Annotated in this window: 43 protein-coding genes, 4 tRNA genes and 1 pseudogene; 20 read left to right on the top strand and 28 right to left on the bottom strand. The window is 52.0% G+C overall.

The window, feature by feature from the left end; all coding sequences use genetic code 11:
- Positions 1-63: 63 nt before the first annotated feature.
- The 4 genes from sixA to OGV82_RS11870 form a co-directional block, all read right to left on the bottom strand.
- On the bottom strand, positions 64-549 hold the full coding sequence (gene sixA, locus OGV82_RS11885; protein WP_047462281.1) for a phosphohistidine phosphatase SixA: 486 nt from the start codon (positions 547-549) through the stop codon (positions 64-66).
- A 206-nt stretch (positions 550-755) separates the two neighbouring features.
- On the bottom strand, positions 756-2,903 hold the full coding sequence (gene fadJ, locus OGV82_RS11880) for a fatty acid oxidation complex subunit alpha FadJ (protein WP_047462278.1): 2,148 nt from the start codon (positions 2,901-2,903) through the stop codon (positions 756-758).
- Positions 2,903-4,213 carry an acetyl-CoA C-acyltransferase FadI gene (gene fadI, locus OGV82_RS11875; RefSeq protein ID WP_101744044.1) on the bottom strand — a complete coding sequence of 437 codons (1,311 nt, stop codon included), beginning with the start codon at positions 4,211-4,213 and terminating at the stop codon, positions 2,903-2,905. Before fadI ends, fadJ begins: the two co-directional genes overlap by 1 nt.
- Positions 4,214-4,389: 176 nt before the next feature.
- Positions 4,390-4,674: a YfcZ/YiiS family protein gene (locus OGV82_RS11870; protein WP_024130148.1), complete on the bottom strand. Its 285-nt coding sequence runs from the start codon at positions 4,672-4,674 to the stop codon at positions 4,390-4,392.
- Positions 4,675-5,045: 371 nt separating this feature from the next.
- On the opposite strand from OGV82_RS11870, the gene fadL reads away from it, so the two are divergent.
- On the top strand, positions 5,046-6,395 hold the full coding sequence (gene fadL, locus OGV82_RS11865; protein WP_024130146.1) for a long-chain fatty acid transporter FadL: 1,350 nt from the start codon (positions 5,046-5,048) through the stop codon (positions 6,393-6,395).
- A gap of 62 nt (positions 6,396-6,457) precedes the next feature.
- Here fadL and mlaA read toward each other — a convergent pair whose 3' ends face one another.
- On the bottom strand, positions 6,458-7,213 hold the full coding sequence (mlaA, locus tag OGV82_RS11860; protein WP_024130145.1) for a phospholipid-binding lipoprotein MlaA: 756 nt from the start codon (positions 7,211-7,213) through the stop codon (positions 6,458-6,460).
- A gap of 288 nt (positions 7,214-7,501) precedes the next feature.
- On the opposite strand from mlaA, the gene OGV82_RS11855 reads away from it, so the two are divergent.
- Both OGV82_RS11855 and OGV82_RS11850 read left to right on the top strand, forming a co-directional pair.
- Positions 7,502-8,434, top strand: a complete 933-nt coding sequence (locus OGV82_RS11855) for a formate/nitrite transporter family protein (protein ID WP_012131426.1) — start codon at positions 7,502-7,504, stop codon at positions 8,432-8,434.
- 75 nt (positions 8,435-8,509) lie between these two features.
- Positions 8,510-8,584 (top strand) — tRNA-Arg (locus OGV82_RS11850).
- A gap of 172 nt (positions 8,585-8,756) precedes the next feature.
- Here OGV82_RS11850 and OGV82_RS11845 read toward each other — a convergent pair.
- On the bottom strand, positions 8,757-10,361 hold the full coding sequence (locus tag OGV82_RS11845) for an MFS transporter (protein ID WP_052194464.1): 1,605 nt from the start codon (positions 10,359-10,361) through the stop codon (positions 8,757-8,759).
- Between the two features lie 627 nt (positions 10,362-10,988).
- Between OGV82_RS11845 and OGV82_RS11840 the strand changes: the two genes are divergently transcribed.
- Positions 10,989-12,413, top strand: a complete 1,425-nt coding sequence (locus OGV82_RS11840; RefSeq protein WP_200029234.1) for a glucose/sorbosone family PQQ-dependent dehydrogenase — start codon at positions 10,989-10,991, stop codon at positions 12,411-12,413.
- A gap of 42 nt (positions 12,414-12,455) precedes the next feature.
- Here the strand turns inward: OGV82_RS11840 and OGV82_RS11835 are convergent, their stop codons facing one another.
- From OGV82_RS11835 to gap, 3 genes are all read right to left on the bottom strand, one after another.
- Positions 12,456-14,018 carry a sensor domain-containing diguanylate cyclase gene (locus tag OGV82_RS11835; RefSeq protein WP_047462267.1) on the bottom strand — a complete coding sequence of 521 codons (1,563 nt, stop codon included), beginning with the start codon at positions 14,016-14,018 and terminating at the stop codon, positions 12,456-12,458.
- On the bottom strand, positions 14,015-16,558 hold the full coding sequence (gene dosP / locus OGV82_RS11830) for an oxygen-sensing cyclic-di-GMP phosphodiesterase DosP (RefSeq protein WP_047462264.1): 2,544 nt from the start codon (positions 16,556-16,558) through the stop codon (positions 14,015-14,017). Before dosP ends, OGV82_RS11835 begins: the two co-directional genes overlap by 4 nt.
- Positions 16,559-16,942: 384 nt before the next feature.
- Positions 16,943-17,944 carry a type I glyceraldehyde-3-phosphate dehydrogenase gene (gene gap, locus OGV82_RS11825; RefSeq protein ID WP_047462261.1) on the bottom strand — a complete coding sequence of 334 codons (1,002 nt, stop codon included), beginning with the start codon at positions 17,942-17,944 and terminating at the stop codon, positions 16,943-16,945.
- A 182-nt stretch (positions 17,945-18,126) separates the two neighbouring features.
- Here gap and OGV82_RS11820 point away from each other — a divergent pair, with 182 nt between their 5' ends.
- Entirely contained in the window at positions 18,127-18,468 is a 342-nt protein-coding gene (locus OGV82_RS11820; protein ID WP_071818848.1) for a helix-turn-helix transcriptional regulator, read from the top strand.
- A gap of 211 nt (positions 18,469-18,679) precedes the next feature.
- Here OGV82_RS11820 and OGV82_RS11815 read toward each other — a convergent pair whose 3' ends face one another.
- Complete coding sequence (locus tag OGV82_RS11815) at positions 18,680-19,582, bottom strand: LysR family transcriptional regulator (RefSeq protein WP_047462258.1); 903 nt, start codon at positions 19,580-19,582, stop codon at positions 18,680-18,682.
- A gap of 525 nt (positions 19,583-20,107) precedes the next feature.
- Here OGV82_RS11815 and OGV82_RS11810 point away from each other — a divergent pair.
- The 3 genes from OGV82_RS11810 (at position 20,108) to OGV82_RS11800 (ending at position 23,024) form a co-directional block, all read left to right on the top strand.
- Positions 20,108-20,788: a hydrolase gene (locus tag OGV82_RS11810; RefSeq protein WP_012131416.1), complete on the top strand. Its 681-nt coding sequence runs from the start codon at positions 20,108-20,110 to the stop codon at positions 20,786-20,788.
- A 65-nt stretch (positions 20,789-20,853) separates the two neighbouring features.
- Positions 20,854-21,132: a XapX domain-containing protein gene (locus OGV82_RS11805; protein ID WP_012131415.1), complete on the top strand. Its 279-nt coding sequence runs from the start codon at positions 20,854-20,856 to the stop codon at positions 21,130-21,132.
- The gene (locus OGV82_RS11800; RefSeq protein ID WP_012131414.1) at positions 21,129-23,024 is read left to right on the top strand and encodes an amidohydrolase; all 1,896 of its coding nucleotides are present in this window, start codon (positions 21,129-21,131) and stop codon (positions 23,022-23,024) included. Before OGV82_RS11805 ends, OGV82_RS11800 begins: the two co-directional genes overlap by 4 nt.
- A 306-nt stretch (positions 23,025-23,330) precedes the next feature.
- Here the strand turns inward: OGV82_RS11800 and OGV82_RS11795 are convergent, their stop codons facing one another.
- The 4 genes and pseudogenes from OGV82_RS11795 to OGV82_RS22885 form a co-directional block, all read right to left on the bottom strand.
- Positions 23,331-24,842, bottom strand: a complete 1,512-nt coding sequence (locus tag OGV82_RS11795) for an EAL domain-containing protein (RefSeq protein ID WP_101744045.1) — start codon at positions 24,840-24,842, stop codon at positions 23,331-23,333.
- Positions 24,843-25,089: 247 nt separating this feature from the next.
- On the bottom strand, positions 25,090-25,476 hold the full coding sequence (locus OGV82_RS11790; RefSeq protein WP_101744047.1) for a hypothetical protein: 387 nt from the start codon (positions 25,474-25,476) through the stop codon (positions 25,090-25,092).
- A gap of 97 nt (positions 25,477-25,573) precedes the next feature.
- Positions 25,574-28,906: an autotransporter outer membrane beta-barrel domain-containing protein gene (locus OGV82_RS11785; RefSeq protein WP_233606775.1), complete on the bottom strand. Its 3,333-nt coding sequence runs from the start codon at positions 28,904-28,906 to the stop codon at positions 25,574-25,576.
- Positions 28,907-29,221: 315 nt separating this feature from the next.
- Positions 29,222-29,449, bottom strand: a pseudogene (locus OGV82_RS22885) (hypothetical protein); the annotation flags it as partial.
- 1,085 nt (positions 29,450-30,534) lie between these two features.
- On the opposite strand from OGV82_RS22885, the gene lpxP reads away from it, so the two are divergent.
- Positions 30,535-31,455, top strand: coding sequence for a kdo(2)-lipid IV(A) palmitoleoyltransferase (gene lpxP, locus OGV82_RS11780; RefSeq protein ID WP_101744049.1), 921 nt, complete (start codon positions 30,535-30,537; stop codon positions 31,453-31,455).
- Between the two features lie 379 nt (positions 31,456-31,834).
- Positions 31,835-31,906 carry a membrane protein YpdK gene (gene ypdK / locus OGV82_RS11775; protein ID WP_010723117.1) on the top strand — a complete coding sequence of 24 codons (72 nt, stop codon included), beginning with the start codon at positions 31,835-31,837 and terminating at the stop codon, positions 31,904-31,906.
- A gap of 51 nt (positions 31,907-31,957) precedes the next feature.
- Here the strand turns inward: ypdK and alaC are convergent, their stop codons facing one another.
- Positions 31,958-33,196: an alanine transaminase gene (gene alaC / locus OGV82_RS11770; protein WP_012131405.1), complete on the bottom strand. Its 1,239-nt coding sequence runs from the start codon at positions 33,194-33,196 to the stop codon at positions 31,958-31,960.
- Positions 33,197-33,585: 389 nt separating this feature from the next.
- Between alaC and ypdA the strand changes: the two genes are divergently transcribed.
- From ypdA to OGV82_RS11755, 3 genes are read left to right on the top strand one after another with little or no spacing between them, the layout of a single operon-like run.
- The gene (gene ypdA, locus OGV82_RS11765; protein ID WP_101744050.1) at positions 33,586-35,283 is read left to right on the top strand and encodes a two-component system sensor histidine kinase YpdA; all 1,698 of its coding nucleotides are present in this window, start codon (positions 33,586-33,588) and stop codon (positions 35,281-35,283) included.
- Between the two features lie 14 nt (positions 35,284-35,297).
- Positions 35,298-36,032, top strand: coding sequence for a two-component system response regulator YpdB (gene ypdB / locus OGV82_RS11760; RefSeq protein ID WP_012131403.1), 735 nt, complete (start codon positions 35,298-35,300; stop codon positions 36,030-36,032).
- Between the two features lie 14 nt (positions 36,033-36,046).
- On the top strand, positions 36,047-36,904 hold the full coding sequence (locus OGV82_RS11755) for an AraC family transcriptional regulator (RefSeq protein ID WP_012131402.1): 858 nt from the start codon (positions 36,047-36,049) through the stop codon (positions 36,902-36,904).
- 218 nt (positions 36,905-37,122) lie between these two features.
- On the opposite strand, the gene ptsP is transcribed toward OGV82_RS11755, so the two are convergent.
- The 6 genes from ptsP to glk form a co-directional block, all read right to left on the bottom strand.
- Positions 37,123-39,618, bottom strand: a complete 2,496-nt coding sequence (gene ptsP, locus OGV82_RS11750) for a phosphoenolpyruvate--protein phosphotransferase (protein ID WP_101744052.1) — start codon at positions 39,616-39,618, stop codon at positions 37,123-37,125.
- Between the two features lie 26 nt (positions 39,619-39,644).
- Positions 39,645-40,682 carry an aminopeptidase gene (gene ypdE, locus OGV82_RS11745; protein ID WP_047462219.1) on the bottom strand — a complete coding sequence of 346 codons (1,038 nt, stop codon included), beginning with the start codon at positions 40,680-40,682 and terminating at the stop codon, positions 39,645-39,647.
- Positions 40,682-41,767 carry an aminopeptidase gene (ypdF, locus tag OGV82_RS11740; protein WP_047462216.1) on the bottom strand — a complete coding sequence of 362 codons (1,086 nt, stop codon included), beginning with the start codon at positions 41,765-41,767 and terminating at the stop codon, positions 40,682-40,684. Before ypdF ends, ypdE begins: the two co-directional genes overlap by 1 nt.
- 16 nt (positions 41,768-41,783) lie before the next feature.
- Positions 41,784-43,031 (bottom strand): PTS fructose transporter subunit IIC, encoded by a 1,248-nt coding sequence (locus OGV82_RS11735; protein ID WP_047462213.1) that lies wholly within the window; start codon positions 43,029-43,031, stop codon positions 41,784-41,786.
- A 20-nt stretch (positions 43,032-43,051) separates the two neighbouring features.
- Positions 43,052-43,378: a PTS fructose transporter subunit IIB gene (locus OGV82_RS11730; RefSeq protein WP_047462211.1), complete on the bottom strand. Its 327-nt coding sequence runs from the start codon at positions 43,376-43,378 to the stop codon at positions 43,052-43,054.
- A 238-nt stretch (positions 43,379-43,616) separates the two neighbouring features.
- Positions 43,617-44,582 carry a glucokinase gene (gene glk, locus OGV82_RS11725; RefSeq protein WP_047462209.1) on the bottom strand — a complete coding sequence of 322 codons (966 nt, stop codon included), beginning with the start codon at positions 44,580-44,582 and terminating at the stop codon, positions 43,617-43,619.
- Between the two features lie 204 nt (positions 44,583-44,786).
- On the opposite strand from glk, the gene OGV82_RS11720 reads away from it, so the two are divergent.
- The gene (locus OGV82_RS11720) at positions 44,787-46,022 is read left to right on the top strand and encodes an ion channel protein (protein ID WP_047462207.1); all 1,236 of its coding nucleotides are present in this window, start codon (positions 44,787-44,789) and stop codon (positions 46,020-46,022) included.
- Between the two features lie 13 nt (positions 46,023-46,035).
- Here OGV82_RS11720 and OGV82_RS11715 read toward each other — a convergent pair whose 3' ends face one another.
- Positions 46,036-47,691, bottom strand: coding sequence for an alpha-keto acid decarboxylase family protein (locus OGV82_RS11715; protein ID WP_047462204.1), 1,656 nt, complete (start codon positions 47,689-47,691; stop codon positions 46,036-46,038).
- 182 nt (positions 47,692-47,873) lie between these two features.
- Between OGV82_RS11715 and mgrA the strand changes: the two genes are divergently transcribed.
- Both mgrA and ypeC read left to right on the top strand, forming a co-directional pair.
- The gene (gene mgrA, locus OGV82_RS11710; RefSeq protein WP_047462199.1) at positions 47,874-48,872 is read left to right on the top strand and encodes an L-glyceraldehyde 3-phosphate reductase; all 999 of its coding nucleotides are present in this window, start codon (positions 47,874-47,876) and stop codon (positions 48,870-48,872) included.
- Positions 48,873-48,996: 124 nt separating this feature from the next.
- Positions 48,997-49,317, top strand: coding sequence for a DUF2502 domain-containing protein YpeC (ypeC, locus tag OGV82_RS11705; protein WP_024130138.1), 321 nt, complete (start codon positions 48,997-48,999; stop codon positions 49,315-49,317).
- Between the two features lie 100 nt (positions 49,318-49,417).
- Here the strand turns inward: ypeC and OGV82_RS11700 are convergent, their stop codons facing one another.
- Together OGV82_RS11700 and OGV82_RS22975 are read right to left on the bottom strand one after the other, a co-directional pair.
- Complete coding sequence (locus tag OGV82_RS11700; RefSeq protein ID WP_024130137.1) at positions 49,418-50,656, bottom strand: Nramp family divalent metal transporter; 1,239 nt, start codon at positions 50,654-50,656, stop codon at positions 49,418-49,420.
- On the bottom strand, positions 50,637-50,726 hold the full coding sequence (locus tag OGV82_RS22975) for a hypothetical protein (protein ID WP_418222348.1): 90 nt from the start codon (positions 50,724-50,726) through the stop codon (positions 50,637-50,639). Before OGV82_RS22975 ends, OGV82_RS11700 begins: the two co-directional genes overlap by 20 nt.
- 275 nt (positions 50,727-51,001) lie before the next feature.
- Between OGV82_RS22975 and nupC the strand changes: the two genes are divergently transcribed.
- Positions 51,002-52,189, top strand: a complete 1,188-nt coding sequence (nupC, locus tag OGV82_RS11695) for a nucleoside permease NupC (protein ID WP_012131386.1) — start codon at positions 51,002-51,004, stop codon at positions 52,187-52,189.
- 80 nt (positions 52,190-52,269) lie between these two features.
- Here nupC and OGV82_RS11690 read toward each other — a convergent pair whose 3' ends face one another.
- The 3 genes from OGV82_RS11690 to OGV82_RS11680 form a co-directional block, all read right to left on the bottom strand.
- A complete protein-coding gene (locus OGV82_RS11690; protein ID WP_101744054.1) occupies positions 52,270-54,468 on the bottom strand; it encodes a sensor domain-containing phosphodiesterase in 2,199 nt (732 codons plus the stop codon).
- 210 nt (positions 54,469-54,678) lie between these two features.
- A tRNA-Ala gene (locus tag OGV82_RS11685) sits at positions 54,679-54,754 on the bottom strand.
- Between the two features lie 39 nt (positions 54,755-54,793).
- Positions 54,794-54,869: transfer RNA gene (locus OGV82_RS11680), tRNA-Ala, on the bottom strand.
- A gap of 221 nt (positions 54,870-55,090) precedes the next feature.
- Here OGV82_RS11680 and OGV82_RS11675 point away from each other — a divergent pair.
- Together OGV82_RS11675 and OGV82_RS11670 are read left to right on the top strand one after the other, a co-directional pair.
- On the top strand, positions 55,091-55,453 hold the full coding sequence (locus tag OGV82_RS11675; protein ID WP_012131384.1) for a YfeC-like transcriptional regulator: 363 nt from the start codon (positions 55,091-55,093) through the stop codon (positions 55,451-55,453).
- A 1-nt stretch (position 55,454) separates the two neighbouring features.
- A complete protein-coding gene (locus OGV82_RS11670) occupies positions 55,455-55,844 on the top strand; it encodes a MerR family transcriptional regulator (RefSeq protein ID WP_012131383.1) in 390 nt (129 codons plus the stop codon).
- 76 nt (positions 55,845-55,920) lie between these two features.
- On the opposite strand, the gene gltX is transcribed toward OGV82_RS11670, so the two are convergent.
- Complete coding sequence (gene gltX, locus OGV82_RS11665) at positions 55,921-57,336, bottom strand: glutamate--tRNA ligase (protein WP_047462188.1); 1,416 nt, start codon at positions 57,334-57,336, stop codon at positions 55,921-55,923.
- Positions 57,337-57,595: 259 nt separating this feature from the next.
- On the opposite strand from gltX, the gene OGV82_RS11660 reads away from it, so the two are divergent.
- Positions 57,596-57,671, top strand: a tRNA-Val gene (locus tag OGV82_RS11660).

The following is a 57,671-nucleotide window of genomic DNA, read 5'->3' as shown; positions in this document are numbered from 1 at the left end:
GCAGGCTGTAGGCCTGATAAGCGAAGCGCCATCAGGCACGGTATCCAACCGACGATAATAACGTTAAATCGCTTTTGCCATTTTCAGATTACACGGGCTCATCTGCCAGTTGAAAATCCCTTTGCCGCTTTCATCAAGCGTTACGCTGGCAATCGCAGATGTGGTGAACATTGGCGGCGTCTCGCCAGGACAGAGTTCAGACACCAGATACCCCACCAAAGGCAGGTGAGAGATCACTAACACCGATGCGACACCTTCATTCGCCAGCGTCTGCAACCAGGCGCTGACCATACCGACATCGCCGCAAGGAGTAAGCTCCGGCAAAACGTCCACATTGCCAGGCAGGTTCATACACTCCCCTACCACATCCAACGTTTGTTCGGCTCGTAGAAACGGGCTCACCAGAACACGTTCGATATCCACTTTTTGACCTTTCAGCCAGTTCGCCATAAGGCGGGATTCGTCACAACCACACGAGGTTAAGGGACGAACCGAATCACTGGCGGCATCGAGGGCCGCGTCGCCGTGACGCATGATAAAAACTTGCATATTGCACCGCTTTTGTTAACCAGAATCACCCACATTCTTAGCAAAAACCCCGACGGGTATGATAAAAATGCGGTGGCCGGCATTGTGCCTTATCCATTCACCGAATGAAACGCTGTTTTTTACCTCAATGGCGTAAGTATAGTCAATCTTTGTTTACAAATTGACCACCACACAGTCATTCGGTGCGGTCTCGTCCTGATATGACCTTATTCCTTCAGGTCTGTTTCCCCACTGTTCCAGAAACGTTCACCGCGTTCAGCCATCCGCAATAAGCGCTCACACGGGGTAAACCGGTCGCCATACTGCGTAGCCAGTCGTTGCAGAACCGCAACCACTTCACCCGCGCCGAGAGTGTCCATATAACGGAACGGGCCGCCAAGAAACGGCGGAAAACCAATACCAAATACCGCGCCGATGTCGCCATCACGCGCGCTGCGGATCACCTTCTCATCAAAGCAGCGCGCCGCTTCATTGAGCATTAACATCACGCACCGCTCAGCCATTTGCTGCGCAGAAAGTCGGCTCTGCCCTTGCGTACCAATAAGCCTATAAATTGCAGGGTCGACCTGTTTTTTGCTTTTACGCCCTTTCACGCCATAAAGATAGAAACCGCGACCATTTTTTCTGCCTTTGCGATCATCATTCAAAATTGAGGCAACAACGTTTGCAGGCGCGCTAAAACGTTCGCCGTAAGCGGCCTCCAGTACAGGTATAATTTTAGTGCCTGTATCGATGCCAACCTCATCCAAAAGTTGGATTGGCCCTACCGGAAAACCAAACTTGACCAGCGCGGCGTCGATCGCTTCAACGCGTTCGCCTTCGGTCAGCAACCGTATTGCTTCGTTGATATACGGGGCAAGAATACGATTAACGTAGAACCCGGCTTTATCGCTGACCACTATCGGCGTTTTGCCCTGTTTTTTCGCCAGCTTAACGGTCGTGGCGATCGTCTGCGCAGAGGTTGTCGCATGAGGAATGACCTCCACCAACGGCATTTTTTCTACCGGGCTAAAGAAGTGCAAACCAATCACCTGCTCAGGCCTGGCCGCGTTAGCCGCGATGTCGCCGATGGGTAAAGATGAGGTGTTGGAGGCAAAAATGGTGTGAGGAGCGCAGTTTTGCTCGACTTCCGCCACCATCTGCTGTTTTAACGCCAGATCTTCAAACACCGCTTCAATAACCAGATCCCGATGCGAGAAGCCGCGGTAATCCGTTGAGCCGGAGATTAGCGCCAGCTGTTTGTCGCGTTCGCCCGCTTTGATATGGCGGCGGCGAACTTTGGTTTCAAGCTGATCCCAGCTGTACTTCAGCGCGTGGTTGATGCCTTTGGCATTAATATCTTTGATGCGAACCGGCAAGCCGCCTTTACAGGCCGTCACGTAAGCAATACCGCCACCCATCAGACCTCCGCCCAGCACGCCTACGCTGGCTAACGGGCCAGGCTGCGCGTCGCTCCCCGGATCTTTTTTCACTTCGGTGCTGGCAAAAAAGATATTCCGCAACGCCTGCGACTGCGGCGTCATCGCCAGCTCGCCAAACGCCCTCGCTTCCGCGTCGTATCCGCTACTGCTTCCCTGCGCCAGCCCGGTTTCAATCACCTCAAGGATTCGCTCTGTCGCCGGGTAATTACCCTGCGTTTTCTGCCCGGTTTTTTTACTGACCATGCGGAACAGCAGCGTGCGCCCAAGCGGCCCCGCCAGAATACGTTCACGCACCGGTAAATTCCGCTGAGCGGAACGCCCTTTAATCGCCAGTTCCACGGCGGCCTCAAGCAAAATGGCGTGCGGCACGACTTCGTCCACCAGACCAACCCTGAGCGCTTGTTTTGGCCGTAACTGCTTACCGGTGAGGATCATGTCCAGCGCCGTACTCACCCCAACCAGGCGCGGTAATCGCTGCGTACCGCCAGACCCTGGCAGCAGCCCCAGTTGCACTTCCGGCAGACCCAGCACGGTTTTCGCATCATCAGTACAAATGCGCCGATGGCAAGCCAGCGCCATCTCCAGCCCACCGCCGAGACACGCGCCGTGAATGGCGGCGACAACCGGAACAGACAGCGCCTGAATTTCAGCCATTATCTGCTGGCCCTGACGCGCCAGCGTTTCAGCTTCCTGCGCGCTTTTGCAGTTGCCGATCATGTTGATATCCGCCCCCGCGATAAAGTTATCCGGCTTCGCAGAAATAAAAACCACACCGCGCAGCGCCTTGTTTTCCCGAATCTGTTTCAGGATGGCGCGAACCTGCGTCGCGAACTCCGCCTTCAGGGTATTCATTTTCTCACCGGGGACATCAATAGAGACGACCGCGACGTTATCCAGACGCACGTTAAGCGTGAAAGCCGATGTCATGTCCATTATTCCGCCTCCAGAACCATTGCCGCCCCTAAACCCCCCGCAGCACACGCGGTCACCAGGCCAAAACCGCCTCCCCGACGGCGTAGCTCATGCAGGGTTTGCGTGATCATCCGCGCCCCCGTTGCGGCAAACGGATGTCCATAGGCAATCGACCCGCCGAGGACGTTAAACTTACTGTCATCCACTTCTCCGGTCGCATGCGCCCTGCCCAGCACGTCGCGGGCAAAACGCTCACTGCCAAGCAGTTGAATGTTAGCCAGCGTCTGAGCGGCAAAGGCTTCATGCATATCAATTAACGAGAGATCGGCCAGCGTTAATCCGGCCCGCTCCAGCGCCAGCGGCGTCGACCAGGCCGGGCCCAGCAGCATGTCCTGCCAGACGTCAATTGCGGTAAACGCATAGCTACGCAGATAGCCCAACGGCGCCAGGCCAAGTTCTTTAGCGCGAGACTCCGTCATCAGGATGACGGCTGCCGCGCCATCCGTCAGCGGTGTACTGTTCGCCGCCGTGACCGTCCCGTGTTGTCGATCAAACGCGGGGCGCAGCTTCGCATAATCAGCCAGAGTAGAGCTGCCACGAATATTATTGTCTTCAGAGAAAGGCTCTTTATACGGCGGCGCATATGTCGTCATCACCTCATCCGCCAGTTTACCTTCGGCCCAGGCCTGTGCGGCTCGTTGATGAGAACGATGCGCCAGCGCATCCTGCTGCTCACGCGTAATGCCATAGGTTTTCGCCATTTGCTCGGCCGTATCGCCCATCCGCAGCCCGGTGGAATATTCAGCGACCGCGGGCGGAACAGGCATCAGGTCTCGCAGACGCAGGCGGGAAAAGAGCTTGAGTTTTTGCCCGGTAGAGCGGGCTTTATTGACGTCCACCAGTATACGCGCCAGCTTTTTGCTGACGCCAATAGGTAACACGGAGGAGGAGTCCGCGCCGCCAGCAATCCCCGCGCGAATCGTCCCCGCCATCAGGCTTTCCGCAACATTCGCTACCGCCTGAAAACTGGTCGCACACGCCCGGCTTACGCTGTAGGCATCGGTGTGAACATTCATTCCTGTACCCAGCACAATTTCCCGGGCGATGTTGGGAGCTTCAGGCATTTGCACCACCTGGCCAAAAACCAGTTGCTCAATAACCTCGGCAGGTATTTCACTGCGCGCCAGCAATTCCCCAACCACCATTTTTCCCAACTCAACAGCAGGAATGCCATGAAAAGCGGTGGCCTGACGAGCAAACGGCGTACGTAATCCGCTTACAATGGCGATACGATCGCCCTGGCGGGTAACCAGTGGTAAAGCCTGACTCATAACATTCCCCTGTAAAAAATAAAATAAGTGGTCTGACCTGATCACAGTCTTAACCAATTTTTTACATTTCGCCAAGCGGAGACGCCAGAAAGTGAGAGCTAAGACACAGAGGATAGTAACAGAGGGTTACGAAAATGCCCCTGCCAGAATTTGACAGGGGCATTCAAAGAAGGGGATTAACGCAGACCCAGCTGGAAGATCAGCGTTTCAGCTTCGCAGGCGAAGACAAAGTCGATGTCCAGACGCACGCCTTCAGCTTCTTCGGTAAAGGTGGATGTAATCTGGCAAGGTTCAGATTCCACACCACGCGCTTTTTCTGTCAGAGCCGCCAGCGTTTCTTCGGCCTGCGCGCGGTTTTCAAACACACGGCTGTAGGACGCGGTGCAATCGGAGTTGTCCATAATGGTGCCAACATCCATACAGCAGCAAACCGGGGTTTCATCAGCACTGCATTTACTCATTGTAGATTTCCTCTGTATTTGCACTCAAGGTGCCAGATAAATATTGAGGATATTTTACGCTCGTGGAAAAAGGCTCTCCAGTCGTTAATGACGCAAAATGGGATAAGTGACCGAAATCACACTTAAAAATGATCTAAAACAAAAATCGCCCAATCGAGTGAGTGCGCCAGGCCTCAAATTTGCCAGCTGGATCGCGTTTCTACGATCACAATTGAAAAATATTATAAACATACTTGCAACATTCCAGCTGGTCAGACCTATACTCACGCCACTGGTCTGATTTCTCTGTCGTACCTCAGACCCTACACTTCGCGCTCCTGTTACGGCATGTAACATAGTTTGTATAAAAATAAATCGATGAGGTTATGGTCATGAGCCAGAAAACCCTGTTTACAAAGTCTGCTCTCGCAGTCGCAGTGGCAATCGTCTCCACACAGGCCTGGTCTGCAGGCTTTCAGTTAAACGAATTTTCTTCCTCTGGCCTTGGCCGGGCTTATTCGGGTGAAGGCGCTATCGCAGATGATGCCGGTAACGTTAGCCGCAACCCAGCGTTAATTATGATGTTCGATCGCCCCACCTTCTCTGCGGGTGCGGTGTATATCGATCCAGATGTCAATGTGACCGGCCGCTCTAACTTAACCGGGCAAAATGCCAACGCGAATAATATTGCGCCAACAGCGTGGGTTCCTAACCTGCACTTCGTTGCGCCGATCAACGATCAGTTCGGTTGGGGGGCATCCATTACCTCCAACTACGGCCTCGCCACCGAATTCAATAAAGATTATTCAGCCGGTATCTATGGCGGTAAAACAGACCTGCAAACGGTGAACCTGAACCTCAGCGGCGCCTATCGCCTGAATAATAGCTGGAGCTTCGGGGTTGGTTTTGATGCGGTTTACGCGAAGGCTAAAATTGAGCGCTATGCGGGTTCCCTCGGTCCGGTGCTTTCACAACAGCTGGTTGGACAAGGCGTACCCTCTCAGTGGACGGATGGCATTAACTCCCCTGACTCCCAGATCGCTCACCTGAAGGGTGATGAGTGGGGATTCGGCTGGAACGCAGGCATCCTGTATGAACTCGACAAAGATAACCGTTGGGGCCTGACCTACCGCTCTGAAGTGAAAATCGACTTCGAAGGCGATTACAAAAGCTCCATTAACCCAAATCTGAACAATATTTTCGCCAGTATGGGGCTTTCAAGCCTGCCATACGGCACTGGCGGCGCAACACAGAATGGTTCCTTAACCCTGAACCTGCCTGAAATGTGGGAAATCTCCGGTTATAACCGCGTCGCGCCGCAATGGGCTATCCACTATAGCCTGACTTATACCAGCTGGAGCCAGTTCCAGGAGTTAAAAGCCAAAGGCGACGATGGCCAGACGCTCTTCTATAAAGATGAAAGCTTTAAGGATGCGTACCGTATCGCGTTGGGTACGACCTACTACTACGATAAGAACTGGACTTTCCGTACCGGTATCGCGTATGACGATAGCCCGGTTCCGGCAAACAAACGCTCCATTTCTATTCCCGATCAGGACCGTCTGTGGCTGAGCGCGGGTGCAACTTACGCCTTCAATGAAGATGCTTCTATCGACGTTGGCGCATCCTATATGCACGGTCAGAACGTGAAATTCACCGAAGGGGAAGGCCCGGCAGCTTACTCCTTCAAGTCTGACGGTAAAGCCTGGCTGTTCGGTACGAACTTTAACTACGCGTTCTGATTTTCATCAGACGTAAAAAAAGGTGAGTCTTTTGACTCACCTTTTTTATTGGCCTCGTGTGGTTATTCAGAATCAATCTCTTTAAGATCGTCCTGAATCGCCTGGGCATTCGGGTTTTCCTGCGGTTTAAGCTTCCCGCCGTTAGCGATGAAGTCATGACGCTGGAAGTATGCTTCACGCACCAGAATATACGGGTCGGAAGACTGACGCAGCAGACCATCGGAATCCAGCAGTTGCGCGCGGGTTTCAATTCCTTCAATGGTCCATTTACCAATAGACATCGGCCAGGTGAGCCAGGAGAGTACCGGATAAAGGGTATCGGCCATATCACCGCCATCTTCACGCAGCGTGAAGCTGCCATAGAACGGAAGTTGCACGTAGGGGCCATACCCCACACCGTAATGGCCTAACGTACTGCCGAAACGGTGCGGTTCAACACGCTGTAGTTTTGGATTCGCCATCCCCGCAACATCAATAAAGCCCCCCATTCCCAAAATACTATTCAGGAAGAAGCGGGTGAAGTGCACCATGCCCTGATAGGGATCGCCCTGCAGGAAATAGTTCACCATAATCGCAGGCTCTTCGAGGTTGCTGGTAAAATTACTCAAACCATTTCTGGCAGGCTGCGGAACATAATCACGCCAGGCGACAGCGACCGGTCGAACGACATACGGGTCCAACACGTTAAAGTTGAAGTTGTACATGGTGCGGTTAAATCCTTCGAGCGGATCTGAACGCCCCTGCTGTTCTGTACCGGAGCTTGCACATCCCACCAGCAGTGTGCTCCCCAGCGCAAGCGCCGACAGGCGAAGCTTCATAAATGTCTCCCTGTTGATTATGGCTATCGCTGATTGCCATCCATGACGGAACGAGACCGTATCCGCCTGTTTAGGTGTGAGCGATTGTAACAGCACGTCAAATGATGTCTATATACTGATTCTTGTTGATTTGATCATAGCCTGTAACTCTGGCTCATGGCGGGTTTCATTCTAACCGGGCGGGTAAAAACGCGCGTCGCCTTTTTTGCGATTTCAGAGTTTGCCCTGCCTTCAGTCGGATAAAAGCCACTACGCTTTAGACAAATGTGTTCATCACGAGGTCTCACAATGGATAAATTCAGCGAAGAGAAAATTGATCAACACAGTGACGAACTCGAAGTCGAAAGCGAAGAAAAACAACGCGGGAAAAAGATAGAGGTCGACGAGGATCGCCTCCCCTCACGCGCGATGGCGATTCACGAACATATCCGCCAGGACGGCGAAAAAGAGCTGGAGCGTGACGCTATGGCGCTGCTGTGGTCAGCCATTGCCGCAGGGCTCTCAATGGGCGCCTCGCTACTGGCGAAAGGTATTTTTCACGTACAGCTGGACGGCGTCCCCGGCAGTTTTTTACTTGAGAATCTGGGTTATACCTTTGGTTTTATCATCGTCATCATGGCGCGCCAGCAGTTGTTTACTGAAAATACCGTCACCGCCGTTCTGCCGGTGATGCAAAACCCGACGATGGGCAACGCGGGTCTGCTGATGCGGCTCTGGAGCGTGGTGTTACTGGGCAACGTAGTCGGTACTGGCATCGCCGCATGGGCTTTTGAATATATGCCTATATTTGACGAAGAAACGCGTGATGCGTTTGTCAAAATCGGCATGGATGTGATGAAAAACAGCCCTGGCGAGATGTTTGCCAATGCCATTATCTCCGGCTGGATCATTGCCACAATGGTATGGATGTTTCCCGCTGCCGGCGCCGCAAAAATCGTGGTGATCATTCTGATGACCTGGCTTATCGCCCTCGCTGACACGACCCATATCGTCGTGGGTTCGGTTGAAATCCTCTATCTGGTGTTTAACGGCACGCTGCACTGGAGCGACTTTTTCTGGCCCTTTGCTTTGCCCACGCTGGCGGGGAATATCTGCGGCGGTACATTCATCTTCGCGCTTATGAGCCATGCGCAGATCCGTAATGATATGAGCGCCAGACGCAAAGAAGAGGCCAGGCTGCGTGCCGGAAAGAAGGCGGAAAAGCAGAAAAAACAGTCCTGAATGGCGACTGTTTGAGCAGTCAGGCGGCGATATACTTACTGTGCAGGGTAAAAAACGCTATACTCGTGCCGCCTCGTCTCCTTAGTTAAATGGATATAACGAGCCCCTCCTAAGGGCTAGTTGCAGGTTCGATTCCTGCAGGGGACACCATACATACCTCTCCTGACGTCTGCCGGGTTCAGTAAAACCGCCACAATCAGCCATCGTCTTGTGATTTTGCATTTCTACATTGCCACGAGGCAGACAGGATGATGCGTGATTCAGTCCTGCCGCCCCACAACGTTCTATTATTCACCAGACGGTATAAGCTGAACGCTTATTCTTATTCCTCTTGTATGACAAAGGATTCCGCTACACTCGCAGAAAAATAGTGTGTTGCTTTTTTATTCAGAATGACGTCATCCAGTTGCTGCTGTATTTGTCTGTCATCGACAGTCGCTCTGTCGTGCTGACGCAGATGTTCAGCCAATGACGACACCATGAATGTTTCAATAAATTCATTGGATTTCTCAGGAACTACAAACAGTCCCCAGGCGTAACCGCCATCCCTTAACCGGATATTTTTTAACTTTTTCATCAAACTGATAAATTGGCCATTCTTTTCAGCATCGACATGATAATAAACAGACACCAGCATCGGGCCGGTATGGCCGGTAATATCATTAAGACCGTCCTCAGCAAGGCTAAAGTGGTCTGAATGCTGCAAGTTAATATTGTCATGGTCAATTTTTACCTTTAATACGCATAACCAGACAACGACAATACCGATTGCGGCAGAAAGTAATGCTGTGGTTACTGACGTATGCGAGGCAATTTGTCCCCAGACCAGAGAACCGAATGCCATTGACCCGGAAAATACGGTCAGGTACAAGGCCAGCCCTCTTGCACGAACCCAGTCCGGGAGCGCTGTCTGGGCTGATATCATGAGCGTTGACAAGGTAATAATCCAGCTGAAACCAGCCACAATACTGGCGAAAATGGCGGCATATTGAGATGCTGCTCCGGCGAATATCAGCAATACGGCAGCAGTACCGAATGTTCCTGAGGTAATAAGAGCGCCGGCACTGAGTCGCTTACGCAGCGCGGGCAAACTGAATGCGCCACAGACAGCGCCGATCCCGATACTGGTTGTTAACACGCCATATAATGTTGCATCTCCCTGAAGTGAAAGTCTCACCACCAACGGGAGCATTGCCCAATACGCGCTGGCAAAAACAAAGAAGCTGGCAGCCTTTATTATTGTTCTCATTAATTCCGGGCTGTAACGGGCATAACGCAAACCTGAAACCATTGCGGCAACAACAGATTCAGCCGGAAGACTCCCGTTCGTTTTTTCTTCTCCTTTCCACCACCATACCGCAGCAATAATCGCAATAAAACTCAACGCATTCAGAAGAAAAGGAAGATAAAGACCGACCTGTGAAATCAAAATACCGGCCAGCGCGGGCCCGATCGCCCGGCTGATGTTAATCCCCATACTGTTTAACGCAATCCCGGATTTTAATTCATGAGGTTCAACAATAGCAGGTACAATGGCCTGCCATGCCGGGCCTAAAAACGCGGCGCCGGACCCGAGAATAAACGTGATGAATAATAACCATCCGATACTGACAACATTAAAATAGACGATAATTGCGAGCAGAGATGCGGCACACAGCATCATAATATTAACAAGAATAAGTAACTTTCTCTTGTCGAAAATATCCGCAATGGCCCCCGCCGGTAACGCCAGCAAGAATACGGGCAGCGTGGTCATTGCCTGAATAGCGGCAATCATGACAGGGTCCGGGCTTAAATTAGTCATCAACCAACCGGCGCCAACATCATTCATCCAGGTCCCGATATTGGAAAAGAGTGTGGCTATCCATAACATGAAGAAAACACGGTTACGTAAAGGTGACCATGCTGATGAATGTTGTTCTGCCATATAAATATGCCCTCCAGCTTAAGATGACCGGTAATCATTTACTTGTCACAGATATCAACGATATCGTAATCAAAATACAAAACAGGAAAAGAAGATTTATGGGGAATATTTAGATACAGTCCCTTATCTCATGACATTACCTTTTATAAAAATAAATAACAAGAATTAAAATCCGCGTTCAGACAATACCATCTCCGGTAGAAATGTGCCTGATAATCCTTAAATAAAGTGTTATCACTGAAAAATAGAGATTATTCATGGACATCACTCTCATTATAGAACACAACTACATAATCCAGTGGGTGAAAATCAACATTAACAACACATGTCGGACAGTGAATTTCAAAAAATGAGACAATAAATTCATATCGCGATATTGTGAGAAGCCAACAAATGAACCTCTAACAACTGCCAGAGAAAACATTCAGTACAAACAACACGTTAAACAACACTCCAATGCCGACACACCCAAACCGACTTATTCCACCTTATCGCAACAGATTCATTTTTAATAAATTATCGGCTTCTGGCGCAACTTGACAAATTACCTCTCAAGGACAATGGTTGTTACATCTTCGAAAATTTCGACATCCGTCGAAACTATTTATCATATACAGGAACGCAATGATGAATAATAAAATAAAGCGCATCAGTCAGGCTGTTACGTTAGCCCTTGCCATATCTGGCGTTAGTTATGCCGCAACCTCATCACAGGCCGCAAATTCAAAACAAACCGAGATACAAGCCTCAGAACCTTTTTCCGCGCATGTCCTCATTAGCGGGCTTGATGCCCCGTGGGATATGGTGTGGGGGCCGGATGATTATTTATGGGTAACCGAACGTAAAGCCGCTTCTATCGATCGTATCAACCCGAAAACCGGTGAGAAAAAAGTCGCCATTACGCTGAGCGGGGTTCATACCGGGCCGCAGCATGAAGGCGTTCTGGGCCTGGCGTTGTCACCGAACTTCATGAAACCGGGTGGCGATAATTATGTTTATACGGCCTATACCTATATGAACGGCGACAAGGAACACGCCAAAATCGTTCGCCTGGAATATGACGAAAAAACCCAGAAGCTGGGTAATGAAAAAGAGATCCTGGCTGGATTCCCGGCAGGCAATGACCACAACGGTGGACGCCTGCGCTTTGGCCCGGACGGGAAGTTGTATTATACCATCGGTGAACAAGGGCATAACCAGGGCGCGAATTTCTGTAAACCTATCGAAGCTCAGCGTATTCCCACTGAGAATGAACTGAAGAATAAAGACTATACCGCCTATGCCGGTAAAGTGCTGCGTCTGAATACCGATGGCTCTATTCCAGATGATAACCCCGTTATTAAAGGCATCAAAAGCCACCTGTTTACTTACGGACACCGTAACCCTCAGGGACTGGTATTTATTGGCGATACCCTTTACGCATCCGAACAAGGGCCATCCTCCGATGACGAGCTGAATATCCTCGAACCCGGCGGCAACTATGGCTGGCCACACATTGCCGGTTTCCAGGACGATCAGGCTTACGTTTATGCCAACTACTCTGAAGCGGCGAATTGCCCGTCTCTGACCTGGGACCCTAACCATATTCCGGCAGGCGTTCCTGTCCAGAAAGAAACAGAGTGGAAAGCCGCAGACTTTAAAGCGCCGATTAAAACGTTCTTTACGGTCAAAGAAGGCTTTACCTATAACGACGCCAGCTGCGGCCCGGATTCTTCATATATCTGCTGGCCGACAATTGCGCCATCCAGCGTGGCATACTACCCGGAAAACGGCGTAATTAAAGGCTGGCGAAACTCGGTGATTATCAGCTCCATGAAAAATGGCGCGCTGTACCGTGTTCTGCTGAATGCCGATAAGAAAGATGTCCAGGGTGACGTCGCGAAATATTTCCACACGGCAAACCGTTACCGCATGGTGCTGGTGAGCCCGGACACCCGTAAAATCTACGTGGCGACGGATAACTTTGGTAATGTGATGGATGAATCCAACCATCCAACGCATAATCTGAGTAACCCAGGTTCTATTATCGTCTTTGAATACACGGGCAAATAATTCAATAACAGGCGAATACGAATAAGGTATTCGCCTGCTTTTTTATCCTGCGACCACCTGGTTTCTGCCCGCCTGTTTCGCCTGGTACATCAATTCATCAGCCCGTTTCAGCGCCTGAGAGACAGAGTCAACGCCCGACGGCCACACCGTCACGCCAAGAGAAATGGTGATATGCCCTACCGTCTCTATCTTTGCGGCGGCGACCTCTTTTCTCAGCCGCTCCGCAATATCCGCCGCAGCCTCTACCGACGTCTCCGGGAAAAACATCATAAACTCCTCTCCTCCCATACGGCAGGCGGTATCATTTTTACGACAGCTTCGCTTCAGCAGCTGCGCCAGCGCTTTTAACGTAACATCGCCAATGTCATGACCAAACGTGTCGTTGACGGCTTTGAAGCGATCGATATCCAGAGAAATCACCGCAAACTGTCGCTGCTGATGTTCGTATTCAGCCAGCAGTTTCTCTGCCGCCCGTCGGTTGACCAGGCCGGTAAGCGGGTCAGTGCTGGCCTGATCGTTCAGCCATTTCATTTTCTCCCGGATTAATTCCATTCCCTGAAGCAACGCGCGCCTGAGTCGGGAGGCTTCGATATACCATGATCGAACGTTTCGTACTTTTTCTGCGGACTCATCGCTGTCCATCGAAATGGCGTGATCCGCCAGTTGACGCAATGGTCTGACGATTTCATTCCCCAGCCACCAGAGAATAAACAACCCCACAATACCCAGCGGTACAACGCCGCGTATCATTTGCCACATGAGCCCATCAAGCGCAGTAAGGGTTTTATCTTTTGGTTTTTGCGCCACAACGCCCCAGCCCGAGGTGTTTATACTGGCATACCCCGCCAGCATTTCCACGCCACGGGAGTTTGTCACCTCCATCGCGCCGCTCAGCCCTTGCTCCACGGCTTTCACTGCGGCATTGCCTTCCTCTTTTTCCCCTCTGCGGGCCGGATCGGGGTGATATAAGAGCTGGTCATTTTTATCAACGACATAAATATAGCTGTCATCATTGCGGAAATGATTAGAAATGAGCGCAGAAAGAACGTTGCTTCTTTGCAGATAAATCGCGCCGCCAATAAAACCGAGGTATTTCCCCTGCGCATTCCTGACGGGATGTGAAATATACACCACCAGATTACCGGACAGTGAATTGTAGGCGCTGCTGACCGTCGGCTGCATTTCTTTGAGAGCCTCGACGCCGCCTGGCGTGGTCAGCATTTTCCCCTTCAGGTTCAGGGATTCAGGCAGCACGCCAATAATTTTGCCTTTTTCATCCACCAGCGTAACGGAATCAAAACCAAAATCTCGCCGCTGCATCCTCATAATTTCTCCAGCGATAATGCTCTCATCATCGAAATGCTGACCGATGACGCTCGCACTGTATTCCAGACGCTCCATGAAAACCGCCAGATACAAATCAATAGTGGAAGCAATCCTCTCCGCATATGCCTGGTTTTCACTGAGTTCATTCTCAATGAGTACCTGCTTCTGGACACGCCAGGCTGAATAGAAACTATTGAAAAGAGTAAGGAGGGTCATCAGAAACGCAAAAGCAATAATAAGCAGACGCAAATTCAGCATCTGTAACAGTTTTTTCTTCATGATTGTGCATCCTGCAAGGGTGAACGGTAAGCCTCTAGCCATACCGGTAACGTATTCGCCGACAATGGTCGGGAAAAAAGAAATCCCTGAAGTACGGAACAGCCCATTTTTCTCAGTTGCTGATGCTGATGGGTATTTTCCACACCTTCCGCCACAACCGTCAGGTCGAGGTTATGCCCAATACTAACAACCGCTTCGACAAGCGCATTGACGCGACGATCGCGGGCGAACCGGTCAATGAAGCTTTTATCAATTTTGACCTCCGTCACCGGCAGATACGCCAGGCTGGCCAGACTGGAAAAGCCGGTGCCAAAATCATCCATTGAGACCCCCGCGCCCATCGCGCGAATCTCCCTGACCCGCGCAAGCATCTCGTCCGTCAGTTCCATCATGGCGCTTTCCGTAATTTCAATGGTCAGGATATTGCCGGGCAGCTGATATTCATTCAGCAGGTCGGCAATATAACGGGGTAAATCAGGCTTACGGAAGTTATGGGCAGACAGGTTTACAGATACTGCCGACACATTCGTGCCCTTTTCCCGCCATTCAAAAAGCTGTCGGCAGACTTCACGCAGCGCCCAGAGGCCGATATGCTCTATCTCTCCCGTCTCTTCAGCCAGAGGAATAAACGTCCCTGGAGAGATGTCGCCGGCGTGCGGATCGTGCCATCGGGTCAGCGCTTCAAAACCGTATACCTGCCCGTCCGCAGCCCTGATCTGAGGCTGATATTCCAGCCGCAAATGACCCTCCGTAATCGCATTTCGCAGCGCCATGCCCAGTTTCAGACGTTGCATGACGGCCTGATTCAGTTCCGGGTTAAAAAACTGATAGCTTCCACCGCTTTCACGTACCCGCTCCATCGCGCTCTCGGCGTGGGCCAGCAGCGTTTCCCTGTCGCCGCCAATGGAATGGCTGATCCCAATACAGGCTTTAAGCTCGAAGGTCTGCCCGGCGGCGCTCATTTCAGCGCCAACAATATGCTGCATAAGCTCAGCCAGGTGTGAGGCCTCATCAACACGACAGGCGCTCGCCACCACGACAAACTGCGCGCCACCCACCCGGCTGATAAAGTGATGCGGCCCAAACCTCTCCTGCAAGCGGTTAGCCAGCGTGATAATCACCTGGTCGCCAGCGGAATACCCCAGTGACTCATTCACCTTACGAAAACGGTTAATATCGAGGAAAAACACGGCGAGTTCCGGCTCGTTACCCGACAGCAGTTTATCCAGATGGTGATAGAGATACTGACGATTGGGCAGCCCCGTAAGGGCATCGAACCGAACCAGTCGGTCGATTTGCTGGCGACCTTCCTCCCGCTCAATCGCCAGAGCGCAAAGATGAACGCTGGCATCGGCAATGCGAACCAGAAATGTATCCGGCTCATTCTGTGTCCTGAAATAAAAAGCAAACGTCCCTGCCACGGAACCATCTCGACGTTTTACAGGGTATGTCCAGCATGCCCGAAAACCATGAGGCAACATCTGATGTTTATAGGGAGCCCATAGAGGATCGGTGCTGATATCCTGGACCATGACGGGCTCGCCACGCGCAGCACAAGTACCGCAGCTTGCCACGCCTTCACCGACGGCCACGCCATCCCAGTATTCACCATATTCTTTTGGAAAACCGGGAGCTGCCCACGGGCGCATCCGGTTATCGACGATCCGGCATACCGAGACCAGTACGCCTGGCGCAATATTTCCAATTCGCTGGCAGATGTAATCACCCGTTTCCTGGAAAGTCATCCGGCTGGTCAGCGCGGCCAGTACATCCCGTTCCAGATTACGAATATTACGTTCTTCCGTAATATCAACGAAGGTTACGACAAGGTTACGGGTCTGGCGGTGGTCACGCTCATTGAGGACAGGGTTTACCGAAACCCGGCTCCAGACCTCCCTGCCGTTTCTGGTCGCGGTGAGGAGTTCTTCCTGAAACCAGCGACTTCCCCGCAGATGTTCTTCCACACGCTTTAGCGCATCATCGCTGTTTCCTGAAGACAGCAGGAAATCAGGGAACACCTGGTTCATGGCTTCATCTGCGCCATATCCAAACATGCTGGTGAACGCACGGTTGGTCTGGACAATACGACGTTGTTCATCCAGAACAACCACGGCTCTGTCCGTGTTATTGACGGCAAGCAACAACAGACGGTTTTGCTCGCGCCTGGCCACCTCTTTGCTGACGTCCCGGGCGGCGGCCATGTAGTGGATGCGGCCATCCACATCTATTTTGGAGAGCGAAAAGCTGGTCCAGACCTGCGTGCCGTCTTTTCGTTCCAGTTGAAGTTCACGATTCATCCCGACAACCCGGGAATTTCCCCCGTCGCGGTGATGGTGGACATAATCCCCATGAACATGCTTCAGAGGCCCGGGAATTAATATATTCATATCCCGGCCAAGCACTTCATCCCTGGAATAGCCCCACAATTTCTCTGCGGCTTCGTTAAAGAACAGAACCCGGTTACGCTCGTCGACGAGGACAACTGCCATGAACGTCTGCTCAAGAGCAGGAAACAGAATATTGTCAGCCGCAGCTTTCATTTTCAGATAACTCCTCAACAGATAATGCCTGACTGACGGAAAGTCACATTATCCTGAACAATTGTCCCTGCAAACCACAGCCTCAGGCAGGCCGATACATGGTGATGACGTCACCTGCCGCGTTTCGCTATTCAAACCCTGTAGGAAAAGTCTACTGAAGCAAACGGATTACTTCCACTCAGCGGTATAAAATATGTCACGCTTATCATGCCTGCTATTCCTTTTCTGTCCGGTTCCTTTTCTTACGCAGTACGAAGCCATGTTTGCCGTTTTCATTACCTGAACGACAGCGCACATCAACAATAAAAATCTGACATAACCTAAATTTATATCACCATTTAAAAACCCCCGCATTTTTGTGCAGGGGTTTCTTTTCAACAAAAATCAGAGGGAAATATACTTCTTCAATACTCTGACCAACTGGGTCACAAACCCGTATTCATTATCATACCAAGCGACCGTTTTGACCAGTTGCACGCCATCAAATTCTGTTACTTCCGTTTGGGTCGCATCAAAAACGGAACCAAAATGGATGCCAATAATATCAGACGATACAATTGGATCATCCGTATAGCCAAATGACTCATTATCAACTGTTGCATTTCTCAGCGCGTTATTGACCTCTTCAACGGTGACGGTCTTATTCAGGACGGTCACTAACTCCGTCACTGAACCCGTTTTTACCGGAATACGCTGGGCATGACCTTTCAGTTTCCCGTTAAGTTCAGGAATAACAAGACCAATCGCTTTGGCCGCCCCTGTCGTATGCGGGATAATATTTTCCGCCGCAGCACGAGAAGCCCTGAAGTCTTTACCTCGGGGACCATCCACCAGAGCCTGGGTGCCGGTATAAGCATGTACCGTCGTCATCGTACCGACTTTAATACCAAAGGCGTCATTCAGGGCTTTTGCCACCGGCGCCAGACAGTTTGTCGTACAGGACGCAACGGAAATAATGTTATCAGCAGAAGTGAGCGTTTCATCATTCACATGATAAACGATGGTCTTCATATCGCCAGCAGGCGCGGAGATAAGCACTTTTTTCGCCCCGGCTTCAATATGAGCATTCGCTTTTTCTGCTGAAGTATAAAAACCGGTACATTCCACAACAACATCAATACCCAGGCTACCCCAGGGGATATCACCCGCATTTTTCTCAGCAAATACTTTGATGACTTTACCATTGACGATAATTGAACCGTCAGCATGGGAAACCGTGCCGTTAAAGGGACCATAGTTTGAATCATATTTCAGCAAATAAGCCAAAACATCCGGCGAGGTAAGATCGTTTATAGCGACAATTTCCACATTCAGTTCGGTTTCCAGAATCCGGCGTAATACCAGTCTGCCAATACGACCGAAACCATTGATGCCAATTCTTTTCATATTCAATCCTCAAAATAAAAGCGCTCATAAGACACTACCAACATACACAACAAGGTTACCGATGCTGCATAATTTTATTGCTGGTTATCATCAAAAAAACTGCACAATAAAGTTCGATATAAGCATTATGATTATGATACGTTGATACATAATCAATAACCGAAAATGGCAGATGTATTATCATGTACAAAAGTGTGCTCGACGTTCTACTTGAATGGCTCCACAACAATACAGACAAACCATTACGAATTACTGACATAGCCGCGAGATCTGGATATTCGCCCTGGCACCTCCAGAGAATATTCAAATCACATACCGGCGTAACCCTTGGTCAGTATGTGACAGAGTTAAAATTAAATAAGGCCTTTGAACTTTTATCGACAACCAGAACACCGATAATGGATGTGTCCTTTATCGTAGGTTTTTCCAGTCAGCAAGCCTTTTCAAGACGATTCCATCAATACTTTGGGAAAACGCCAGGACAAGTCAGACGCGATATGACAGAAAAAAGAGAACGCGTTTAATTTCAACCGAACATCAGGCAAGCATAATTTTAAAGAGCAACGAACATCTTATCCCTTCTGGAATACCAGGGATTACATCGCTTTGATGATCATATGATAGTTATCAGCGTCGGCTTGACACGGCCATTTTATGTCACTGCCTGAGCCCATCAATACTCAAATAACATATTCACTATCCTGATTTAGTTGACAACATCAGCCCCTACATCACTCATGCTTTTTTAATCGGGTCGACGATGCCGGCAATTCTTTCGGCCAGAAATGGCAATAAGATCCGGGTCACTGCGCTGCGCTGGCGATGTTTTGGATACAGCGCGCTGATCGTCAGCGGAGGCGGCGAGTAATCAGACAATATCTGCACTAAAGCGCCTTGTTGCAGCGAGTCTTCAACGATAAAAAGCGGCAAAAGCGCAATACCGGCCCCCGCTTCTGCGGCCTCGCGGATCACGTCCCCGTTATTACTGCTCAGATTGCCTCTGACGGCATACGTATTCGGTGAATTTTCCTCCGTCAATTTCCAGCCGAATTGCCCCTCCCGACCATACAAAAGGCAGCTATGCTGCGCCAGTTCAGAAGGCGCCAGAGGCGTACCGTGCAAACGGAGATAATCCGGGCTGGCGCAAATCACCATCGGTAATTTACCCAGACAGCGAGCAATTAAGGTAGAGTCCATCAGGTTCCCGATGCGCAAAACCATATCGTAGCCTTCGCCCACCACATCAACATATCTGTCATTCATATCAATATGAACGGTAAGTTCTGGATGCGCCGCCTGAAATTCAACAATCAGGGGGGCAAGTCGCCTGATGCCGTATGTCATCGGCAGGCTAATCCTGAATGACCCGGCCAGTTTTTGCTGCCGGGCGGAGATAACCTGCTCGGCTTCATGAACCTCTTCCAGAATGCGCCGGGCATGATGAAAAAAAGCCTGGCCGGTATCCGTAACGGACAACTTTCGGGTATTTCGCACCAGTAATCGGGCTGAAACTTTTTTCTCCAGCGCGGCCATTCTTCTGCTGACAAATTGTTTGGATAGACTCAGGTGTTCGGCTGCTGCTGTAAAACTTCCCATATTTACGATGGTTACAAAAATTCGAATATCTTCTAAATGCATTACTGTCACCAGATACGGGACGTATGATTGTCCTGTTATGAATACAGTCCCTATAATAGTTTACCGGTGGTGAAATCGTAAACCCCATGAGTCATGACAAGGAACAATATTTAATAAATAATAAGTTTCCAAAAGTTTTCTTAAACATGTTGTATAAAATTCTTAAACAAGACATGAGAAAAATATGATTGTCACATTTTAAAAGACAGTGAGTAATGTTTTTGAACATTGATGTTAGCCATAAAACTTCTAAACTGAGTCTGTCGTCACATTCTGATCGACAGATCAAAATGATGGTAAAGATATTCCCCTGTCATTAATCAGATGACGGATGGATAACAAATAAAAAGGAAGAGTACGCGGATAAGGAACGAACATTGCTGACAGCACGTATACCGTAACATGAAATAAATGCGACGGGAAAATGTTGAACGTCAGGAAGGAATAACACGGCATTATTCTCTTCGGGAATGCGCATTTCTAATCATGTTGTGCTTACACTATATTAGTTCAGGAGAAAGTGATATGTCTCATTACCTTGATGTCCTCACCCCGCAGAACAGTCAACTGATTTTTATCGACCAGCAACCCCAGATGGCCTTCGGGGTACAATCTATTGACCGTCAGGTACTGAAAAACAACGTTGTTGGCCTGGCCAAAGCGGCAAAACTGTTTAATATCCCCACCACCATCACGACCGTAGAAACCGAAAGTTTTTCCGGTAACACCTATCCCGAACTCCTGGCCGTTTTCCCGGAAAACAACATCCTGGAACGTACTTCAATGAACTCATGGGACGATCAGAACGTGCGTGATGCACTGGCGGCGAATGGTCGTAAGAAAGTGATTGTTTCCGGTCTGTGGACGGAAGTCTGTAACACCACGTTTGCCCTGTGTGCAGTCAAAGACGCGGATTATCAAATCTATATGGTTGTTGATGCTTCCGGCGGCACCTCCGTTGATGCGCACAAATACGCTATCGATCGTATGGTTCAGGCAGGCATCGTACCGGTAACCTGGCAGCAGGTCATTCTTGAGTGGCAGCGCGACTGGGCCCGTAAAGAGACCTACAACGGCATTATGGATATCGTGCGTGAACACTCCGGCGCCTACGGCATGGGCGTCGATTATGCCTATACTATGGTTCATAAAGCGCCTGAGCGCGTACAACACGGCGAACGTATCGGCCCAAACCCGGCTAAATAACACCTCCAACTGATTTACGGCAGGCGTAATGCACCACGCATTGCGCCTGTCCTGATGAGGTCCGCATGAAAATGTATATCCTTTCTCTGGGTGCCGGACTTCTTGTCGGCATTATTTACAGTTTGCTGAATGTCCGCTCCCCCGCCCCACCGCTGATAGCCCTCCTTGGCTTGCTGGGAATGCTGGTCGGCGAACAAGTTATTCCGGTAGGCAAACAACTTCTGTCCGGCACAGCCTTTTCTTCGGCCTGTACCAAAACACATGCCATCAGCCATATCTTCGGGCAGCTCCCCGGCCGCCAGGCAGCTGAAGACAGTCATTCCTCAGAGGAGAAACGCTCATGACACAACATGTTGTCGCAGACGTTATTCTGCATCATGGTCTGTTTACCACTCTCGATAAAAGCAACCCAACCGCCAGCGCCGTCGCAGTCAAAGACGGGAAGTTTCTCGCGGTTGGCGGCGACGCTGAAATTATGGCCTTCGCAGGTCCGGCAACCAAAGTCGTCGACCTGAAAGGCAAACGGGTATTACCCGGGCTGATTGATAACCACACGCACGTAGTACGCGGCGGGCTTAATTACAATATGGAGCTTCGCTGGGATGGCGTACGTTCGCTGGCTGACGCGATGGATATGTTGCGTCGGCAGGTAGCCATCACCCCGGCACCGCAGTGGGTTCGCGTGGTTGGCGGTTTTACTGAACATCAGTTTGTGGAAAAGCGTCTGCCAACCATCGAAGAGATCAACGCCATTGCGCCGGACACCCCGGTGTTTCTGCTGCATCTCTATGACCGTGCGCTCCTGAACGCCGCGGCTTTGCGTGCTGTCGGGTATACAAAAGAGACGCCGGAACCACCCGGAGGCGAGATAACCCGCGATGCGAAAGGCAATCCTACCGGATTATTACTGGCACGCCCCAACGCAGGCATCCTTTATGCCACGCTGGCCAAAGGCCCCAAACTGCCGTTTGACTACCAGGTTAACTCCACCCGCCATTTCATGCGTGAGCTGAATCGTCTGGGCGTAACCGGTGTCATCGACGCCGGTGGCGGATTCCAGAATTACCCCGATGACTACGCCGTTATTCAGAAACTTGCGGATGAAAATCTGATGACCGTGCGCCTGGCCTATAACCTCTTCACGCAGAAACCCCAGGAAGAGAAAGAGGATTTCCTCAACTGGACCCGCTCCGTCACCTACAAACAGGGTAACGACTACTTCCGCCATAACGGCGCCGGTGAAATGCTGGTATTTTCAGCGGCGGATTTCGAAGACTTCCGCCAGCCGCGACCGGATATGCCGCCGGAAATGGAAGGCGAGCTGGAAGAAGTTGTTCGCATTCTGGCGGAAAACCGCTGGCCCTGGCGTCTGCATGCCACCTATGACGAGACCATTTCTCGCGCCCTCGATGTTTTTGAGAAGGTCAATCAGGATATCCCGCTTGAAGGGATTAACTGGTTCTTCGACCACGCCGAAACAATTTCTGAGCGTTCAATCGATCGTATCGCGGCGTTAGGCGGCGGTATTGCGGTTCAGCACCGTATGGCATATCAGGGTGAATATTTCGTTGAGCGTTACGGTGCCGGCGCTGCGGAAGCCACGCCGCCCATTGCCCGTATGCTGGAAAAAGGGGTGAAAGTGTCCGCCGGTACGGATGCCACCCGCGTAGCATCCTATAACCCGTGGGTTTCTCTCGCCTGGATGATCACCGGGAAAACCGTGGGAGGCATGCAGCTTTATCCGCGTCGTAACTGCCTGGATCGGGAAACAGCGCTCCGAATGTGGACGGAGAACGTCACCTGGTTCTCCAATGAAGAAGGTAAAAAAGGCCGTATTCAGGCCGGTCAGTTCGCTGACCTCATTGTGCCGGACAAAGACTTTTTTGCCTGCGCCGAGGATGAGATCTCCTTCCTGTCTTCAGAATTAACGATGGTGGGCGGAAAAATCGTCTGGGGGGCGGGTCCTTTCGAATCCCTGGATGACAATCCTGTCCCACCCGCGATGCCAGACTGGTCGCCGACGCGCACCTTCAAAGGCTACGCCGCATGGGGAGAGCCAGAAGGCGCGGGGAAAAACTCGCTTGCCGTACGACAAATGGCGATGGCCTCCTGCGGTTGCTCTCACGGCTGCGGCCTGCACGGGCACGATCATGCTGGCGCATGGACATCCAGCCTGCCGGTATCGGATCTGAAAGGGTTCTTTGGCGCGCTTGGCTGCTCCTGCTGGGCTGTCTGACCGTGGAACCTGACATGACATCTTCACAACGTCTGACGCATGCCGTTCGCCCCCTTATCGGGGCGGCGGTATGCCGTTGGCTGGCTGGACGTGCAGAAAAAGACGGCTGACGAATAAAAAAACATTCAGCAATGGCGGTAATCCGTGGTGGATCATTCGTGACAGTCGTGAACTGGATATCGCCCGCCACCAGGGTAAATATGTGGTTGAGATCGCGCTACAACTTAAGTCCTGATATATCATGCGCATATTACTCCGGGTAATATGCGCATGATATATCGATAAATTTCGCATTATTATCAGAAATTAACACAGTAATACTTTATCGCTCTGAATAATATACTGCATTAAATGAAAACTGGACAATGGCATTGACCAGTAATTCCCCTGTTGTAAAACAACACCGCGCAGTGATAAATAGTGGTACTGCTGATCATTTTCAATACCATCCGCGATAATCGTATAATTTTTATTTACCGCCGAACGAATAATATCATCAACACTCGCGACAGGTTCTTTGGAGTCCGAGATTAATCCGGTAATTGACTTTTCAATTCTGACAGCATCAACCGGAAGGTATAAATTACGGTCAGCATTTAAACGCTCTAAAAATAAGGAACTCATTTTAATTTTAATGCCTTCAACACGTAACCTCCTGAGAACTGAATCAAACTCAAGCGTTGTATCACGATAAACAACCTCAGGAAATTCCAGCGTCAGTTTTACATCGCTGGGCAAGCGTTGTTGAAACTCAACAAACGAATCAATAAGTTCTGGCATAGCGATCATCGATTCACTAAGTCGGAAATTAATGTAGAATGTTCTCGGCAGTCTGAGGCGTAAAGAGAGTATATCTTTTTCCACCTGTCGTAAAATGAAGTTAACTAATGGAGATATCATCCCGGTTTTATTTGCCAGAGAGATAATCTCTTCATTAATAACGGATGTATCGTTCCCCTTCTTCCATCGCATGACCACTTCTGCGCCATATAACGCCCCGGAAGCACAATTCATGACGGGTTCGTAATAAGGAACGAACTGCTGTTTGCGCAGCCCCCGGCGAAGTTGTATATACCGGGACATCGCGATTCGTTGTAGCGTATAGTTAAACAGAAAAGCGGCAGGGACGGCAATCGCTGCGGATAAAAAGAGAATAAAAATAAAGTTAAGAACAGAAGCAATGCCCGTATGTTCCGGGTATTCCATTACCTGATAATCAAACATATTAGATTGTTGCCAGGCGGAGTTTTGAAAATCAATACTGTTTGTACTGATTAACTTATCATCGGAGAGAATATTTCCATTCACGTTAACAAGTAAATGACTGTCTGCAAGCAGCGACTTAAACCAGTAGGTACTGATCGTCACCACTATTGCGTTATTTCCTCTCACAGTAACGTAGGCTAATACAGGCTCCCCGCGAAATGCCGGCGTTTCATCAACTAAAAATAGCCGATTACCGTTCTCCCCTGCGGTTAAATTGCTGAGTTCAGGTTTTGCCATCCCGGATGAGCAATATACCTGCGAATCCTGCAACAGGAAAATGCCCCCAATATGCGGATAACGGTGTATCTGTTTCGTCAGCATACGCACCGTTTCATCTGAGCAGCGTTCTGTTAAATGCGCGGTCAACGAATCTGATATCTGTTTCGCTTCAAACAGCAGCGAATCTACGCGCTGGATTAATGCTCTTTTGTCATTATCTACCCGGCTGGACGCACCCAGCCAAAAAGTCACCATGCCGGTTATAGTGATGGTTAAGAATACGATCACAAAAACTAGCTTGTTTCCCACCAATCCCCCAGCATGTTGTTTCATTGAGTTCTGTAAAAGTCCCTTTAAATATAAGCAAGACTCATTGTCATCCTGGCTTACGTAGATTAAACCTCTATTAAAACCTCACTCCGCCTTTTTGTAAAGGTTTCAGGCGTGATGACAGAGAGTTTAACCGGTTTTCGCATTTGATTGTTTTTATACTCAACATACTCATGCCACAATCTCAGCCAGGCCAGATACTCAACGAAAAACTTTGTTGTTTTATTGATGCTCAGCTTTCGCAAGGCGTTCATTTTTTGATTACTGATCGTCTTTTCGCTGACCTTGAACTGTTCTGCAATTCGTCGTTGACTGATCCTTTTTTTATGACGCGTAACTCACTTACGGTTAATACTTCTCGCTTCCGTCTGACAGCGGGATGAGATTTCGTTTTTGATAGCAGCGTTTCGATTTTGAATTTTCTGTTTTTCTCGGTGAGATAAATACGCCGACAATGTGAAAAAATCAAAATCGGTTCATGGAAAAAAGGCATCTTTGCCTCTTCAGTATCAAGCATATAGAGACAATCGCGCCCCGTATCAAACACAATCAAATTACGGGTGGTATTCAATGCCATTCTTTCTACTAATGCGCTAACCCCAAGATGGAAAAAACTATTTTCTGAGATTACAATCATTCATCCCTCACTCTATTCTTCCTGAAGAAAATTGTTTTTTAATGTTATAAAGATGAGAACTCACGACAGAGAAAGGGGGCACGACGCCCCCTTTCTGCTATTTAAAATTATATTTAATCCCTATCATTGCTGAGGTGTCATTGTATCCTTTATCGCCCACCTGGACGCCGACATTCCCCCAGACATTGAGTTGTTGATTAATTTGCCCCTCAACGCCCGTTTTTATTTCACCCAGATTACGCGCGCCTTCCTGCCGGATGCTGACACCATCCATTTTTGTGCCGAAATCGCGCGTATTGTGGAGCCAGTTCACTTCCACGAACGGTTGGAACTCGCGCGCTTTGCCTTCATCAATCACGCTGTGGCCTTTCAGGAAAGTACGGACGCCCAGTCGGGTCTGAACGTTGCCGTCCCCTTCACCGCTGATACGTGTGCCATTCGATTCACGATGATCGTCAGCTTCGACGCCCATCCAAATGGCCTGCGCCTGCGGCTGGATAAACCATTCATTTTTAGAACCCTTACTTCCTGCAAATTCACCCAGCTTGTGGGTGTACCCCAGCTCCAGCGACCCGGTGATCCCTTTGGATTTGTACGATTCGCTCTGAATATCCTGGCCTTTGACGCTGTTATTAAACCAGCTGTACTGTGCCCATGAATCCAGATAAGCGCCCTGATGCGTTTCATCATTGGCATACCACGTTGCATACACCCCGGCGCTGTAGCCGTTCACGGAACCGTCAGAGCGATACCCTGTCGATGAGGAGCGCGTGTTGCTGCTGTTGTGTCCATATCCGGCCATGACGCCAAGGTGCCAGCGATCCAGTCCGTCGCCGCTCCAGCGGGCAACATCACCCCCTACCTGCATCACATAGCGGTTACTCTGGGTTTTAAGCTGACCGGAGCTGTCCCGCCAGGCATTATGCCCGCCCGCCTGACGCATCCACATGCTGGTGACTTTCTTCTCGCCCGTCAGCGCGTCAATGTACTGCGTTTCGCCAAGACGATCGTGAAGCCGCGTAACAAACAGCGTATTGGCTGCCGCCAGGTTAGCTGTCCAGGAGCCCGGTTCAGGACGGATATCGGGTTCAGGTTTCGGGCCCGGCCCCGGATTTGGATCTGTCTTATGGCTGGTTAAATACCAGTTACCGTTGTTGTCGCCCTGACCACGGGCCAGTGAATAATCATACGCCCCGGCCACAATCCTGCCGTCCTGCGTAAACTCACCGTCGGACTGACCATCAACATGAATCACTTCAATGCCATTGATCGTCTGCGCGCCAGAACCGCCAGCATTCGTCACGCTGACGCCGGTTGTGCCAGAGGTGTTTCCTTTAACAATCAGTTTATCCGTGACGGAATTATCATCATTCAACGCGGTATTCAGATGAAGATGACCGCCATCTCCCTGATAGTTCCCGTTTACCACAAGCTGATTACCGGCATCTTTACCTTTGCTTCCGGTCCAGATATCGCCGCTGTTCGTCAGATTGCCGCCTACGGTAAAGCTGACAGGTGAAGAAACCGCTCTGCGAGCCGCGCTGACGTCATCGCCAATCAATAGCGTGCCCTGGTTAGCCATATTTCCGGCTACGCCGCCAAACCCGGATAAGCGCCCGTCTTTCCCGATATTGACCTGATGACTGGCCAGCGTGAACGCGTTATCCGCGCTGCCCAGAGTCAGACCACCGGCATTGATATCCGTCGCGCCGGTCCACTGGGCGCTGTCGCTAAGCGTGACGTTGCCGCTGCCATTCTTCACCACGCTCCCGCTACCTGTAACACCGTTCTCCAGCGACCAGTTTTCGTGAGTGTTCAGCACAAACTTACCGGCATTCTGAATCGCGGAGGTGCCTAACTGCTGCGCGGAAGAGGCCGTCAGCGTGGAGTCGTTGTCGATGTCGAAGGTCCCGGCAAAATGGCTATTGTTGCCAGCAAGCACCACATCACTGGCATCCAGTGCGACTTTCCCGGCATCGCTGATGCTGTTGTACAGCACGCCCGTGGCGTTGCTCAGATTAAGCAGTCCGGCGGCAACAATATCTCCGGTTCCCAGCCCCAGCGTATTATCCAGCACCGCCGTCGCGCCCTGAGCAATCGTGGTCGTCGCCTTCAGCCCCGTATTCGCCCCGGAGACATTCAGGGTTCCGCCTGCAACGGTGAGCTCCCCGTCGCCCGTCAGTACGCCAGACGCTTCACCGCCGTTTGTCAGCGTCAGATGACCGCCGTTCAAATCGGTCAGAGAGCCGCTTTCAGCCGTGAGCTTGCCGATGGTTTGTGAATGACCGCGCATATCAAACCCGGTATCGCCAGCCAGTTTCAGCTCGCGGGTATTTCCCAGCACGTTATCGTTCAGCATCGCCAGATTACCGCTGCGCACATCGGTGACGCCGCTGTAATCATTGTCCATATTCGACAGCGTCACCGTCTGGCCTTTCTGGCTGTCAAACGCCAGATCGCCGCTACCGGTCACTCTGGCGCTCAGGTCAGCCGCGTTGCCACTTTTCCCGTTCGCATCAAGGATAAGCGCATCGACGTCTTTACCCAGCAAATCGACCTGGGTCAGGCCATAGCTGACATAAAGTCCGTCATCGCTGTCACCGCCGGTCAGACGATAGTCATACGTTCCTTTCGCCACCACCACGCCATTCTGGGCGATATCGGCTTCAACAGCATCACTGATAGCATTACTGCTCTGGTCAGTTAGCGTTAAATTACCACCGTTACCGACAACGCCTCCGTCACTGGACACAAGTTGAACAAGAATATTGCTGTTATCCTGTTCCAGAAGAGGGATATGAGTATCCGGCGTTGGTCTGTCGTTACTGAAGGCCGCTCCCGTTGTAACCTGTACGGTTCCCTGACCTGAAATATCCAGTATTCCTGTGGTATGTACGGTATTTTCTGTCGTCGTCTGGCCCGGAATAATATCGCCAAAAACCAGCGTACCGCCGTCAAAGGCAAGTCCATCAATAACCTGCTGTCCTGGCCCCACTTTAACTGTCGCTCCCTGGCCCACCTTTAGCCAAATAGTTTTCAGCGCAGCTGTATTCGTATCTGCAAGGTGAAATAAGGTCTCTTTAAGCGCCAGAATGCCGCTGAAATTATCGGTTAATGAAGAGGAGTTAAAATCAAAAATATTCCCCCCGGTATTCACTGCCAGCGTTCCCTGCCCCGTCAGCAGGTTAATAAACTGCCAGTCATGTTCGGTATCAATCGCCAGTGTGCCGCCAGTAACCACAATATCACTGGAGCCGATATTTTTTTGTTCTGAAATAACCAGCGTGGCAGGAGCATCAATATTAAAGTCCCCCTGATAAGCTGAGTTATCACCAGACAGCGCAGAAACTCCGCTTAACGCATTTATTGCCCCATTACCGCTGATATCTGCCCCAAGGGAAAAATCACTGCTGGTATGATTCAGAGTCAATACGCCATTTCCGGAACCAAAAATAATTTTTTGAGCGTCGATCATTCCCGCAGCGACAGCATTCTCGCCTGCTCTGGCGCCGGTTGCTAATTCCCCTAAAGAACCTGCACTGCTCGCAATACGGATTTCCGGAGCGCTCAACGTTCCGTTATCGGAAGCAACCGCGGTTCCTCTTCCAGCAAGTCCAACGGTTAATATGCCCCCCGCAGAGACTATTGAATCCGTTCCATCAACTTTAAGCAGGTTATCGTAGACCTTCGTTTCCGCCTGGTTTCCTACCTGAATAGTAGCTTCGGCGCGAGTAACCCCGCCATTCGATGTGATGAGGCTTCCAGAGCCATATGTTCCAACAATAATTCGACTGGCAGTCCTGAGCTCACTTCCTTTACCATCAACATTAACGATGCCAAAAGTCTCCGCAGATGTTGCTCTTCGTCCACCAATCCATATTCCACCGAATGATATGCTCGGATCTTCATGATAAAATTTACCGCCATCAGTGATATTCAGTACACCGCTTCCGGCGCCAGCGCCAACCTGCATGGCACGGGTTCCCACAGATACAGTAACGATACTCCCCTCACCAGAAACATTGAGCGTACCAGTCCCCCCCTTGCTTTGAGTACTGGAAACATCTGTTGTACCGCCAATATCTAAAGGATAAGAATAACTGGAAGCCCTGATTGTCAATTTTCCACCATCGACAACATTTACGATTCCGTTGGAACCGGCTCTGCCAATCTTTAATAAATCAGTTTGTACTTCACCACCACGAATAATATTCAGGATACCGTTAGTTTCATATCCTACATTCGTGGGAGAGGTATCACTCCATAAATAATCAATTGTGCTTTCCTGATTATTGTTGATATTTGTCGCCACCGCGTTTGTTGCGCATAACGCAGAAACAACAGCAAGAAACACTTTACTCAGTTGCATAAGAGACCAACTTTAAGCTCACGGTTAATCATGAATACTTAAACTCTGCTATAGCAGGATACGAGCTACGCTGACGGGAGCTCATCCCCCCAGGTAATGCCTGGGCTATGACGCAGATGTAAAAGCCGTAACCAGAATAAAAGTCAGTTAAGCTGCGAAGCAGAAACAAACCCCTACTCAGAGGAGTACTATTATTATACAAAATATCAATTAGATCGACAAAAACGATCAATATCATAATTTCAATAGGAAATAACAATCAAAAATACATAGATCGATCGTCACCGGCGATCGGAAATTTAAAAAATACCAATAAAAAAACCTTATATTTCAGTATGAAAAACAGAAAAATGAATAAAATAAGAGGAAGAGTGGAAATGCAGTGCCAGTACCTGATATTTCAGACTGTGTGATGTGGGTAATGCCATGACAAGCAGCACATTCGCGTCATCCTTCACCCCCATCAAAAAATATTTACGCATCTTAATTAATAATTTCTGGCTGATATTAATCCCCCGGTGGTACATTAGTTATCCAAGCATTCATGCCCCTCGTGGTTTTGTCCTGACTAAGCTTTACACTCTTTACAGGAACCATTGTCGTACATGATGGCCTAACTATCGTGAGTGTACCGCTGCGGACAATGAATCTTCTGCGATACATATTGTTCGTATCAACAGAGGGTATTTATGTTCCCACAATGCAAATTTTCTCGTGCGCTACTGCACCCGCGCTACTGGCTTACCTGGTTTGGTCTTACTGTACTCTGGTTACTGGTGCTGCTTCCCTACCCCGTTTTACGCTTCCTGGGTACACGAACCGGCAGACTTGCCCGTCCCTTTCTGAAACGTCGCGAATCCATCGCCCGTAAGAATCTTGAGCTTTGCTTCCCCAATCTGATGCCGGAAGAAAGGGAAAAGATGATAGTGGAGAACTTCCACTCCCTCGGTATGGCACTTATTGAAACGGGTATGGCGTGGTTCTGGCCTGATAAGCGGGTACGTAAATGGTTTGATGTGGACGGTCTGGATAACCTCATGCAGGCGCAAGCGCAAAAACGCGGTGTGATGGTCGTTGGCGTCCACTTTATGTCGCTGGAATTAGGCGGTCGGGTCATGGGGCTGTGCCAGCCGATGATGGCGACATACCGCCCGCACAATAACTCGCTGATGGAGTGGGTTCAGACGCGGGGCCGCATGCGTTCAAATAAAGCGATGATTGGGCGCAACAATCTGCGCGGCATCGTCGGCGCGCTGAAAAAAGGTGAAGCCGTATGGTTCGCCCCGGATCAGGATTACGGCCGTAAAGGCAGTTCATTTGCTCCCTTCTTCGCGGTCAAAGACGTCGCAACGACTAACGGCACCTATGTGTTATCCCGCCTTTCCGGCGCAGCGATGCTGACCGTCACCATGATCAGAAAAGGTGATAACTCAGGTTATCGTCTGTATATCACGCCAGAAATGGAAGGCTACCCGGAAGAAGAGAACCAGGCGGCAGCCTATATGAACAAGATTATTGAGAAAGAGATTATGCGCGCACCTGAGCAATATCTCTGGATCCATCGTCGTTTCAAAACGCGCCCTTTAGGGGAAGCATCGTTGTATGTTTAAAAAAGGCCGCAAGGCCTTTTTTATTGCCCGGCGCTATCTTTTCACCTCAATATCCCTGTTAACCACCTGGTTTTTATGTGACTTTTTCTGAACAGCAATAGCGTCGCTGAATAGCAATTTATTACCGTCAGAAATTAAACTGTCGCCGAATCACGACAGTTGTAAGTTACTAAAAGTAAATAAAAAAATGCCTCTTGTCTCGCCTCATTTTTAGGCGTACATTAGCGCCGTCTGGAGCGATAACGCACAGAATTCTGAGGTGATGCCACAAGAAAGACGGAGAACATTCTCAATCTCATTCTGGCGGGCACCAGCTCTCTATACACAGGTAAATTTAAGTTCATTTAGGCGTGCTTAAAGCGACGCGGAGAGATGAAACGTGAAATATTTCTTTATGGGCATTTCATTTATGGTCATCGTTTGGGCCGGTACTTTTGCCCTGATGATCTAAATTGAAAAGATGCAGCAAAAAACAGGAGCCAGATGGCTCCTGTTTGCTTTTCTACTCGGTACCTTCTGTTACCGATTTCGCCCCCGCAGGCAGCAGGCCGTCTGCGCGGAACATGGTCTTAATACCTCTGATCGCCTGACGTATACGATCCCGGTTTTCTATCAGCGCGAAACGCACATGGGTGTCGCCGTAGTCGCCGAAACCGATCCCCGGCGACACGCACACTTTGGCGTCGTTGAGCAGCTTTTTCGCAAATTCCAGCGACCCCATTGCCGCGTACTGCTCCGGTATTTTTGCCCAGACATACATCGAGGCTTTTGGCATTTCGACCATCCATCCGGCTTCATGCAAGCCTTTCACCAGTACGTCGCGGCGACGTTTATACTGCTCAGCGATATCACGCACGCACTGTTGATCGCCTTCCAGCGCGGCAATCGCCGCCACCTGTAACGGCGTGAAGGTTCCGTAATCGTGGTAGCTCTTAATCCGCGACAGCGCACTGACTAACGTCTGGTTGCCCACCATAAAGCCAATGCGCCAGCCCGCCATGTTGTAACTTTTCGACAGGGTGAAAAACTCCACCGCCACGTCGCGCGCACCCGGCACCTGCATAATTGACGGCGCTTTCCAGCCGTCATATACGATATCGGCATAGGCCAGATCGTGGACCACCAGCACGTCGTAGCGTTTGGCCAGCGCAACCACTTTTTCGAAGAATTCTAACTCAACGCACTGTGCCGTCGGGTTGGAGGGGAAACCAAGAATCATCATCTTCGGTTTCGGGTAGCTTTCACGGATCGCACGTTCCAGCTCGTTGAAGAAATCCACGCCTTCCACCAGCGGAACCGAACGTACCTGCGCGCCAGCGATGACGGCGCCATAAATATGGATGGGATAACTGGGGTTCGGCACCAGCACGGTATCGCCATGATCAAGGGTTGCCAGCATCAGGTGCGCTAACCCTTCTTTCGAACCAATAGTGACGATCGCTTCCGTTTCTGGATCGATATCCACATCGTAACGTTCCTGATACCAGCGGGAGATCGCCCGGCGTAAACGCGGGATACCGCGTGAGGTCGAGTAACCATGCGTATCCGGGCGTTGAGCCACCGTACAGAGTTTCTCGACGATATGAGGAGGCGTTGCCCCATCCGGGTTCCCCATGCTGAAGTCAATAATATCTTCGCCGCGCCGACGCGCAGCCATCTTCAGTTCAGCGGTAATGTTAAAAACGTAGGGAGGGAGACGATCAATACGCGTAAAGCGACGTTCAGGGCGGGTATCAGCCATAGTATCCTCAGATTCACGTTAGCGCCCGGACCGTCCGAGCGACGCTGCCACGACCGTGGCATGCTTAGAAAATAGCCTGAAAAAAATCCTCCTGTCGAGAGGCAAACGAAAATATTTTTCATCGGCTTAAAAGGGGAATACTAAAAAGAAAACGGGAATATTCAGCAAAATACCGCCCATAACAACCATCAATTAATTAACATTTTGATATCAATAAAATTACCTTAAGGCGTTCCTCATCCTGGTGAGGTCTTGTCATTTCTCTAACAAAAGATCAATCCCCTTTTAATATTATGGTTTTTCCTCATTAACAGCGCCGCATCAGCGGGCTGGTCATATGGGTGCGGGTTACCTATCATAGTGGTTTAACCCAGTCACAAGAGTCACCCGTGCACGAAATATTCAACATGCTGCTGGCGGTATTTGACCGGGCAGCGCTAATGCTGTTCTGTCTGTTTTTCCTCATCCGTATCCGCCTGTTTCGCGAACTGTTGCATAAGTCAGCGCACTCCCCGAAAGAGCTGCTCGCCGTTACCGCGATTTTCTCGATGTTCGCCCTGTTCAGCACCTGGTCCGGCGTGCCGGTCGAAGGCTCGCTGGTGAATGTTCGCATCATCGCCGTGATGTCCGGGGGCATTTTGTTTGGCCCGTGGGTCGGGATCATTACGGGTGTGATCGCCGGTATTCACCGCTACCTTATTGATATTGGCGGGGTCACTGCCGTACCGTGTTTTATCACCAGTATTCTGGCGGGATGTATCGCGGGCTGGATAAACCGGAAAATCCCAAAAGCACAGCACTGGCGCGTGGGTATTTTGGGCGGGATGCTTTGTGAAACCTTGACCATGATTCTGGTCATTGTCTGGGCGCCAACCATCGCGCTGGGCGTAGATATCGTGTCCAAAATCGGTATCCCGATGATCCTCGGCAGCGTATGTATCGGTTTTATCGTGCTGCTGGTTCAAAGCGTGGAGGGCGAGAAAGAGGCCAGCGCCGCGCGGCAGGCCAAACTAGCGCTGGATATCGCCAACAAAACGTTGCCGCTCTTTCGCCAGGTCAACAGCGAATCACTCCGCCAGGTGTGCGAAATCATCCGTTATGATATCCATGCCGACGCGGTAGCAATCACCAATACCGAACACGTTCTGGCCTATGTCGGCGTGGGGGAAACCAACTACCGCAATAACGATGATTTTGTCAGCCCGACCACGCAACAGGCCATCAATTACGGGAAAATCATCATTAAAAACAATGATGAAGCGCACCGCACGCCGGAAATACACTCAATGCTGGTCATCCCATTATGGGAAAAGGGCGTGGTGACCGGGACGCTAAAAATCTACTACTGCCACGCGCATCAGATCACCTCTTCCCTGCAAGAGATGGCGATCGGCCTGTCGCAGATTATCTCCACCCAACTGGAAGTGTCCCGCGCGGAGCAACTGCGGGAAATGGCAAATAAGGCAGAGCTGCGAGCGCTGCAAAGTAAAATTAATCCCCATTTCCTGTTTAATGCGCTGAACGCCATTTCGTCATCCATTCGGCTCAACCCGGACACCGCACGCCAGCTCATTTTTAATCTGTCACGCTATCTGCGCTATAACATTGAATTAAAAGATGATGAGCAAATTGATATCAAAAAGGAGCTGTATCAAATCAAGGACTACATCGCCATTGAGCAAGCTCGTTTTGGCGACAAGCTGACCGTCATTTATGATATTGATGAAGAGGTGAACTGCTACATTCCCAGCCTGCTTATTCAGCCGCTGGTAGAGAATGCAATCGTCCACGGCATTCAGCCCTGTAAAGGAAAAGGCGTAGTGACCATCAGCGTCGCCGAATGCGGCAACCGTGTGCGAATCGCCGTCAGGGATACCGGCCACGGTATTGATCCTAAAGTAATTGAGCGGGTGGAAGCGAATGAAATGCCGGGAAATAAAATCGGCCTGCTGAATGTCCATCATCGCGTTAAGCTGTTATACGGTGAAGGGCTGCACATCCGCCGTCTGGAGCCGGGCACCGAAATCGCCTTTTATGTTCCCAATCAGCGCTCCCCTGCCGCCGCACCGGCAACGTTATTGCTTTAACCCGGAGATGAGTAGTGAAAGTCATCATCGTTGAAGATGAATTCCTGGCCCAGCAAGAATTAAGCTGGCTGATAAAAGAGCATAGCCAGATGGAGATTGTCGGTACGTTTGACGACGGTCTGGATGTGCTCAAATTTCTACAGCATAACCGCGTTGACGCCATTTTTCTGGACATCAATATTCCCTCGCTGGATGGCGTACTGCTGGCGCAAAACATCAGCCAGTTCGCCCATAAGCCGTTTATTGTGTTTATTACCGCATGGAAAGAGCACGCGGTAGAGGCGTTTGAACTGGAAGCATTTGACTACATACTGAAGCCGTACCAGGAATCACGCATCGTGGGGATGCTGCAAAAACTGGAGGCCGCCTGGCAACAGCAGCAGGTCGTCGCCGTTCCCGGCAGCCCTGTCGCCCGTGAAAACGACACCATCAATCTGATCAAAGATGAGCGCATTATCGTCACGCCGATCAACGATATCTATTACGCCGAAGCGCATGAAAAGATGACGTTTGTCTACACGCGGCGGGAATCGTATGTCATGCCGATGAATATCACCGAGTTTTGCAGCAAACTGCCAGCGTCGCATTTCTTTCGCTGCCACCGCTCGTTTTGTGTGAATTTGAACAAGATCCGCGAAATCGAACCCTGGTTTAACAACACGTACATCCTGCGGCTCAAAGATCTGGAATTTGAAATCCCGGTCAGTCGGAGTAAAGTGAAAGAGTTCAGGCAGTTAATGCATTTATGACGCAGGATTAGGTGATGAAAGAACCAGGCTTGCCCGCAGACCAACAGTTTTTTGCCGATCTGTTCAGCGGCCTGGTGTTAAACCCGCAGCGACTGGGACGCGTCTGGTTTGCCACGCAACATACCGCTCTCCCCACAGGCAGCCTGTGTATTGATTTACCGCGTCTCGACATCGTATTGCGCGGAGAATACGGCAACCTGCTCGAAAAAAAACAGCACGCCCTGACGGAGGGGGAGATGCTGTTCATCCCCGCCAGGGCGGCAAACCTGCCCGGTAGCGATAAACCGGTGATGCTGTTAAGTCTGGTGTTTGCCCCGGCCTGGTTAGGATTATCGTTTTACGATAACCGTACCGCTTCCCTGTTACGCCCGGTGCGACGCATTGAGTTAGCGCACCAGCAGCGCGGCGAAGGGGAAGCCATGCTCACGGCTCTGACCCATCTGAGCCGCTCGCCTCAGGCGCAGGATATTATTCAGCCTCTGGTTCTCAGCCTGCTGCATCTGTGCCGTAGCGTGGTCAATACTCGCCCGGACTCACGCCGCCCGCGCTCGGAATTTCTCTATCACAGTATGTGCAACTGGGTGCAGGACAACTACGCCCGGCCGCTGACGCGGGAAAGCGTGGCGCAGTTTTTCAATATCACGCCGAATCACTTATCAAAACTGTTCACCCAGCACGGCACCATGAGTTTTGTCGAGTATGTTCGCTGGGTGCGAATGGCGAAGGCGCGCATCATTTTGCAGAAGTACCATCTGTCGATTAGCGAGGTGGCGGAACGTTGCGGATATCACGACAGCGACTATTTTTGCCGCCTGTTTCGCCGGCAGTTTGGCCTGACGCCGGGAGAGTACAGCGCGCGTTTTCAGGGTTAACCGCCGGATGGCGGCGTAACGCCTTATCCGGCCTACATGTAAAACGAATAACCGGGCATAACCGCCGGATGGCGGCGTAAATGCCTTATCCGGCCTACGCGTAAAACGGATAACCGGGCATAACCGCCGGATGCGGCGTACACGTAAAACGAATAATTGGGCGTACACGTAGGCCCGGTAAGCGAAGCGCCACCGGGCATTCACTCAGACACGCAGATTCAAAACGTCAGTTCCGCCTCCAGCAGCGCCAGAAGACTTTCGGCATCCTGAGCGGCGAACAGCGACTGACGGAAGTTTTTATTCACCAGCTTACGCGCCAGCTGCGAAAAGACTTTCACATGGTTAATCCCTTCATCAGCGCCCAGCGTCAACATAATCACCAGCTCAACCTCACCCATCTCCGACTGCCAGTCAACAGGGCGCGCCAGCCGCGCAATGCTGATGCTGGAATGACGTATCCACTGTGATTTGGTATGCGGGATCGCCACGCCAAAACCAACGGCAGTCGTGACAATCTCCTCGCGTTGCCAGACATCCTCTTCCAGCTCAAACGGATGCTCAGTACGCCCGTTTACGCCGAGATTGCCGCAAAGAAACTGAATCACCTGCTCTTTGTTGCTCAATGACTCGCCCACAAAGATATTTTCCAGCGCCAGCAGCGGACGCACGTCTTTTTGCGGCGCAAACTGATTCAACAGCGTTTCAATCTCCTCTGCGCTACGACACTCACAGGCCTGCGCCGCAAGCGCCCGGCACGCCTGGCTGTCCATCTGTCGCAGCTGGCTTTTCACGCCAGGGATTCGCGGGCTGCTCATGCTTAATTCATCCAGTTCCAGCCCCAGCAGCAGCGGTAAATACCGGCTTTCACCGCCCAGCTCGCCGCAAATCCCCACCCATTTTCCGTGCTGATGCGCCGCGTGGACGATCTGCTGCAACATGCGCAGGAATGACGGCGTAATCGGGTTATACAGCGGCGAGACGCGCGGATTATTACGATCGACGGCATACAGATACTGGGTCATATCGTTCGAGCCGATGCTAAAGAAATCCACCTCATCGCAGAAGTGATCGATGATGTAACAGACCGACGGAACTTCCACCATAATCCCCAGCGGGATCGTTGCAGCATGGCGCAGCCCATCTCTTTTGAGTTCCACGATCGCTTTTTGCAGCTCGCTTTTAACCCACAGGATCTGATCGAGACTGTGCACCATCGGGATCATCAGTTGCGCCTGACCAAAAGTTGCCGCACGCAAAATAGCGCGAAGCTGCGTGCGAAACAGCCCGGCAAACTCAGGATAAATACGCACGGCGCGATAGCCGAGGAAAGGGTTCTCTTCCTGCGGGATATTGAGATAGCGAATATTTTTATCGCCGCCAATGTCCATCGTGCGAAAAATAACCGGCTTCTCTCCCGCCGCAAGCAGTACCTGCTGGTAGGCCTCAAACTGTTCCTGTTCGTCAGGGGCGCTGTCGCGATCCATGAACAACATTTCGGTGCGGAACAGACCGATGCCTTCCGCGCCATTGGCAAACGCGCCCGGCGCTTCCAGCGCCGTACCAATATTGGCGGCGATATCAAGACGCTGATTATCCCGGGAAAAAGCAGGCAAAGACGCTTCTCTCGCCTGTTGCTGTTGACGCTTATCCGCCAGTTGCTGCGCAATGGCGTAATAGCCGCAGACGGCGGCGTTCGGGTTAATCGCCAGCACGCCGCACTGGGCATCCAGCACCGCAGGTTGCCCGGCGTAGCGACTGAGCGCGTCCAGGGGCAGCCCACTGAGCACCGGAATCGCGGATGCGCGCGCCAGAATCAGCGTGTGCGACGTTCTGCCGGTTTTCTCCAGAATCATGCCGGACAGGTGCTGCAAATCGAGGCTCAGGAACTGGCTTGGCGTCAGATCTTCCGCCACCAGAATGGTCGGCTGTTCAAGAATCAACGTATTACGCGGGCGTCGTTCCGGCCAGGTGATATGCAGCAACTGTTCGCTAATATCACGAATATCGCTTACCCGCTCGCGTAAGTAGTCGCTTGCGGAGGACGACAGCTTGTCGCACACCTGCTCCATATTGGCGATAATCGCCGCGCCCAGCCCCTTGTGCTGCTCGTCCATCAGGCGGCGAATGTTCCCCGCAAACTCGTCATCCTGGATCAGCGACAGATGGGCGCTAAGGATCGTTTTACTTTCACCGTCACGTTCGCGAAGCTGTTGATTAAGCTGCTCCGCCAGCGTCGCCAGGCTATGTTCAAGCCGGGTGCTGTCTTCCGCGCTGGCCGGAATTGCGCGATACGCCTCCAGATTGTCGTTTTGCCACAACGTGAGCGCGCCAGCGCCGACGCCGTTAGCCAATACCGCGCCATACAGTAAATCGGGATTCAGTCGAACCAGCGAGCGCGGCAGCGGATGCGCCGCCAGTTCCGCAGAGGTCGGCTGAACGCTGTCACTGTCGATAAACCGGTGCTGGAGATAGGTCTCCAGAGAACGCCTGGCCTGCTCTTCATCACTGCCGCTAATGTTCAGACTGCAACTGTCGTTAAACAGCGTTCCGGTGCCGATCAGCGCCAGCGAGCTTTTCGCGTCCGCGCGCGCATTCTGGCGATGGTTAATAAACGTCACCTCGCTTTGCCACTGGCTACACTGCTCTTTCAGTTCCCACGCCGGACGCGCATGCAGGCCATTTGGCAACGGGCAGAGAAATTGAATCGTTAACATAACAACTCCTGATTAACGCAAGACGCTCATCTGAAATCCGTAAGATGAACGACGGTCTCACGCGTAAGACGGGTAATAAGTGCCGATAAAAGTTGCTGCGTATGGATAATGTCGCGGCAATCCGCAATGGACGCGGCGCAATGCCCGTGACGCGTGGCGGGCCCAATAACCACCGTCGGGGTTCCCGTCCCGGTCAAATGCACCGCTCCGCCATCCGTCCCTCCATTACTGAACATATCCAGTTGCAGCGGCAGACCGGAGTCACTGGCGACGCTTTCAACCCAGGCGGTCAGTTTGGGCGGTGCGATGAGTGACTTATCGGCAAGCACCAGCATCGGCCCTTTACCGATCTGCCGATGATTCGCCGCGCCATAATCAAAGTTTTTCGCCCAGCAGGCGGTGTCCAGCACGATAGCGATATCGGGAGCAACCGCGCGAGCAGCCGTTTGCCCGCCGCGCAACCCGACCTCTTCGCTGGAGCTGGCTACCAGCCAGACCTCGGCGGGCAGCGCTGCGTCATGCCATTCACGCAGCAGCATGATCAACAAGTAGCACCCCAGTCGGTCATCAAATGCTTTCCCCATTACCCGCTGGTGTGGCAGCACCTGAAACGCAGAGTCAAAAGTAACGCGATCGCCAGGTCGAACGCCCGCCTGGATCACCTCATCATATGAGCGTGCGCCAATATCGACCCGCAAGGCGCCAACCTCATTTCCATTACGCTCGCCATCCAGCAAACCGGGAATTTTACTGTCTTCCCGCGTGGTAATACGCACGGGCTGGAGCTGGCGGGCCGCCATACGCACGTTGCCGACCGGCAACACATCGATCGCCCCTTCCGACGAGATACTGCGCACAATAAACCCCACCTCATCCATGTGCGCGCAGATCATCACTTTCGGCCCATCGGACTCATTAAGACGGATCAGCACCGATCCCAGCCCGTCAAAGCGCACCTCTTTGTGCAGACGATCCGCTTCCTCCAGTAAGATCTGGCGCACTTCCTGCTCTGAGGAGGCAATGGCATCCGCCTCGCTCAGGGCTTTTAACAGCGATAAATCCATTATGCTTCTCCCGTGAGCAATACTGTTTTCGGCATCGTGTAGAGCACTTCCGCGCCGTCTTCCGTGACCAGTACGACATCTTCAATACGCACGCCGCCCTGCCCCGGCAGATAAATGCCCGGCTCTACGGTCAGCAACATACCTGCGGCAAGTCGGGTGGTATCCGTTGGTGAAAAGCGCGGCGCTTCATGCACCTCAATGCCGATAGCGTGCCCGGTGTTGTGGCCGAAATAATCGCCATAGCCCGCCGCCCCAATCACCCGACGAGCCGCAGCATCCACCGCCTGGCAGCACACGCCCGGACGAATGGCGGCAATCGCCGCCTGCTGCGCCTCAAGAACCGTCTGGTAAACGGCGAACAGCGGATGAGATGCGACGGGCGCATCCTGCCCGCTCACGAGGAATGTTCGCGTCATATCCGAACAATACCCCTGATATTGCGCCCCAAAATCCAGGGTAATAAATTCACCCGCCGCGACGATTTTTTCGCTGGCTTTACCGTGGGGTAACGCCCCACGCCAGCCGCTGGCGACGATGGTGTCAAAAGAGGCTTTTTCCGCCCCCTGCTGGCGCATAAACCACTCCAGCTCCGCGGCAATTTCTCGTTCGCGAAGGCCGGGGCGAATAAAACGGCGGATATGCTCCGCGCTGCAATCGGCAATCCGGCAGGCCTCGCGTATCAACGCTATTTCCTGTGCCGTTTTGATCTGTCGCAGCGCGTCCGGCGACGCGCTCACCAGCTTCGCCCGCAGCCTTTCCTGCCAGCGTTGCGCGCAATCCCAACTCACCTGCGCGCCTTCAAAACCAATGACCTGCAATTGCTCGTCGTCGATTATCTGGTTCACAATGGAAGTCAGCGTCTGCGACCCGGCCAACAGATGCAGTTGATCGCCATGCGCTCGCGCTTCAACGTCAGCGTAATAGCGGCCATCCACCAGCAGATGCGCGCTTTTATGCGTGATAAAAACAAACCCGGCGCTGCTGGAAATCCCCAAATGCGGTTGCTTGTTCTGCCGGGATGAAATCAATACCGCATCCAGGCGTTGTTCCACCAGCCACTGGCGAAGCGATGCACGTAACGTCATGATGTCAGTCCTTTTTTCAGAGGCTTTCAATCAGCAGTTTGCCTCTGCGATACATCATGTGACGCAGGAAAACGACCATCAGCGCCGTGATCACCGCCCCTAACACGATCCCCGCCATATAGACGCCAAGATTGCTCACCAGCGGCCATGCCCAAATCGCAGACTCAGGGAACCACTGCACGGCGCCCAGCCAGACGGCGGTTGTCGAGCCGACAATCGCGCCCACCATATACGAAGGGATTGCCGTAATCGGGCTTTCCAGCGCGAAAGGAATCGCCCCCTCGCTGATCCCCATAAACGCCAGGAACATCGCGGTTTTGCCTTGCGGATACAGTTGCGCGTTAAACAGGCGCTTACCGGTTAAGCGACGATCGAGAATCGTTGCCAGCCCCAGACCAATCGGCGGGATCACAATCGCGATAGAACGCGCGGTGACGGGTAAAACGTGATCGGTAGTGAAACTAAAAGCGACAAATCCTGCGGCCTTGTTAATCGGGCCGCCGAGGTCAATTGCCGTTGCCGCCGAGATCCCCATCGCATACATCAGCGTTCCTTTTTCACCCGCCGCCGTCAGTAGCGTACGGATACCGCCGTTGATCCATCCGCCAAACGGCGTGATCACGTAGTACATCGCCAGCATCACAAAAATAGCGGACAAAATGGGCAGCAAAAAGGTGGTTTTGAAGGCCAGTAAGAAATCAGGCAACTGGATTTTTTGATTCATCCACTTCACCAGATAGCCCGCGACAATCGAGATAATCAGCGCCCCGATGAACGTTGACGGTACGGGCGCGGTCGTTACCCATTGCAGGCTGGCCGGGTCAAAATTCAGTATCTGGGTTGGCTGGGTGGACATTAAGCCGCCGATGAATCCTGCGGGAAAGGCCAGCTTACCGCCGATAGAGTTAGCGACAAACGCCGCGAACATCGGAATCGCAAAGCCAAACAACACGCCGCCAAAGGATTGCGATAGCCAGGCGAATTTCAGTAATGAGAGGTTAAAACCGTCGAATTTTCCGCTATTCAGCGCATCCATAATGCCGGTATCTGCGGGAATTTTCAGCCAGCTATAGGCAATCAGCTGGCTGAAAGCGAGAATCACCCCACCCATGATTAACGTGGGCACCATGCGCGAAATACCCGACATGACGTGCTGCGGAAGTTCGCCCCAGAAGCTGTTACGGGAGGCCGGAGGGGTTTTTATTGCCGCTGCCGCACCGGATGCGCCAGGCACAACGGTTGCACTGCGTTTTTTAATGGCCATATGTGTATCCCTGTCGAAAATTATTGTTGCTCTGCCGCAATCATCTCTTCGATTTCTTTAATGATACCGGCGGCGTTTTTTATCGCGTCCTGGAGCGTAATTTCATACACATCGCGCGACTCAAACCGTTCATTGTCTTCGGGGGTAACGGCAACGGAATGGATGATTAGCGTCGCCTCAGCGATATCCTGCGCCGTCAGGCGATTCTGGATGCCGTCCGCCCCCTGGGTTTCAATTTTCACCTCGTATCCCGCTTCAACCGCTGCCTCTTCCAGCGCCTGAGCCGCCATAAATGTGTGGGCCAGCCCCATCGGGCATGCGCAAACAGCAATGAGTTTTTTCGCCATAACAGACTCCTCCAGATAGTTAACGAGAGAAATTATGGCGGTGAGAGCCTGCGCATTGTTATCAGACAAATAATGCTTTTACTGGACAAATAATCCCGTTAAACAGAAATGTGACGGGCGTCGGAAAGGTCGGCGACGGGCACAAAAAAACCGCGTCAGTGACGCGGTTTAAGACCGGATAATGCATGTCATGCCCTGCCTGATGGCGCTAACGCGTATCAGGCCTGCCGATCTTCAATTACAGAATTTGCCCTAACGTCTGGCGCAGATGCGCGCCGGAACCGAGCAGGCCGGGATTATCATGCACAATCAGGTAAACCGGAATATCCTGAACGTAGGCTTTGAAACGGCCTTTGTCTTCAAACCCGCCACGAAAGCCGGAGGCTTTAAAGAACTCCAGGAAGCGCGGCACGATGCCGCCCGCAATGTAGACGCCGCCAAACGTGCCCAGCGTCAATGCCAGATTACCGCCAAAACGGCCCATAATGACGCAAAACAGCGACAGCGCACGACGAGAGTCAATGCAGGTATCCGCCAGCGCGCGTTCGGTAATATCTTTCGGTTGCAGATTTTCCGGCAGACGGCCATCAGATTTGACGATAGCGCGATACAGATTCACCAGCCCTGGCCCCGACAACACGCGCTCGGCGGAGACATGACCAATTTCCGTACGCAGTTCTTCGAGAATAATGCCTTCCTCTTCGCTGTTCGGCGCGAAGTCAACGTGACCGCCTTCGCCCGGCAGGCTGATCCAGCGTTTATCGACATGAACCAGGTGCGCCACCCCTAATCCGGTTCCGGCGCCGTAAACAGCAATCGGTTTGCCGGCAACCGGTTCCGCGCCGCCGAACTGGATCAGATGCTCTTTGCGCAGCATCGGGATCGCCATCGACACGGCGGTAAAATCGTTGATGATTTCCAGATGGCTAAAGCCAAGGTTCTTTTTCATCTCCGCAATAGAAAATGCCCAGGTGTGGTTGGTCATCGCCACCCAGTCACCGGTGATCGGGCAGGCGATAGCGATACAGCCGTCTTCCACCCTGGCGTTATGCTCGTCCAGATACACGCGCACCACGGCTTCGAGGCTCGGATAATCCAGCCCGGAATAGGTTTTCGCCTGCGAAATCTCCCCGCTGGTCATATCGCACAGAGCAAGACGCGCGTTGGTGCCGCCTACATCACCTACTAAAGCATATTTTGTCATTCTTCTACTGCTCCGCTAAAGTCAGAATAAATCTTTGCCACACTGTAAATTCATGGGGGCATAACAACAACGGTCGAGAGGCGAGCTCCCCCAAAATATCGATCTGCATCACATAATTACTTTATCGTTTCAGCACCATTTGCAGCGATGCCGTCGGGCAGGCTGTGCAAACTAAGCATATGACTCAGTATTAAGGAATAGATCATGCTCCATCCGCGAGCCAGAACGATGCTGTTATTATCGCTTCCCGCACTCATTATTGGCATTGCCTCCAGTCTGGTATTGATCGCCGTGATGAAAGTCGCCTCCGTTTTACAGCGCCTGCTGTGGGAGCAAATCCCCGTCGGCCTGGGCATTGCCCATGATTCCCCCGTCTGGATTATCGGCATGCTCACGTTTACCGGGATCATGGTCGGGCTTGTCATCCGCTACAGCCCTGGGCATGCGGGCCCGGACCCGGCGACCGAACCGCTGATCGGCGCGCCGATGAGCCCTGTCGCGCTTCCGGGCCTGCTGATCGCGCTCATTCTCGGCCTGGCAGGTGGAGTAAGCCTGGGGCCGGAGCATCCCATTATGGCGGTGAATATCGCGCTGGCCGTCGCTATCGGTGCGCGCCTTTTCCCACGCATAGGGGCGCTGGACTGGACGATCCTGGCTTCCGCAGGCACTATCGGCGCGCTGTTCGGCACCCCTGTCGCCGCCGCGCTGATTTTCTCGCAAACCCTGAACAGCTCTGACGATACGCCCTTGTGGGATCGTCTGTTCGCTCCGCTGATGGCGGCAGCCGCGGGATCGTTAACCACCAGCCTGTTCTTCCATCCGCACTTCTCCTTGCCGATTGCGCACTACACGCAAATGCGGCTGAGCGATATTTTCAGCGGCGCGGTGGTGGCAGCCATTGCGATTGCGGCGGGTATGGTGGCGGTATGGTGTTTACCACGTCTGCATACGTTGGTGCATCGTCTGAAAAATCCGGTACTTATCCTCGGTATCGGCGGTTTTATGCTGGGGATTCTGGGCGTATTGGGCGGGCCGCTGACCCTCTTTAAAGGGCTGGACGAGATGCAGCAGCTGGCGTTCAGCCAGACGCTGGGCGCCACGGACTACTTTATGCTGGCGATCGTTAAGCTGGGCGCGCTGGTTATCGCCGCCGCCTGCGGTTTCCGGGGCGGGCGTATCTTCCCGGCGGTCTTTGTCGGCGTGGCGCTGGGTCTGATGCTGCACGCGCATGTTGAAGCGGTTCCGGCGGCAATTACCGTCTCATGCGCGATTCTGGGGCTGATGCTGGTCGTAACCCGTGACGGCTGGCTGAGTCTGTTTATGGCCGCAGTCGTCGTACCGGACACCACCCTGCTTCCGCTGTTGTGCATCGTTATGCTTCCCGCCTGGCTCCTGCTGGCAGGCAAGCCAATGATGGCCGTCAACCGCCACGACAGATAACCGGCCATCGCGTTTACTCCCCGTTGCGCGATTCCAGCGCGCGGGTGACGGTACGCAGCAATTCCGGCAAATCGGCTTTCGGCAGCACGACCTCAATCAGCGAAAGCCGCTGCGGGGATTTCAGGCGCGCCAGCACTTCCTCCAGCTGGATAGCCTGCGTTACCCGCCAGCACTCCGCCTGACAGTTCGCACTGAGCGCCTGCGGAACCTGCGTCCAGTTCCATCCGGCAATGTCGTTATAACGCTGGTTCGCCCCATGAATGGCGCGCTCCACGGTATAGCCATCGTTATTGAGCAGCAGAATGACCGGCGACTGTCCATCCCGCATCATCGACCCCAGTTCCTGAATCGTCAGCTGCGCCGCGCCGTCTCCGGTAATCAGAATCACTCGCCGTTCCGGGCAGGCGGTTTGCGCGCCAAAGGCGGCGGGCAAAGCATAGCCGATTGATCCCCAAAGCGGTTGCACCAGCACGTCCGCGCCAGCAGGCAGTGAAAGATCCGCCGCACCAAACGCGGCGGTTCCCTGATCGGCAAGGATAATATCGCCCGGCAGCAGGTACGCCTGTACCGTATGCCAGAAGTTTTCTTGCGTCAGCGTCCCCTTCTCAATATGGCCGCCGGGCGCATGCGCCGGGGTCGGAGGAGGCGAAAATGAAAGTTCCAGACATAACTCGCGCAACGTAGTGACCGCCTGCTCCATCGACAGACCGCTGAACCAGCTATTCCCGACGCGCGAAGCATGCGGCTGGATTTCAATCGTTCGTTCCTGCGGCAGTTGCTGTGTGAAGCCCGCCGTCAGCGTATCGACAAACCGGGTGCCAACGCAGATAACGGTATCAGCCTCTTCAATCGCCTGACGCACCGATTCACTGCTGGCTCCGGCGCTGTATGTACCGACAAAATTCGGGTGCTGCTCATCAAACAGCCCTTTGCCCATGAGCAGCGTCGCGTGCGCTATTGGCGTTTCCGCCATCCAGCGTTGTAAAACTGGCTGCAAGCCAAAACGCAGGGCGAGAAAGTCTGCCAGCAGCGCCACGCGCGGGCTGTTCATCAGCCGCTGGCGCGCGCGATAGCGAAACGCCGCCACCGTGTCATTTTCCCCTTCAGCACGGTCAGGTGTGAGAACGTTTACAGGAGGGACAGCAGGTCGTTTTGCCACATCCGCCGGTAACATCAGATAGCCGGGTCTGCGCATCGTCAGCATTTCGCGTAATACGCGGTCGATTTCATAACAGGCGTTCTGTTCATTCAACACGGCGCTGGCGGCCGTTACAGCCTGGCTTACACGGTAAAAATGCTGAAAGTCGCCATCGCCGAGGGTGTGATGCATCAGTTCGCCCCGTCGCTGTGCGCCGCTGCATGGCGCGCCGACAATATGCAGCACGGGAACGTACTCTGCGTAGCTTCCCGCCAGGCCATTAAGCGCGCTTAACTCCCCTACGCCGAAAGTGGTCAACAACGCCCCTGCCCCGGCTAACCGGGCGTAGCCATCAGCCGCATAGGCGGCATTCAACTCATTCGCGCACCCTACCCAGCATACGTCACGATGCGCAATCACATGGTCAAGAAACTGCAAATTATAATCGCCCGGCACACCGAAAAGATGCCCGATACCGCAGCCTGCCAGTCTGTCCAGCAGGTAATCCGCAACGGAGTATGGGGTTTGCATGACAGCTATCCTTCTGACGGTAACCTCATGTTGAGTATTAAAGAACTGTGATAGCTGTCCAGAAAAGCCGCTGCAAAAGGGGTGGAAAGCAGGATTTACAGTTTTTCACGGTGTAATCTTATTGAATAACAATCCGTGTAAACGTATACACTGAAAACTCACGTCATTCAGAGGGCAACAACATGGTTTATCGGGCCGATGAAAATCGCTACCAGACAATGGAGTATCGCCGCTGCGGTCAGAGCGGTTTAAAGCTCCCCGCCATTTCACTTGGGCTATGGCACAATTTCGGTGATACCACTCAGGTAGAGAACAGTCGGGCGCTGCTACAGCGTGCTTTTGATCTGGGAATTACCCATTTTGATCTCGCGAATAATTACGGCCCGCCGCCAGGCTCAGCAGAGCGCCATTTTGGCCGTATCCTACAGGAAGACTTTTTACCGTGGCGCGATGAACTGATCATTTCTACTAAAGCGGGTTATACCATGTGGGATGGCCCTTACGGTGACTGGGGTTCGCGCAAGTATTTGATAGCCAGCCTCGATCAAAGCCTGAAACGACTGGGGCTGGAATATGTCGATATCTTCTATCACCACCGCCCTGACCCGGAAACGCCGCTCAAAGAGACGATGAAAGCGCTGGATCATATTGTTCGTCAGGGAAAAGCGCTGTACGTCGGGATTTCCAACTATCCGGCGGATCTAGCCAGACAGGCCATTGAGATCCTGGACGACCTGGGCACGCCGTGCCTGATTCACCAACCCAAATACTCGATGTTCGAGCGCTGGGTCGAAGACGGCTTGCTGGCATTATTGCAGGAGAAAGGCGTCGGCAGTATCGCCTTTTCACCGCTGGCGGGCGGGCAATTAACCGATCGTTATCTCAACGGCATTCCGGCTGATTCCCGGGCCGCCAGCGGAAGCCGCTTCCTTAACCCGGATCAGATTACCCCGGAGAAACTGGAAAAAGTGCGCCAGTTAAATGCGCTGGCCGGACGTCGGGGGCAAAAACTGTCCCAGATGGCTCTGGCCTGGGTGCTGCGCGACGACAAGGTGACGTCAGTGCTGATTGGCGCCAGCAAGACCGCGCAAATTGAAGATGCCGTGGGGATGCTGGCGAATCGTCATTTTTCTCCCGCCGAATGCGCAGAAATCAACGCAATCCTGAACGGCAGCCAATAATCACTTTTTAGCAAAAAGTGCTCTCACTCATGATTTAAGAGTTAAGGCGATGAAACGGGGCTTTACCGCCCCGTAATATTGCGTTAACAGGCCGATTACGGCTCGATCGTGAAGGAGAAAAAGAATGTTCAGGTCACTGATTCTGGCGGCAGCCTTATTGGCTTTTACACCGCTTGCCGCAAACGCTGGCGAAATCACCCTGTTGCCATCGATAAAATTACAAATTGGCGATCGCGATAATTACGGTAACTACTGGGACGGCAGATACTGGCGCGACCGGGATTACTGGCACCACCATTATGAATGGCGTAAAAATCGCTGGTGGCGACACGATAATGGCTATCATCGCGGCTGGGATAAGCGCAAAGCCTATGAACGCGGCTACCGCGAAGGCTGGCGCGATCGCGACCACCACCCTGGCCGGGGTCACGGACACCGTCATTAAAAATAGCCCCGTTCAAACGGGGCTATTTTCGAATTGTGTTTTTATCAGCAATACCGATTCAACCATTTCTCTTAACTTCCCTGGCTATACGGTCTTCAAATCACAACCCCAGCGCGGTTCCTACCAGCAACCAGATATTCAGCGCCACCACCAGCACCACAATCATCCAGCCGATGTACTTGACCCATTGGGTATTCACCAGATCGCCCATTAATGTGCGATCGCTGGTAAAAATCAATAACGGCACCAGCGCCAGCGCAATGCCGAAACTCAGCAGGACCTGGCTCATCACCAGGATTCGGGTTGGATCAAGCCCCATAAGAATAACGATAAACGACGGCATCATCGTGATGGTGCGGCGTACCCACAGCGGAATATGAAAGCGAACAAATCCCTGCATCACAACCTGCCCCGCCAGCGTACCGACCACGGTGGAAGAGAGCCCCGCCGCAACCAGGCTCAGGCCGAACACCGTCGCCGCAGCATGGCTAAGCAGTGGTTCCAGCGTCAGATACGCCTGATCAAGATCGGCAATACCGGTATGCCCGCTAAAATGGAACGCGGCGGCAGCGGTCGCCATCATCGCCAGGTTCACGAACCCTGCAATCGTCATCGCTATCGCCACATCCCATTTGGTGGCGGCATAGCGCTGCTGCCGGGAGCCGCCGTGCAGATGCTGCGTTAAAGAGGAATGCAGATAGATAACGTGGGGCATGATGGTCGCGCCCAGCACCCCGGCGGCCAGAAATACCGCCTCAGAGTTCGGCAGGCTGGGGATGATCATCCCTTTGCTCAGCTGCGCCAGGCTTGGCTGCGAAAAAATCAGTTCCACAATATAGGCTGCGGCCACAAACAGCAGTAATCCGCCAATCACTTTTTCCAGCGGTTTTTGCCCACGACGCTGCAACATCAGAATCAGGAATGTGGCGATACCTGTCAGCACCGCCCCCTGCAACAGGGAGATGCCGAGAATGAGTTTAAAGCCGATCGCCGCCCCGATAAATTCCGCTAAGTCGGTGGCCATCGCGATGATTTCCGCCTGAACCCAATAGAACCAGACGACAGGACGCGGGTAATGATCGCGAATTTGCTCCGCCAGGTTTTTGCTTGTCGCAATCCCCAGTTTGGCCGACAGAACCTGAATGAGCATCGCCATCAGGTTCGCCCAGACAACCACCCACAGCAATTTATAGCCAAAGCTGGCCCCGGCCTGGATATTGGTCGCAAAGTTACCGGGATCGATGTATCCGATCGCGGCGATGAACGCCGGGCCCATCAATGCGAGCCTTAACTTGCGCGCCGCTCGTCCACTACTGCTTTCAACGCGATCGTTTGTCATCTTTTGCCTCAGAAACATAGCCTTTGCTATGTTTTATGCTATGTTTATTGAGAATGATTATCAAGTGCATTTTAATGGGTAACGTTGATATCTCTGATAGCGCCAGGCTATGGGCCAGCAAGGGAGGGTCGAAAAACAAAACCAGGTTGTTTGTTAATTGTATGAGATTAGCACAATGACATAACTTTTCACTTCCATACTAAACATAACAGAAACGTATTCCAGATCACTAATTTTGAATCTCATCACAGCTCCTTATTATAGTGTGTGTTTGATCTCGTTTTCTTTATTGTTGTTGCATAGAATGTGCACGGAAATTAAACCTGCCTCATATTTGGAGCAAATATGGACCGCGTCCTTCATTTTGTCCTGGCCCTCGCTGTTGTTGCGGTACTCGCACTGCTGGTAAGCCATGACCGTAAAAAAATTCGCATTCGTTACGTCATTCAGCTGCTTGTTATCGAAGTTTTACTGGCCTGGTTCTTCCTGAACTCAAACGTTGGCCTGGGCTTCGTGAAAGGTTTCTCCGAGATGTTTGAAAAACTGCTCGGTTTTGCCAACGAAGGGACCAACTTCGTTTTCGGCAGCATGAACGATCAGGGCCTGGCCTTCTTCTTCCTGAAAGTCCTTTGCCCCATCGTCTTTATTTCCGCGCTGATCGGTATTCTTCAGCACATCCGCGTTCTGCCGGTTGTGATTCGCGCGATTGGTTTCCTCTTATCCAAAGTCAACGGGATGGGTAAGCTGGAATCATTTAACGCCGTCAGCTCCCTGATTCTGGGCCAGTCTGAGAACTTTATCGCGTATAAAGACATCCTCGGTAAAATGTCCCGCAATCGTATGTACACGATGGCGGCAACGGCAATGTCTACCGTATCCATGTCTATCGTGGGCGCGTACATGACCATGCTGGAGCCGAAATATGTCGTTGCGGCGCTGGTTCTGAACATGTTCAGCACCTTTATCGTTCTGTCAGTGATCAACCCGTATCGCGTCGAAGCCAGCGAAGAAAATATTCAGATGTCTAACCTGCACGAAGGTCAGAGCTTCTTCGAAATGCTGGGCGAATACATTCTGGCGGGCTTTAAGGTCGCGATTATCGTTGCGGCGATGCTGATTGGCTTTATCGCCCTGATCGCGGCGCTGAACGCCCTGTTCGCGGCCGTTCTGGGCATCTCCTTCCAGGGCATTCTGGGTTACATCTTCTACCCGGTGGCCTGGGTCATGGGGGTTCCGGCGAATGAAGCGCTTCAGGTAGGCAGTATCATGGCGACCAAACTGGTATCTAATGAATTCGTCGCCATGATGGATCTACAGAAAATCGCCTCTACGCTCTCTCCGCGCGCGGAAGGCATCATCTCTGTATTCCTGGTCTCCTTCGCTAACTTCTCTTCCATCGGGATTATCGCCGGCGCGATTAAAGGTCTGAACGAAGAGCAAGGCAACGTGGTTTCACGTTTTGGTCTGAAACTGGTGTACGGCTCAACGCTGGTGAGCGTACTGTCTGCGTCTATCGCAGCGCTGGTGCTGTAATTACGGTATCGCCAGGCGGCGGCGCAAACGCCTTCATCTGGCCTTACGACGCGCAACCGGGGACATGTTCCCCGGTTTTTTTATAGCTGTAGCGCTTCCAGCGGGCGCGGTCGCCCAATCAGATAACCTTGTAGATAGTTCACGCCCAGGCTTAAGAGTAATTCCCGCTGCTCCGGCGTCTCGACAAATTCGGCAACCACGCATAAGGATTTCGCTTTCGCGAGATCGGTAATTGATTTCACGATCATCGCATCCAGAGAGTCCGTCATAATGTCTTTTATGAAGCAACCATCAATCTTGATGATATCTGCCCGCAGGCGTTTAAGACGTTCATAGTTCGCGTATCCCGTACCAAAATCATCAATGGCTATCCTGAAACCGAAATTCCGCAGTTGCGCAATATTCTGCGTGCTGATTTCAGAATTGGAAAACGCCTGCTCTTCGGTGATTTCGATGATCACGCTTTCTGGCGTAATACCATAACGCCTGAACAGGCCGATAATGCGTGATGCGCTCTCTTTATTCAGTAACGTCAACGGCATTAAATTGACCGAGAAACGGGCGCCCGGCGCTGTCGTCGGATGGGTAGCTATCCATCGCAGCAGGGCTTCCACAACCTGTAAATCAAAGCGGGCGCTGAGGTTAAATTGGGCAATCAGTGGAATAAACTGATCCGGCGTCATGATGCCGTCATCACTTTTCAGTCGCGCCAGAACCTCCGCATACCCTTTCCCCTGCGCGTTGAGAATCGGTTGCGCGTACAAAACCAGATCGCCGTTCTCCAGCGCTTTGCGAACCTTTTGCAGCAGTAATACCCGTTCCGTCGTCTGATCGGAGACCGCCTCAAGACTTTGGGTCAGCGCCATAACCCGGTGGTTCGCGCAGGATTGCTCCGACAGCCAGCTAAGCTGCCCCAGCAGGGGTTGTAGCGTCTCCTGTCTGCCGTCGTAAGCGCCCCACGCGGCGCCGTATTCCATGTCCAGCCCGGTATTGTTCCAGTAAATTTTGCGGCTATTGAGGAGATTAACCATATGTTGCAGGCGGGCTTCCGTCTCAGGGCCGCGAAGCACTAACAACAATTCGCTGCCTGGCACCTGAAATACGCTCTCGTTTTCTTGCAGGAACGGTTGCAGCATTCGACACACCGAGCGTTTGCAATGAACGCGCATCAGCATGCCGTAATGTCGACTCAAAAATTCCAGGTTTTCCATCCGCAGGCAGCAAACCGTTTGTCCTGTTCCCTGCAACAAAAATTGCTCCAGCGCGCGAATGTTAGGAAGGCGCGTCAACGGGTCGGTTAACGCCTGACCATGCCACTGTCGGTTCAACCATTCGCTGCGTTGATAAATACACACCATATACAGCAAACAAATACTAAAGGAGATGAGAACAGAGAGGATAAAGGCCAGTGAATATTCGGAGCCGACGCCCTGCAAGAAATTCCGGTTATACACCAGCAGGCACAGCGCAGAGATGGCCCAGCTGAGGTTCAGCAGCGGATAACTCAGCTTGCCCACGCCGAGCGTAAAAACAATAAAAAAGACGGGCACCAGATAACCGGCAATATAGTCGGCATCAAAAGGCGCGCACATCAGAACGATCAGCGCCACGACGACGGAGATCCAGGTCAGGGTAAACAGACGCTTCTCTTTGACCAGATACGGCGCAATGTCCCTGCGCCAGAAAATGCGGCAATAGCGCGGGTTGATTATCATCCGCAAAGGATAATAAAAGAGCATAGTGAAAATCAGGACCGCTGAAATCAGGCTCAGAATATCCACGATGGTATAAATAATGGTTGCTGTACCAAAGAATGTTGATATCGCAACAGGGTAGTCCAGACAATGCCCCGCGAGATACATGCTGGCTTTGATGCCCGCCGGCGCGACAAACCCGAGCCAGAAGATACGCAACCAGATATTCCTGTCAGGCAATCCATGACGCCAGCGCGCCCCCACTTGCCAGCGGACAATCCCGCAAATGCCCAATACGGAAAAGGTCTGACAAAATAACAGCACCGCTGCCTGCATTAACGGGAGATGAAGGTTCCAGTGATTGGTCGCCATCATCGCTAAAATGATAGGGACAATACCGCGTCGGCCAAATAAGAACAGCACGGAAAACATGACGCATAGCGGCAGCCAGGCCAGGAAAATAGAGCTGTCATCGACAACGGCGAGCGGAGAAATAGAGCGGGAGAACTGTATACCGACAATGGATAGCGTCAAAGAAAAGATAAATATTCTTATATTTTTTAGTAAGTTATGCTTATCCTGCATAGATTCCCTGTTCTCATCAGTCACGCTATAAGGCACACAAATAATAAGTTTATTCGTGACGCGAAGCAAACCTGCACAGGCCTGATATCAGGCGCTCTTACACGTTCTTTCATTTGATACAAAGGTATTGACGCTTACTGAAACTGTATTACAAAAATGGCGGGAACGCAGATACAAAAAACCCCCGCTTTTCAGCGAGGGTTCAAATTTTGGTGGAGCTAAGCGGGATCGAACCGCTGACCTCTTGCATGCCATGCAAGCGCTCTCCCAGCTGAGCTATAGCCCCACGATGCTTTTACGTACCAGATTTGTTGGGATTCAAATTTGGTGGAGCTAAGCGGGATCGAACCGCTGACCTCTTGCATGCCATGCAAGCGCTCTCCCAGCTGAGCTATAGCCCCGTCACGTAAAGCTTGTCGAGTTGACGGGCGGCATCATATGAATTCCCTTCGCATGTGTCAACGGCAAAATGCCGCCGGCAAATTCAATCGCTGAAAAAGCAGGCAAATGAAGAACATTGCGTAACAACTCGCATTTAGTAGTTAAACGCGTCACGGTTTCAACTAAAATGATGCTATAAAGTGAACCGCTAATTAACCATACGACTATTCAGGGAATCGTTATGTTCAAGGAACGGATGACGCCAGAAGAACTCGCTAATCTGACCGGTTACAGCCGACAAACCATCAATAAATGGGTGCGCAAGGAAGGCTGGACGACGTCGCCCAAACCAGGCGTACAGGGAGGAAAAGCCCGGCTGGTACACGTTAATGAGCAGGTTCGCGAATATATCCGCAGCGCCGAGCGTTCTGCGGAGGGAGCATCGGAATCCTTTTCGTTAACCAGCGATACCTCTCTTGAATCGCTGCTGGTCACGCTGGCCAAAGAGATGACGCCATCTGAACAGAAGCACTTTACGTCTTTGCTTTTGCGTGAAGGGATTACCGGTTTGTTACAACGCTTAGGGATTCGCGATAGCAAATAATATGAAAAAATTACGCAGCAAAATGACGACCGAAGAGCTGGCGGAGTGCCTTGGCGTTGCCAGACAAACCGTTAATCGGTGGATCAGAGAACAAGGATGGGAAACTGAAAAGTTTCCGGGCGTAAAAGGCGGTCGGGCAAGGCTCATTCACATTGATGCTCGCGTACAGGAATTTATTCTTAACATCCCTGCCTTCCGCAACCATTCTGCGTTTTATCAGGCGGAGGAGCCGCTTGCCGAATACAGCCACGTTGTGCGCAGCCACGCCTATCGCCAGATTATTGATGCCGTAGAGAACATGTCGTCCAAAGAGCAGGAAAAGCTGGCGCAGTTTCTGTCGCGAGAAGGCATACGCGGTTTTCTCGCCCGTTTGGGCCTTGATGAATCGTAGACCCAATAAGCGCAGCGCCATCGGGCAACAGGCCGGATGGCGGCGCAACCCCCATCCGGCCTACGGTTAATACACCTTACTGCTGATTTTCACGTTCCGCGATAAAAGCCAGCGCTTTATTGATGCGCTCAATGCTGCGGGATTTACCAATCGCATGCACCGTGACGTCCAGCGCCGGAGACTGGCCTGCGCCAGTGACGGCAACGCGCAGCGGCATACCGACTTTCCCCATCCCCACTTCCAGTTCATCGGCTGTCGCCTGAATTGCATGGTGTACGTTTTCTGCGCTCCACTCTGTGATGGCCGCCAGCTTATCACGCACCACTTCCAGCGGCTGACGCGCGACCGGGCGCAGGTGTTTTTTCGCCGCATCCGCGTCGAACTCAGCAAAGTCCTCATAGAAATAGCGGCAGCTTTGCGCCATCTCTTTCAGTGTTTTGCAGCGTTCGCCCAGCAGTTTCACCAGTTCAGCCAGCTGCGGGCCGTTACGGGTATCGATATTCTCCTGCTCAATGTGCCATTGCAGGTGCGTTGCCACATATTCCGGCGCCAGAGAATTGATGTAGTGATGGTTCAGCCACAGCAGTTTGTCAGTGTTGAACGCACTGGCGGATTTGCTCACGGCATTCAACGAGAACAGCTTGATCATCTCTTCACGGGTGAAGATCTCCTGATCGCCGCTGGACCAGCCCAGACGCACCAGGTAGTTCAGCAGCGCTTCCGGCAGGTAGCCGTCGTCACGATACTGCATCACGCTGACCGCGCCATGACGCTTGGACAGTTTTTTACCGTCGTCGCCGTTGATCATGGAAACGTGCGCGTACACCGGAACCGGCGCGTTCAGCGCTTTCAGGATGTTAATCTGGCGCGGCGTGTTGTTGATATGGTCTTCGCCACGAATCACATGGGTGATTTCCATATCCCAGTCATCCACAACCACGCAGAAGTTATAGGTCGGGGAACCGTCGGTACGACGAATGATCAGATCGTCCAGCTCCTGGTTGCTGAATTCGATCGGCCCACGGATCTGGTCGTCAAAAATAACGGAGCCGTCCTGCGGGTTGGCAAAACGCACAACGCAAGGCTCATCGTCAGAATGATGTTCGTGACCATGACGGCAGCGGCCGTCGTAACGCGGCTTCTCGCCTTTCGCCATTTGTTCTTCGCGCAGTGCTTCCAGACGCTCTTTGGAGCAGTAGCATTTATATGCCGTACCCGCTTCCAGCATCTCATCAATCACCGCGTTGTAACGATCAAAACGTTTGGTCTGGAAATACGGGCCTTCATCCCATTCCAGGCTCAGCCAGTTCATACCATCCATAATGGCTTCAATAGCTTCCGGCGTGGAGCGTTCGAGATCGGTGTCTTCAATACGCAGCACAAACTCACCGCCGTGGTTACGTGCAAAAAGCCAGGAGTAAAGAGCAGTACGCGCGCCGCCGACGTGCAGATAGCCTGTCGGGCTTGGCGCGAAGCGAGTTTTGATTTTCATGAAATGGCCTTACGTTTATTAAAGATGCCGACAACCGGCAAATCCGGGAAAGATTATCAGGCTGGTATTCTATCACTGTGGTCTGATTCCTCAATGTTGTTCGGGTTGGAACATCACGCTTTGCGATTTTCGTATACAAATCATGCTGAACGGAGTAATTCGCGATCGTTTTGTTTAAATTTACGACGAACGGACAATTTCTTTAGAAAATGCGTTGACTCATTTTCAACTCTCCCTATAATGCGACTCCACACAGCGGGGGTGATTAGCTCAGCTGGGAGAGCACCTCCCTTACAAGGAGGGGGTCGGCGGTTCGATCCCGTCATCACCCACCA

Origin of the sequence: Citrobacter sp. CK191, from assembly GCF_030333435.1 — a bacterium.
Lineage (GTDB): Bacteria > Pseudomonadota > Gammaproteobacteria > Enterobacterales > Enterobacteriaceae > Citrobacter_B > Citrobacter_B koseri.
The sequence above is the reverse complement of the archived record's forward strand: the minus strand, read 5'-3'. Positions and strand labels throughout refer to the sequence as shown.

Bases quoted from the DNA above. Each gene is read 5' to 3' on its own strand.
- OGV82_RS11670 (WP_012131383.1), top strand. From the start codon at position 55,455: ATGAAAAAATTACGCAGCAAAATGACGACCGAAGAGCTGGCGGAGTGC.
- gltX (WP_047462188.1), bottom strand. From the start codon at position 57,336: ATGAAAATCAAAACTCGCTTCGCGCCAAGCCCGACAGGCTATCTGCAC.
- ypeC (WP_024130138.1), top strand. From the start codon at position 48,997: ATGTTCAGGTCACTGATTCTGGCGGCAGCCTTATTGGCTTTTACACCG.
- OGV82_RS11755 (WP_012131402.1), top strand. From the start codon at position 36,047: ATGAAAGAACCAGGCTTGCCCGCAGACCAACAGTTTTTTGCCGATCTG.
- ptsP (WP_101744052.1), bottom strand. From the start codon at position 39,618: ATGTTAACGATTCAATTTCTCTGCCCGTTGCCAAATGGCCTGCATGCG.
- OGV82_RS11720 (WP_047462207.1), top strand. From the start codon at position 44,787: ATGCTCCATCCGCGAGCCAGAACGATGCTGTTATTATCGCTTCCCGCA.
- OGV82_RS11700 (WP_024130137.1), bottom strand. From the start codon at position 50,656: ATGACAAACGATCGCGTTGAAAGCAGTAGTGGACGAGCGGCGCGCAAG.
- dosP (WP_047462264.1), bottom strand. From the start codon at position 16,558: ATGAAAGCTGCGGCTGACAATATTCTGTTTCCTGCTCTTGAGCAGACG.
- alaC (WP_012131405.1), bottom strand. From the start codon at position 33,196: ATGGCTGATACCCGCCCTGAACGTCGCTTTACGCGTATTGATCGTCTC.
- OGV82_RS11835 (WP_047462267.1), bottom strand. From the start codon at position 14,018: ATGAAGAAAAAACTGTTACAGATGCTGAATTTGCGTCTGCTTATTATT.
- OGV82_RS11795 (WP_101744045.1), bottom strand. From the start codon at position 24,842: ATGAAACAACATGCTGGGGGATTGGTGGGAAACAAGCTAGTTTTTGTG.
- ypdE (WP_047462219.1), bottom strand. From the start codon at position 40,682: ATGGATTTATCGCTGTTAAAAGCCCTGAGCGAGGCGGATGCCATTGCC.
- fadJ (WP_047462278.1), bottom strand. From the start codon at position 2,903: ATGGACATGACATCGGCTTTCACGCTTAACGTGCGTCTGGATAACGTC.
- gap (WP_047462261.1), bottom strand. From the start codon at position 17,944: ATGAAAAGAATTGGCATCAATGGTTTCGGTCGTATTGGCAGACTGGTA.
- glk (WP_047462209.1), bottom strand. From the start codon at position 44,582: ATGACAAAATATGCTTTAGTAGGTGATGTAGGCGGCACCAACGCGCGT.
- lpxP (WP_101744049.1), top strand. From the start codon at position 30,535: ATGTTCCCACAATGCAAATTTTCTCGTGCGCTACTGCACCCGCGCTAC.
- OGV82_RS11820 (WP_071818848.1), top strand. From the start codon at position 18,127: ATGTACAAAAGTGTGCTCGACGTTCTACTTGAATGGCTCCACAACAAT.
- OGV82_RS22975 (WP_418222348.1), bottom strand. From the start codon at position 50,726: ATGCACTTGATAATCATTCTCAATAAACATAGCATAAAACATAGCAAA.
- OGV82_RS11840 (WP_200029234.1), top strand. From the start codon at position 10,989: ATGAATAATAAAATAAAGCGCATCAGTCAGGCTGTTACGTTAGCCCTT.
- OGV82_RS11675 (WP_012131384.1), top strand. From the start codon at position 55,091: ATGTTCAAGGAACGGATGACGCCAGAAGAACTCGCTAATCTGACCGGT.
- OGV82_RS11730 (WP_047462211.1), bottom strand. From the start codon at position 43,378: ATGGCGAAAAAACTCATTGCTGTTTGCGCATGCCCGATGGGGCTGGCC.
- OGV82_RS11800 (WP_012131414.1), top strand. From the start codon at position 21,129: ATGACACAACATGTTGTCGCAGACGTTATTCTGCATCATGGTCTGTTT.
- OGV82_RS11855 (WP_012131426.1), top strand. From the start codon at position 7,502: ATGGATAAATTCAGCGAAGAGAAAATTGATCAACACAGTGACGAACTC.
- OGV82_RS11810 (WP_012131416.1), top strand. From the start codon at position 20,108: ATGTCTCATTACCTTGATGTCCTCACCCCGCAGAACAGTCAACTGATT.
- OGV82_RS11790 (WP_101744047.1), bottom strand. From the start codon at position 25,476: ATGATTGTAATCTCAGAAAATAGTTTTTTCCATCTTGGGGTTAGCGCA.
- fadL (WP_024130146.1), top strand. From the start codon at position 5,046: ATGAGCCAGAAAACCCTGTTTACAAAGTCTGCTCTCGCAGTCGCAGTG.
- OGV82_RS11870 (WP_024130148.1), bottom strand. From the start codon at position 4,674: ATGAGTAAATGCAGTGCTGATGAAACCCCGGTTTGCTGCTGTATGGAT.
- ypdF (WP_047462216.1), bottom strand. From the start codon at position 41,767: ATGACGTTACGTGCATCGCTTCGCCAGTGGCTGGTGGAACAACGCCTG.
- OGV82_RS11845 (WP_052194464.1), bottom strand. From the start codon at position 10,361: ATGGCAGAACAACATTCATCAGCATGGTCACCTTTACGTAACCGTGTT.
- mgrA (WP_047462199.1), top strand. From the start codon at position 47,874: ATGGTTTATCGGGCCGATGAAAATCGCTACCAGACAATGGAGTATCGC.
- mlaA (WP_024130145.1), bottom strand. From the start codon at position 7,213: ATGAAGCTTCGCCTGTCGGCGCTTGCGCTGGGGAGCACACTGCTGGTG.
- nupC (WP_012131386.1), top strand. From the start codon at position 51,002: ATGGACCGCGTCCTTCATTTTGTCCTGGCCCTCGCTGTTGTTGCGGTA.
- sixA (WP_047462281.1), bottom strand. From the start codon at position 549: ATGCAAGTTTTTATCATGCGTCACGGCGACGCGGCCCTCGATGCCGCC.
- OGV82_RS11735 (WP_047462213.1), bottom strand. From the start codon at position 43,031: ATGGCCATTAAAAAACGCAGTGCAACCGTTGTGCCTGGCGCATCCGGT.
- OGV82_RS11690 (WP_101744054.1), bottom strand. From the start codon at position 54,468: ATGCAGGATAAGCATAACTTACTAAAAAATATAAGAATATTTATCTTT.
- fadI (WP_101744044.1), bottom strand. From the start codon at position 4,213: ATGAGTCAGGCTTTACCACTGGTTACCCGCCAGGGCGATCGTATCGCC.
- OGV82_RS11815 (WP_047462258.1), bottom strand. From the start codon at position 19,582: ATGCATTTAGAAGATATTCGAATTTTTGTAACCATCGTAAATATGGGA.
- OGV82_RS11715 (WP_047462204.1), bottom strand. From the start codon at position 47,691: ATGCAAACCCCATACTCCGTTGCGGATTACCTGCTGGACAGACTGGCA.
- OGV82_RS11805 (WP_012131415.1), top strand. From the start codon at position 20,854: ATGAAAATGTATATCCTTTCTCTGGGTGCCGGACTTCTTGTCGGCATT.